The organism is Paenibacillus baimaensis (assembly GCF_025567575.1).
The window spans coordinates 1-57,671 of the sequence record NZ_JAOQIO010000055.1 but is presented as its reverse complement, the minus strand read 5'-3'; the positions used below and the strand labels follow the sequence as shown (position 1 = coordinate 57,671).

The following is a 57,671-nucleotide window of genomic DNA, read 5'->3' as shown; positions in this document are numbered from 1 at the left end:
AATTCAAGAGCTGCGCCAATACTTGGATCAGCTTCATATCGAGCTGCAGCGCGAGCTTGGTCATGCGGAGGCTTTATGATTGAAAAAGTGTTGATCATATCGATCCTGACTTTTATTATTCATGCTGTGGAAACCTTGTCTTATGGCGTACGTCTGGCTGGGGTTAGAACAGGGAAGCTGGCCGTTGCTCTATCGCTAACCGGGATGATTGTGCTTGTATCGAGAACCTCGAATTTGGCCCAAGCCCCCATGATGGGCAAAATCGTGGATTATGCCAAGCTTCACGCGGAATATTCCTTGGAGGCTCAACTGCATATCTTTATTGCAGCCGCTTCACTCGGCACTTTGTTTGCGATCGTATTCATTCCGACAGCGATCAGGCTGTCCGTCAGTCTGATCAGCCGTTTGGAGGAAACGGGTTCGCTCCCGAGGCTGCTTCGCGAATCGGTTTCGATTCGCAAGCTTAAGGTTGTTCGAAGACATGTGCAAATGCCCAGCTGGGCGATGCTGTCGAGACTGCGAATCGGCGGTGTACCCAAACGGTTGCTTATTCTGAATATGTTGGTAACTGGAATCTACACGGTTGGCGTTTTGGCAGCACTGTATGCTTCCTTTTTATTACCTGAATACAGCGTGACGGCGTCACAATCATCCGGCTTGATCAATGGGGTTGCCACCATTCTAATGACGATACTGGTCGACCCTCAAGTCGCACTGATGACGGACAGGGCGATGAATGGTAACGAAAGTTTGGCGCAAATTAATAAAATGTATGGATTGCTGATGTTTTCGCGTTTTTTTGGTACGGTGCTTGCCCAGGTTTTATTGGTACCCGGCACGTATTTGATAACGGCGGTAGTCCCTTTTTGGTAATGCAATCGGTTCTATTAAGGCATCGTATGGGAAGAAAAGGAACTTGATTAATCGAGTGGATTCTGATAAGTAATGAATAGTAAAACTTTAGAGGAAAGGGGATAGGAATTACAAATTGCAGGAGAAAGTAACGTGTGATCATCGAGTAATGGAAATAATATCAAAGGATTACAGAATATAATGGAGTTCGCACAATTTGCGTTGTTCGTAAAATTTCGACAAAAAATGATACTGTATTTTGTTATAGTCACTAGTAGTATAGTTAATTATAACCAAAATAACAATATCATTTTTATTAAGAAGCAGGAATATATACCTAAATATGGTCTTTTAAGCTGTCCTCGACATAATCGGGGGCAGCTTTTTTGATTTGCTGTACGGTGTGCAGATAACGTTGAGTTGTATTGATGTGTGTATGGCCGAGCGACTCCTGAACCTGTTGTAATGAAGCGCCGCGGAGAAGAGCCAGGGTGGCATTGGTATGTCTAAGCCAATGGGGAGTTACCTTTTTGTCCACTCCCCACTGTTCACGAGCTTTTTGGATCATTTTTTCAACAGCTCTTACGGTTATCGGGAAAATTCTTTGATCCCGCTGACCTTCATTTTGTTTCAAATCTTGAATATAGGGTTCGAGCAGTCTCCACAGCATGGGTGGGACCTTGACTTCTCGCTCCTTGCCTCCCTTACCGTAAACCGTCAGCCACATGGATGACTCCTCTGGATCGGAATGAAAGTGTCCACTTTCAATAGAAATTAATTCGGACACGCGCAGACCAAGGAGAACAAGCGTTAATCCAATCATATAGTTACGCAATCCTTGCCGTTTTAGCTGTTGGATCAAGCAAACGACTTCGTTTTTTGTCAAATAATGATTTCTGCTGGTAACGGATACTTTGGGGGTGCGGACAGAGGTGGTCGGATTTTTTGTGAAAATGTTGATGTTCGGATCACTGCCCCATTTATAAAGAGAACGCACAGGAGCTATATAAACAGCAACTGTTGCGGGAGCTTGGGGACTATTGTTTTTACTAAAAAAGCCTTGAATTAACCCAAGTTTATACACCTCGATTTCTCTCCAGGTTACATCTCGCAATGACTTGTTGCCAATGAAAGCCCGAAATTTGTTAATAGCAATCCGGTAATTTCTAATGGTGTATGTGGAACGATGACATGCTGCTATAAACATATTAAGGATTTGATCATCAGTGTAGGTTTCATTGTGTTCCCCGAGAGTTGCAAGTACCGGTGAAACCGTTTGTGGGCGCATATAGTGCCTCCTTATTATGCGAACAACGCAAATTGTACGAACTTTAGTTTAGCATGTTGAACTGAAAGGAGAAATGCAAATAAATGATTTATTTGTAAATTTAGGATATCTGTAGATGGAATTTCCTTCTTTCTGGAAGGGTTCTATCTTTTTTTGCTAATACGAAGGGAGGAGCATCGATTGCAGGAGCATTTCGTGATGAAATCATTATTGCATCTGAAGGAAAAGGATTTGGACACCTACGAGCACAGCATACGCGTGGGAAAGTTGGCCGAGTATATCGCCTCCCGTTTCGGTTTTGATGAACGCATGACGGATCATCTGGTTACAGGCTGCTATTTGCATGACATCGGCAAGATTGGGATACCGCAGAACGTTTTGATCAAATCGACTGGTCTCGATTCGGATGAATGGGAAGCAATGAAAAGACATCCCTCTCTGGGTATGACGATGCTGCAGGATTGTGCAACCATTGATCAGGAAATTATCGATATCATCGCGTATCATCATGAGCGCTGGAACGGAACCGGGTATCCATACGGACTGAGCGGCGAACAAATTCCGCTGCTGGCAAGGTGGTGTTCTATTATTGATTCCTTGGATTGCATGCTGTCTGACCGTCCTTATCGCAAACGGCTGTCTCTAAAGGAGGCCAAAGATGAGCTTTTACTACAAAGTGATCAACAATTCGACAAGCATTTGGTTCATAAACTGTTAAGCCTGTCTGACGTCGCATTAACAAAAGTACAGACAATAGATAGATAACAACTCGGGGAGAGTGGCTATAGGATGAAAATGACAGTCTCTAAAAAGCTTTACAGTGGTTTCTTTGCAATTTTGCTCCTTTTGGCTGGAGTCGCCAGCATCAGTTATTATCAAATGAGTATAATTGATAAATCGTATGGGGATCTGATCGATAATCGTGCATACAAAGTAAGTTTGACCAAAGACATGCTTCTAGCCGTAAGAGAAGAACAAATCATGATTCGCAGTTATTTATTGATAGGCGATGAAAAGTATATTCAGAATTGGGAAACGGCTAAAGAGCAATTCAAAAAAAACAGTGCCAAATTCAATAAAATATTGGATACGGCCAAGGGCGCAGAATATTTGTCTCAGCTGGATCAGCTGGAATCACAATATAACCAGATCGGCAGTCAGTCTATTCAGTTAAAGAAACAAAACAACTTGGACGAGGCTTTGAAAATTTCCGAAACACAGGCAGGTCCTGTCGTTGATAAAATAACCCAGGTTGGTAAAGATTTAATTCAGCTGCAGCAGGATATGTTGGATAAAGGTAATGAGGATAATTCCAAAAAGGTCAGCTCCACACTGTTCTGGTTGTTGACATTAAGTATCTTAGCCGTTATCGCCGGAATCGGTGTTGCTTTTTACATCAGCCGTCAAATATCGCTGCCTATTATGGAAGTGGCGAAATCCGCTGAAAGAATTGCGAATGGAGATCTGACAGGGGACCCGCTTTCCATCAAAAACCGTGATGAAATTGGAGATATGGCAATTGCATTTAATAAAATGTCAGCCAGCATAACTGCAATTATTAGTACTGTAATCATATCCTCACAAAATCTTTCAGCAGCCGCGCAGCAGATCTCGGCCAGCACCGAGGAAATTGCCAGCGGAAGTGCCAATCAGGCGAGCTCTGCGCAAACGATCAATGAACTGTTCAGAGAGCTGTCCGTAGCGATTACTTCTGTAGCCAATGGAGCCGAGCAGGCAGCTGAATTATCGAATAATACGATGGACCTTGCTCAGGAAGGCGGCCAAGTGCTGCGTTCGTCTATTGAAGGGATGAATTTGGCTAATGAACAAATGGCGCGGCTGGAGGAAGATTCGAATAAGATTGGTGAAATCATTGAAGTCATTGATGATATTGCCGATCAAACGAATCTGCTCGCCTTGAATGCAGCGATCGAAGCGGCAAGGGCAGGAGATCAGGGCAGAGGTTTTGCCGTTGTGGCAGACGAGGTCCGTAAGCTTGCGGAGCGCAGTAGTGAAGCGACCAAGCAAATAACTGCAATCATTAAAGGCATGCAAAAAAATACCTTGTTAAGCATCTCGGCAGTTAATCAAGGTGTAGTGTCCTCACAAAAAACCGGAGAGTCCTTCGAAAGTATCGTATACATGGTCAACGATTCAGCGAATAAAGTATCGGAAATTGCCGCTGCCAGCGAGCAGCAGGCTGCACAAACCTCGGAGGTTCTGCTTTCGATTGAAAGTATTTCTGCGGCCACTGAGGAGGCGGCAGCCAGCAGTGAGGAAACCGCCTCGGCAGCGCAATCATTGGCTATGCTGGCGGAGGAACTGAATATAGCAGTCGAAATGTTTAAAATCAAGTAGGTAAGAAGGTGAATGTATTGAAAACAACCCACCAGGATCAGTATATCGAGGTTGGGATCGGCAATGAAAAATATGCTTTAAGAATTGATGATATTCATGAGATCATCAAGATGCAAACCATTACTTGCATTCCTAATACGAGATCATATATTAAAGGTGTTATTAACTTGAGAAGCAAGATCATTTCTATTATCAGCTTGAGAGCTCGCTTTGGCCTCGCTGAGGAGGATAACACCAAGCTGACCCGCATCGTCGTTGTCAATTTTATGGGTGAAATGGTCGGAATTATTGTAGACAGGGTCAATCAGGTAACGTCTTTCTCCGCCATTCAGGAGCCACCTGATCATTCCGGTGATAAACAAACGGCTTATTTTTCGGGAATTGGTCATGCGGAAGCTGGTCTGGTATTCATTTTAAATCTTATAAATATTTTACAGGAATAATTCCACATGGTTAGTCCATGTTATACTGCTACGGAATATGCCATTTTATCAAGACTTACAATGCTGGGCATTCCGTAGTGAATTTCAGAGGCTGTAAGACTTGGTGTGTCTCCCATAGGACCTTTCCGCGCTAGTGAGCCCTTCCGTGCGGAGAGGACCTTCGTGGAGGCCATACAGAGCTAATGGTGACCTTCCGTTACTTCTTGGATTGCATCATACTTATATTTCAGTTATACTCAAAGAGCTATTGATTAATCACTAACGAATGAAGGGTGGAGTTTGTAGTGGTCAAAAGTGATACGACCTCTGTTAATCGCAAGACGGAAATTATATCAGCTGCAATCGAAGTATTTGCCGAAATCGGGTATTACCGGGCGACTACAGCGCAGGTTGCACAGCGGGCGAATATATCTCAGCCTTATATTTTTCGCTTTTTTGCGACCAAGGAAGCTTTGCTGCTAGCCGCGCTGGAGGTATCGTGGACGAGGATTATCGATTCCTTCCGACTTGTGGTGGATTCTGCATCACCAGAACGGCTGGAAACCAGTCTGAGCGGAGCGTATGAGGATATAATGAAATCTTATCAGAATGAGACGCTTCTCCAAATGCAGGCGCTGACAATTCAAGAGGAAGCGATTCGGGAGTCAATGCGTTGTGGATTTCGGGAAGTACGTCATATTGTGCTGGAAGCTTTTCGCAGTGCAGGAATTCATAACCCGGAAGAGCGAACGCTTATTTTTCTCGCAAGAGGAATGCTGTGCAATATTTCAATGGCAGTCGGTTTGCCCGAATTGATGGAGGAGTGAGTTGGTCATACAGCTCCTTTAAATTAGTTATTGACTAATCAATAACTAATTGGTATATTGTCATCAAGTTAGTAATTGATCAATAACAAAAAAGAAAAGAGGCTGATGAAAATGAAAAAAGCAATCGTGGTAGGTGCAACAGGAGGAACAGGTGCGGTTGTGACGGCAGAGCTGGTCAAACGGGGTGTTGATACGATCGCTTTTGGACGATCGCGGGTTAAACTAGAGCAATTGGCGGCACGTCTTGGCAATCCGGCTCATTTATCGCTGGCCGTTGGTGATGCTTTCCAGTCCGACGACATTGCGGCCGCGTCAAAAGAAGTAGATGTTTTATTTCACTGCGCGAACGTACCGTACAACGAGATGCACAGCAAATTGATTCCACTTGGTGAAGCGATTATGGAAGCTGCCAATCGGCTTAGTCTTAAAGTCGTCGCCGTAGATGGCATTTATCCATACGGAAAACGGCAGATGGACAAAGTAACCGAGGAACATCCGAAGCAGCCGCACACGAAGAAAGGCAAGGTCCGGCTGGCGTTTGAACAGATGATGTTCAGCGATAGATGGGATCATGCGCAGGTGATGATTGTACGGCTGCCCGATTATTACGGGCCAACGGCCAATGAAGCTTCTTATCTTGGATCTACACTCGAAGCCATAGCGGCAGGCAAAATGGCGTTTTATATCGGCAACAAGCACATTCCCCGCGAATTCGTATATTTGCCGGACGCGGCGGTCATGATTGTCGAGCTTGCCGGTAAAGATTTTGCTTATGGCCAAAATTGGCATATTCCCGGATCTGGTATCATCTCTGGTCAAGAAATAGTTCGAATAGCCCAAAAGGTGAGCACAACCAACAAGCCTGTCATATCGTTGGGAAGAATAGGCCTGTCCTTGCTCGGCGTGTTTGTTCCCGTCATGAAGGAGGTAGTGGAGATGTTGTATTTAACTGAGGAACCGCTACTTCTGAGCGGGGAGAAATACGAGCGGCTGATCGGCCCGATTCCGGCGACCACCTTCGAGAAAGGTATAGCCTCAACTATTCATACCTTACAAGAACGGAAAAAGGTAATAAATATTTGAAGTTATTGATTGAACAATAAAAGTGATGTTCAACGCGCTGAAGTTGAACAGGAATCCCGGATTGGTTTAGGGTATTAAAAAGCCCCGACAACCACAAAGGGGGTGTCGGGGCTTTAACTGTTGTAGTTGAACTATCCATCAATTCCTGAAAGTACTTGTGTACTGACTTGATCCAACTGCTTCAGCTCATCGGCCGTTAGTGTCACGTCGATAGCACGTGTGTTTTCTGCCAAATGCTTCTCATTCTGTGTGCCTACGATAGCGGAAGTTAATGCGGGCTGGTGCAGCAGCCAACTGATGGCAATTTCCGATAAGGTCACTTGCTTTGTCTCGGCGATTTGCTTCAACAGATCAATCAAAGGCTGTTCCTTTTCCAAATGCTCCGGCAAAAACAATCTTCTATTGTTACGGAAATCGGTTTCCTTGACTGTGGCCTTGCCATTATGAAAAGCACCGGTCAGGATGCCTTTGGCAATTGAGCTGTAGCTCATGATACCAATATGGTTTTCCTGACAATAAGGGATAATCTCGGGCTCAATCCCGCGGTGAAGCAAGCTATATTCGGGTTGAATGACATCAATACGTGCGTAGTTGCTTGCTTCTTTGAGCAGGTCGATGGAGAAGTTGGATGCACCGATAGCGCGAATCAGACCTTCATCCTTAAGCTTGTTCAATTCGGATAACGTATCTGCCAATGGGATATCCTTATTAGGCCAGTGGATGTAATAGATATCAACATAATCAACACGTAAGCGCTTAAGGCTGGTCTCTGCTGAAGAGCGCACATCTGCAGGCTTCAGGTGACTTGGTGATACCTTGGTGGCAATAATGCAGTCTTTTCTTTTGCCTTCAAGAGCCTGTCCGACGATTTCCTCGGAATGTCCTTGTCCGTAGCCTTCGGCCGTATCAAACGTATGGATTCCCAGCTCAAAAGCTTTTTGAATCGCATTAATATTGACTTCATCGCTTTGCTTATCCCATTGTCCTCCACCCAGCTCCCAGCACCCGAAAGTCACTTCGGAAACCTGAATATCGGTATTTCCTAATTGTCTGTATTTCATGAGAAATTCCTCCTAAAATTTTCGTGGAAAATTCACTTCGTAAGCATGATCCTTAGAGTTTTCGTAGAAAACTAGCATCGTAAGCATAAGCATTAAATTTTCGTGGAAAATTCACTTCGTCAAGCATTTACTGGGCCGCTATGGCGCGTATTTCTGCCAAGGTTGCTTCGTCCAAAGCCACATCAACTGCCGGCAGAACGCTTACAATATGACTTGGCTTGCGTACCCCTACAATAGCGCTCGTAAGTGCCGGATGAGCCAGTACATAAGCGATGGCTAGTTGTGGAAGGGTAAGATCATACCGGGAAGCCACCAGCTTCAATTTTTCTGCACGGTCCACGTTCTTTCTCAAATTCTCGCCCGTATGCGCGGCATTGCGTGAACGCCAGTCGTTCGCTTCGAATTTGGTATCGTACGTATAGTTGCCTGACAAAAGTCCAGAGGTCAACGAGCTGTACCCAACAACGCCAATCCCCTTTTCCTGACAATAAGGTAACAGCTCCTGCTCAGCCTTGGGTCTCAGGATTGAATATGGAGGCTGCAGTGAGTCCACATGTCGGACAGCCAGCGATTGCTCCAATAATGGCACATCGTAGTTGCTCACTCCGGCATAACGAACTTTGCCGTCTTGAATCAGCTTGTCCATCGCCCGCATCGTTTCCTCGGCAGGCGCTTTTGTATCCGTATCCGGCCAATGCATTTGGTACAAGTCGATATAGTCGGTACCGAGTCTTTGGAGAGAGGCTTCAGCTTCACGAATGACGGAATCGTAGGTGCCATTCTTGGAAACATTTTTTTGCTCATCCCATACCAGACCACACTTCGTTGCAAGTATGACCTTGTCCCGATCACCTTTAAGCGCTTTACCGATAATTTCTTCGGAATATCCAAGACCATACACAGCTGCTGTATCATAAAAGGTAACGCCTGCATCGAGTGCCGCGCGAACGCTGTCGTGAGAGAGTTGATCATCCTGATCGCCCCACCCGCTAGCCCAGCCTGCTCCTCCGATTGCCCAGGAACCAAAGCCGATAACCGATATTTCCGGACCATTCTTTCCAAGCTTGCGATATTTCATAGTTAAATCTCTCCTTCGATTAGGCTTATATTCATTATAAAGAAAGCAATTTGATTTAGGAAGAACTGTGCTTGACATCAGCTAGTTACCTTTAGGTTATCTGAGGTCATTTCAGGTTAACAGGGGTTACATGAAATTGGTACAAATTATCATATCGGAAATGGGCAAAATCTGATAAAATTATGGGTTGTATAAAGGTTTTATGTAGATCATGCTATGAGAAGAGGAAAAGTGTATTTGATGTCGAATCATTACGAATTAGCTTGTTTGATCTTGAGAGGAGAAACGGAGAGCCCATGATCCAATTTCAAAATGTTTCCAAAGTGTATAACAATGGCACCGTCGGCTTGAATAACATTAATTTAACCATTCAGCCGGGAGAATTCGTTGTTATAGTAGGCTTGTCGGGGGCGGGCAAGTCAACGCTCCTGCGTTCCGTGAATCGCCTTCATGAAATAACCGATGGTCAGATATTGATCGATGGAAATTCGATTACCGCAGCACGCGGTGCACAGCTTCGGCGCATGCGACGAGGCATTGGAATGATCTTTCAAAGCTTTAATTTGGTGAAGCGTGTCTCCGTATTACGGAATGTGTTATCCGGTCGTGTAGGCTACCATTCTACGCTGCGGACGATGCTGGGATTGTTCCCACAGGCCGATATTGAACTGTCTTTAAAAGCATTGGAACGGGTGAATATTCGGGAAAAAGCATACGCTCGTGCCGATGAGCTGTCCGGTGGCCAGCAGCAGCGTGTCTCAATTGCCCGCGCGTTGGCGCAGGAGGCGAAGATTATATTAGCTGATGAGCCTGTAGCATCGTTAGATCCGTTAACAACTCGTCAAGTTATGGATGATTTAAAACGAATCAATCAGGATCTGGGGATCACGACGATTGTCAACCTTCACTTTATTGATCTTGCCAGAGAATATGCGACTCGTATTATTGGCTTGCGTGCGGGCTCTGTCGTTTTTGATGGTCCGGTATCCGAAGCAACGGACGAGCGATTCTCCGAAATATATGGTCGCGAAATTAAGAAGGATGAGCTGCTGGGGGGAGACGCCTGATGTCGCCATCCAAAGGTAAAAACGCTGCTTTACAGAAGCCATCATCTTTAAAAAGGAATCTCTCCATTATTATGATTCTTATACTCCTGGGTGCCAGTGCGTATAAGACCGATGTTTCGATACCCGAGCTTATAGAAGGTATTCCGGAAATGGGCAAGCTGTTCGTCGAAATGTATCCGCCCAATTGGAGTTATTTTGCCACGGGCTGGGAACCGATGCTGGAAACGATTCGCATGGCAATTGTCGGTACGGTTGTCGGTTCATTAATTGCGATTCCGATTTCTTTCCTGGCGGCTCGCAATGTGACCCGTGTACCGGTTTTAAGCGCTGCTGCCCGCTTTATTTTGAATTTTGTTCGCACAATTCCTGACCTGATGTATGCGGGCGTATTCGCGGCCATCGTCGGATATGGCGCATTGGCGGGAACGATAGCCCTTGCCTTTTTCTCGTTTGGGCTTGTCTCCAAGCTTACTTATGAGTCTATCGAGTCTATTGATCCAGGGCCCCCGGAAGCCATGACAGCGGTTGGCGCGAATAAGCTGCAGTGGATTCGCTTCGGTGTGCTGCCTCAGGTAACCGCGCAGTTTGCTGGATTTGTACTCTATACGTTTGAAGTTAATGTACGTGCTGCTACCATTCTCGGGTTTGTAGGAGCCGGTGGTATCGGATTGCTGTTACAACGCGCCTTGGATCGTCTGAGATATGATCAGGCCTCAACGATCATATTACTGATATTTGTGGTCGTGTTGATCATTGATTATGTGAGTACGAAGTTACGGGAGAAGCTCTTATGAAGCCAGAGACGATGAAAGCAAGTGTTGGCCGTCGCATTCGCTACTGGGCAATTTGGTTAGTGACAATTATATTAATTGTATGGGGTTTTTCCGGACTGGAGTTCAGCGGAATTAAAGCGACAGCAGGCCAGGTGTCCATGGCAATACTGAGGGGTCTGCTGCATCCGGATTGGAATTTCGTTTATTTACCTGAGGGTGAGGATTTACTTCGTGGGCTGCTTGAGACCGCCGCGATAGCCGTACTGGGTACCGTGATTTCGGCAGTGCTTTGTATACCGTTTGCTTTCTGGGCAGCTAGCGCGAAGGGGAAGGCAAGATGGGCTACGAGCAGCGGCAAGTTTATGCTGAGTGCGATCCGTACATTTCCCGAAGTTGTCATGGCGATTATCTTTATTAAAGCCGTTGGACCCGGTTCCTATGCGGGTTCATTAGCACTCGGTGTGCATTCGATCGGGATGCTCGGTAAACTGTACTCAGAAGCGATTGAAAATTTGGACCACGGTCCCACAGAGGCGTTGACTGCATGTGGTGCTAACAAGCTGCAAACGTTATGGTTTGCCGTTATTCCGCAGGTTATGCCAGACTTCCTCTCGTTCGCTTTATATCGCTTTGAAATCAACATCCGTTCTGCAGCTATCCTGGGTGTAATTGGGGCCGGGGGCATCGGGACTCCGCTTATATTTGCACTGGAGGCTCGCAGTTGGTCTCGTGTCGGCATTATTTTATTAGGTGTTATCGTGATGGTTACGATCATTGATCTGATTTCAGGCTACATTCGTAAACGTATTATTTAAAGGACAACAAAAAGACCGTATCTCACAGGGATTCCTGCGGATACGGTCTTTTTGTTGCTTGAGGATTGAAATGCTTATTTGCCGCCCATTTGCTTGTTGGCGTCACGAACAACATTGAATTTGCTGTCATCAGATGTTGTGTAGCCGCGGTGGGAATACACTTCATAGATGATTTGTTGACCTTGTGGGTCTTTACCGATAGCAATGAAAGCATCGGAAATTTTCTTGCGCCATTCATCGCTCATGTCCGTACGAACAGCGATTGTATCATTAGGGATCGGAGCTGTGAAAAACAGTACGCGAGTTTTTTCAAATACGTCCGGAATATCTTTAACAACATTCAAGCGAGCATCCTGGAACACAGCCGCTGCGTCAACTTCATCATTCAATACAGCTAGAACGCCTTTATCGTGCCCTTTTACGACGATACCTTTAACGTCTTTATCAGGGTCGACGTTTTTCTTCTTCAATTCAAGACCTGGATAAATATAACCTGCGGATGATGTTACATCCTGCCATGCGATTTTTTTACCTTTCAGATCTTCAATCGTTTTGATTGGGGAATCTTTTTTAACGATGATCATGGATTTGTAGGAATCGACAAGCTTGGACTTGTCTTCTTGTCCGGTTTCGTCATTAACGCCATAACGTTGGGCTTGTAGCAATAAATCAGCCGCTTTTTTATCGTCATGAGCCAACACGTAGCCAGTTGGAGGCAAGAAGCCGATATCTACTTTTTTGGAAGCCATAGCTTCGATGATCGTGTTATAGTTAGTGGAGATCGTTACTTTTACTGGAATACCGAGCTTATCGCCAAGCAGCTTTTCAAGCGGCTTTGCTTTGGCTTCCAACGTTTCAGCACTTTGGGAAGGTACGAATTGTACGTTTAATTCTTTAGGTACATACCCTTTAGCTGTCGGTGCTGGAGTAGGAGCAGGTGTTGCTGCCGGAGCTGGAGTCGCAGGAGCAGGTGCTGCTGGTGTCGGTGCTGCTGTCTGTCCACAAGCTGCTGCGATTCCCGCGGTAAGAACCAGCGTCAGGCTTAAGGATGCAAATTTTTTAAACATGTCTTTTTGACCTCCTGTTAATTGTAAAATACAAGCTGCCTCTACTATAGCATAATATATCCAATAGGGCAGTAAATAATTTATGAATTTATGATTAACACGTTACATTCACGTCAGTTATTCTCGTATTAAAATGTCTATATATTACATATAATGATAGGGTTAAAATTGACCATAAGTAGAGTACTGCTACTGCCTTGAAGCAACTTGGAATTGTTTGTTATAGTAGGTAGAAGAAGCTGTATCTACAACATTCCATAATTGACAGGAGCCATCCCATTGATTAATTCATCGATAAAGCAGACGGTTACCATCCTGCAAACAAGCGATCTTCATGGCTTTATGCTGCCCATTCAATACGCAAATAATAAGTCTGCTGATATTGGTTTTGCCCGAATTGCCACATTAATTGAAAGTGAAAGGGCCTTGCAGGACGCAGTCCTTGTGATCGATAACGGAGATTTGATTCAAGGCACGCCCCTCGCTTATCACCATGCCCGTCTGGATGCTGCTGCTCCTAACCCGATGATCAGCTCCTTAAACAAACTGCATTATGATGCTGCTGTCATGGGTAATCATGAGTTTAACTATGGTCTGCCTCTATTACATAAAGCGGTAAAGGAATCAGAATTCCCATGGCTAAGTGCGAATATTGTTGATAATGAGAGTGGGGAGCCATACTTCGGACAGCCTTATATACTTAAGGAATTCGACAATGGACCAACTGTAGCCGTACTTGGCTTGACGACCCCTTACATCCCGAACTGGGAAAAAGCCGAGCATATTGCGGGTCTGCGATTCGATGATGCTGTCGAGTCTGCACAGAAGTGGGTAGCTTATTTACGAAATGAGAAAAAGGCGGACATCGTCGTTGTGTCTTACCATGGCGGATTTGAGCGTGATCTGGATACGGGGGAACCGACAGAGCCATTAACGGGAGAAAATCAAGGATATAGGTTATGCCAAGAGGTGAAGGGGATTGATGTGCTGCTCACCGGACATCAGCATCGGTCGATCGCAGGAAAACGTCTCGGTGGAGTCACGATTATGCAACCGGGCAGCCAGGGGGCGTTTCTCGGGAAGGTACAACTTCACATGGAGCATACAGAGAATGGTTGGCATATACTGGAATCCACCTCCGAGCTGCTCTCTCCTTCGGGCGTTCAGCCGCAAGCAGAAATTGTCGAGCTATTGCAACCCAATGAAGCCTTAACGCAAAAGTGGCTGGATCAGCCTATCGGCAAGCTGCTAGGTGATATGCGGGTCACTGACCCCATGGCACTTCGTTTAAAGGAGCATCCTCTGATAGAGTTCATCAACAGGGTACAGATGGAGCTGTCAGGAGCCTCGATTTCCAATACGGCTTTGTTCGACAATATTTCACCGGGATTCCCGCCAAATATTACGATGAGGGATATTGTTTCCAACTATATATATCCGAATACTTTGCAGGTGCTGAGAGTGAGCGGACAAGATATTAAGGATGCACTGGAGCATTCTGCGGCCTATTTTGCCCAATATAAAGGTGGTCCGGTTCAGGTCAGTACAGCCTTTAGCGAGCCTAAGCCGCAGCATTACAATTATGATATGTGGGAAGGAATCACATATAAGCTCAACATATCGCGGCCGGAAGGTGAGCGTGTGCAGAGCTTGGGCTATCAGGGGCAGCCTTTGGACATGGACGGTCAATATGAGGTAGTGATGAACAATTACAGGGCTGGTGGTGGCGGGAACTATACGATGTTTCATGGCAAGCCCGTTGTAAAGGACATTCCGACGGACATGGCTGAGCTGCTGGCTTCCTATATTATTGAAAAAGGAACAATTGAAGCTGCCTTAAACAGCAATTGGGAAGTTATTTGGGATTAAGCTGGTGGATGTGGTTCGGTAGAGCAGGAAATTTGTGGGTGTTACTCGAATAAGTAGAGATATTGTATGATCTTAAAGGGAGGTTAACATGCCGACATTTATGAGAAAAGCAAACCGGAATTCGGGAAGAGCTGCTTCTTTCACACAACCTCAGCAGCAACTGGAAGAGCGGCGGCAGCCCAACAGTTCCATGAACCATCTGCATGAGCCAGCATCGCCTGCAGACATTATGCAGCTACAACAAACGATAGGCAACAAAGCGGTTGCCCAGTTGATGCGATCAAGAGCTGCCATTCAACGCGTGGTGGATCCTCCGGAAAAGGAATCCGAGAAGGAAAAGAATGGTATGCCGGATCAGCTTCAGCAAGGTGTAGAAAGCTTATCTGGAATGGCAATGGACGATGTAAAGGTTCATTATAACTCGTCGAAGCCGCAGGAGCTGAATGCATTAGCCTACGCACAGGGCGCTGATATTCATCTGGGTCCCGGTCAGGAAAAGCATCTGCCGCATGAAGCGTGGCATGTCGTACAGCAAAAGCAGGGACGTGTAAATCCGACCATGCAGGCGAAGAGTGGAGTTTCTATTAATGACGATGCCGCTCTGGAATCGGAAGCAGACCGTATGGGCCAGCAAGCGATCCAGATGAAAACCGAAGGCGGTGTCATACAGCTCCAGCAGACCGAAATCTATGTAAAAAATATTACCGGATCTTATACAGACGCAGGCGGCGTTGAGCAGGAGTTTCAATACGATGGCGAGGAGCATGTAGCTACGACCAAATCTCATCCCAGAGGCCAGGTAAACTATGATACGCAGGTCAAAAAGCTGTTGAAGAAAAACAATGTTGTCCCCAAAACGATTGCCGATGCCAATATCACGGTTTCGTATGAAAGTTTTGGACGAAAGCTGTAAAGCGATCTTGTTATACGGGTTTACAATTCCGACGAGCCTGTTGATGGCTGTTGCTCAATAGAACCAGCTCGGCTGTGTCGGAGCCTCTAAGACCTTTGGTTTTAGAGGTTTTTTGTCATCCATGACTAGCGGGCTAGCCCAGCTCTGATTCAGTGATCTTGTAATTTTGTAATTCTGTAAAAAGGAAGTGACCTTCACTTTGCTTCAATCACCGGATTCTATACATAGGCATTCATCTTTCACGAAATTTTGGATATCGCGAACTTTATCTTCAACCTCGTTCCAAATGCTCTCCGTCGCGATCGGATGGCAGATGTATGATTTAACTCATGACGCTTTCAGTCTTGGTTTTGTAGGTCTGGCCCAGTTTGTACCCATGGTGCTGCTAACCTTAGTTGTCGGGCACGTTGCAGACCGCTTTGACCGTCGCAAGATCGTCTTCTTATGTCAGATCATCGAAGCCGCGATAGCTGTTCTGCTGCTGCTTGGAAATCTAGCAGGCTGGCTTGGCCGTGATCAGATTTTGGTGGCTGCGGCGATTATCGGAGCGTGTCGGGCTTTCGAAGGGCCCTCGTCCTCGGCGCTATTACCGCAGCTGGTGCCCAAAGCTATCTTGCAGCAAGCCATCGCATGGAGTACCTCAGCCGGTCAAACGGCTCAGATCCTAGGTCCTTCTCTTGGTGGATTGCTTTTTTCTGTGGGTCCTGCTTTTGTTTACGTCACAGCAGCCATAGCGCTATTAGTTGCTGGAATCCTCACCTTCCTGATCCAAATGGAGCGGATTACCCGAAAATTGGAGCCTCTCTCCATGAGTTCTATCTTCTCGGGTATGGTGTTCATCTATCGCCGTCCAATAATATTGGGAACGATATCGCTTGATCTTTTTGCTGTCCTGCTTGGCGGAGCTACAGCGCTTATGCCGATATTTGCGCAGGATATTTTGCATGCTGGTCCTTGGGCATTGGGAGTTATGCGGACTGCACCTGCGGTTGGTGCATTAGTGATGTCGATTGTGTTGGCCTATTTTCCACTTAAAAAAGCCTTTGGCTCTACATTGTTCGGAGCGCTTTTTGTGTTTGGATTGGCGACCATGCTCTTCGCCCTTTCCACGAACTTGTTGATATCGTTGGTTGCTTTGGTATTCATTGGAGCCTCGGATGTGGTCAGTGTCGTGATTAGGTCTTCTCTCGTGCAGCTGCAAACTCCAGATGAAATGCGGGGCCGAGTGAACGCCGTGAACTCGCTTTTTGTTGGGACGTCCAATCAGCTTGGCGAGTTCGAGTCAGGTATGCTGGCCGGGTTTATGGGAGCAGTTCCAGCTGCATTCATTGGAGGCGTTGGGACTATAGCCGTTGCCGGCTTATGGATGTATTTATTCCCGTCGCTCAGACGACTGCGATCATTAACGGAAAAATAAATACTTTACTATAGTAACGCATTAATGTATTATCAAAGTGTAGTGATAAAGCGTAAGGAGCTGATAGGATGTCAATCAAAACACAGGTTAAGCCGCGTCAAGCGCTGCAAAGCATCAAGCCTTATACACCAGGTAAACCGATATGGGAGGTTCAGCGAGAGCTGGGGCTAACGAAGGTGGTGAAGCTTGCTTCCAATGAAAATCCACTGGGAGCTTCGCCCAAAGGTATACAGGCTGTTCAGCAATTCATGGCTGAAATTCATCGTTACCCGGATGCCGATGCCAAAGATGTGAATGCTGCCATTGCTGCAAAATTAAATTTACAATCAGGGCAAATCATAGTCACCAATGGTGGGGATGAATTGATTTCGCTCATTTCAGAAGCTTTTCTGGAGCCGGAAGATGAGATCATCGTACCCAGTCCGTCATTTACCGAATACGAATTTGGCGCACGTTTGATGAATGCCGGAGTGATCGCTGTTCCGCTCAATCAGGACTATGGATATAACATCGAGCTGATGCTGTCCGCAGTAACGGAGCGAACGAAGATCCTCTATATATGTACACCTAACAATCCGACAGGCACCTATTTACCAAAGCGGGATATGGAAAAGCTGCTTGCAGCCTTGCCTCCAAGAGTGCTAGTGGTAATTGATGCAGCTTATAGCCATTTTGCAACAGCAGATGACTATACAGATGGCTTGGATTATGTGCGTGAGGGCTATCCGGTTGTGGTCCTGCAAACCTTTTCCAAAATTTATGGTCTGGCTGGTCTACGTATCGGCTATGGTGCTGCACCGGAGGCTATCATCGGTCACATTCTCAAGGTCAAGGAACCTTTCAACGTCAATGCGTTGGCACAAGCAGCAGCGGCTGCGGCTATCACAGATGATTTGCATGTGCAGGCATCGCAACAGCTCAATAGTGACGGCCGAGAGCAGCTGTATGCGGCTTTTGCAGCACTGGGGTTGCCTTTTATCAAAAGTATGAGCAATTTTGTGCTGGTAGAGCTTGGTCCGGAAAGTAAACGATATTATGAGCTGCTGTTAACCAAAGGTGTGGTTGTGCGTCATGGCGGGTTATGGGGACTTCCTCAGCATGTGAGAATCACAGTGGGGACCAAAGAGGATAATGAGTTTTTGATTACGGCGCTGCAAGCGTCGATGCTGGAAATAAGTAAAAAGTAGTGTAAACGTTCTCAGTATTATAGTATGATCAAAGCAAAAGGTTGTTCGAACAGTCCCCTATGAAACCATCTTGTTGATGAAAAGTGGACTATTGAACACGCACTACAAGGAGGATATGTAAATGAGTCTTTTGCTTTGGCCACAGGGTACACCGAATGCATTAGGGAATGAGGCCGAGGATTTACCAACGCTGGTGCCTTATCTCGTGGAGGGAGGAGCACCAACGGCTGCGGTCGTCATATGTCCTGGCGGGGGTTATGCACGTAGAGCAGATCATGAGGGAGAGCCGATTGCGCTGTGGCTCAATTCACTAGGTATTTCCGCATTTGTTGTACATTATCGCGTAGCTCCTTACCAGCATCCGAACCCGTTATCCGATGCTCAGCGAGCGATTCGAATCGTTCGCAGCAAGGCGAAGGAGTGGAATATTGATTCCGCTCGTGTCGGTATTCTCGGTTTTTCTGCTGGTGGCCATCTGGCTTCTGCCAGCGGGACGCATCATGACAGCGGACGGCCAGATGCCGAGGACCCTATTGAGCGGGAAGGCTGCCGCCCCGATCTGCTCGTATTGTGTTATCCGGTAATCAGTTTCATCGCTTACCCGCATACAGGCTCGCGCAATAATCTGTTGGGTGATCCAGCTGATCCACAGCTTGTGGAGCTATTGTCGAGTGAAAATCAGGTAACCGATCAGACACCTCCGACCTTCTTATGGCACACGGCAGATGATCAATCAGTTCCAGTAGAAAACAGTCTGATGTTTGCTTCGGCGCTCAGCCGCCACAAAGTACCTTTCGAGCTGCATGTGTATGAGAGTGGTCGTCATGGATTAGGGTTGGCTGAAGAGCAGGTGGGCGTACGTGCCTGGACGGATGCCTGCGCAATTTGGCTGGCCAAGCAGGGATTCTAACAACAAAGTATCCTTATGATCAATCAGGAACAAATAATTATAATTATTCTTTAACTTGAGCGAACCGTGCTGATATGAGTTAATAGATATTGTAGCGGGCCCGCTAACGTACCAAGGAAAGGAGTGATCATGAACAATGATTCTACAACCTGAGGTGATCTCTGCGTAAGCAGAGATGCCATAATGGCGGGGAGGCTTTATAGCCTCCCTTTATATGTTTCCATTCGATACGGGAGTGGACATTTCAACCGTACATAATGTATAATTTTGTTTGTATAGGCAGTTGTTAGATGCGATTAAAAGTTTCATGAAAACTAAGACGAAGGGAGTGGCATTCAATGTTTGAGGGCACAGCAATTAAAGAGGTAGGGCTGAACTGAATAAGCATTTTTTCCACCACCGTTACCTGACGTCGTTGACATGGAACATGACATAGTTGGACTCTCAGGCACGATACGGCGATCGTGTTTTTTTTTTCTAATTTTAGGAGGTGTGAAGATGAAAATGCTTATCTCTTTCTCGGCGGCGCTTGCAATGAAAGCACGGAAGGAGGATTTCATCTATGGGTTACAAGAACGGAAGAGATTTTCTTCCCCCTAGCCTGCTTAAGCAACTGCAGGATTACATTCAGGGCGAGATTATCTACATTCCCAAAAAAGAACAGACACGCGCTGGTTGGGGCGAGAATAACGGTACCCGCCAAACGATTCAGCGTCGTAATCATGAGATATACAGACTGTATGAGAACGGTTCAACGGTTCTGGAGCTCATTCAGACTTATCACTTATCTGAAGATAGCATTCGTAAAATTATCGTCAAAACGCGCTGTGCCACTGCCCGTCAGCACTAGCTGGATTATAGGCTCAGCTGATGCGGCTGCTTCACAGTCGGTCTCCATATAAGCAATTGAAAAGATGACTATGAAAAAAGCCGAAGGGCTTTTTTTCATTTTACAGCCATGTACGAGCATGCTGTGTATAAGAAAGGAAGAGCCAAAATGCCAAGTGTGGATTTGAACTGTGATATGGGGGAAAGCTTTGGTTCTTACTTGGTTGATCGTGATGAGCTGCTAATGAAGTATATCACTTCGGCTAATATTGCCTGCGGCTATCATGCGGGTGATCCTGCTATCATGCGTCGGACGGTTCGTCTCTGTCTCAAGCATGGAGTTGCGATTGGCGCTCATCCAGGACTGCCCGATCTTGCAGGTTTTGGAAGACGGAAGCTGCAGATCACTGTAGATGAAGCCTATGAGATGGTGGTTTACCAGGTTGGTGCTTTAATGGGATTTGTACTCGCGGAGGGTGCTGTTCTGCAGCATGTGAAGCCGCATGGTGCTTTGTACAATATGGCTGCGGTAGACGCCGAATTATCCGTGGCGATAGCCGAAGCGGTTTATCGTATCGATTCGAGATTGATCTTATTCGGTCTTGCGGGCAGTGAACTGATCCAGGCAGGCCGGAAGATGGGGCTGCGTGTCGCTGAGGAGGCTTTTGTCGATCGTACATATCGTGCTGATGGTACGCTGACTCCTCGATCTGAACCGAATGCAGTAATAGAAGAACCAGAGCAAGCGATTAGCCAGGCTATCGGGCTGATTAAGGAAGGTAAGGTGGTTACTGACAAGGGAAGTATATCCTTGAGGGCGGATACCCTGTGTATCCATGGAGACACGCCCAATGCCCTGATGTTTGCAGAGCTGATTTCCAGTCGCTTGGTGCAGGAGGGGGTTACACTCCAGGCCGCTGCTGGAATGCGCGGGTGAGTGCAACGGCTCTTGCATCGAAAAGAATGAAGCGAGATGAATGCTTAACTCCTTCTGGATTGAGGACGCCAGTCATCCCTTTCAGATTTCTTTATAATCTCGGTCATTCGCAGCACGACAGAGTTCGCTTCTTCTTCACCAAAATGCCCCTTGAGCTGCTCAAAGGTAAGGTTGTCATGGAGAAGCTTGCGTGATACACTGGAGTCTTTATACCAGGCTTCCGTGATCGCGAAGAGACCTTCCTTTTTTAGCCAAACCTCATGGTAATAATGCTCGGCTTCATTTATCATTTTCATAGACATATAATAGGCTGAAATCGATATACGGGGGTCCGATAAGCGTTGGCTCATAACCGATCCTGAGGAGACTGGTTGGCCAAATGTGATACAGGTAGATACTTTTTTTACAACGTAGTCAATATTATCCATATGTTCAACTCCTGTAGTAGTTCTAACGATCTAACTGAATAATAATTTCAATAATAAAGGTCATATTTCATACAATAACATAGTTCTTATGACTTAAAAATAAGCCTTATTACCTATAATTTCACCACTCAAATTTTTTACATATAAATGTAAAACAATGCTATAATACAGCTTAATGTCAGTTCAGTTTAACTTAAATAGGGAGAATCAAGTTAATGTCCAATTATAACATTTTATTGGCTGATGATGAAATGGCGCTGCGCTTTTTATTAACGGAAACTCTTGCTGATGAAGGTTACCATATCACAGAGGCAGAGGACGGTAAAGAAGCCCTGGACTACATAAAAAGTAACAAATATGATCTGATCATTCTCGATTATATGATGCCGGAACTGACGGGTGTAGAGGTTTGTGAGTGGCTTCGCAATCATGACAACCCGAATCAGCAGTCACCGGTGATTCTATTAACAGCGAAGGCGCTGGAGAAGGATCGTGATCGGGCACGTACTGCCGGGGTGAGCACTTATATCGTCAAGCCCTTCAGCCCGCTGCAGCTGGCAGATACGGTTCAGCAATTAATTGAAAGCTAATTCAAGAATATAAATAGTGACTGGATGTGAAAGGTTTTGCGGCAAACGACACCTGAGGAACGTATTCGCAGAGAAGAAAAGCTGATGAAGGAAGGCCGGAAAAAATATATAGGAGAACTACGCAAGCAGCTGGCTCAACTCAGTGAACTGAGTGTGATACAGGAAGCGGATATGAACCTGGATATTGCTCTGAAGTTGTATCGGCTTGTCCACACGCTTAAGGGAAGCGCACCGATGTTTGGTTTTATACGCATTGGGGCTATTGCCGAAAAACTCGTTCGTCGTTGGGAGTGGGCCCAGGATTTGGAGCTTTTAGTCATTCAGGATAATTTGATTAAGAACGAGTTTCAAACATCGCTTGCGGGGAGTACAGACTTGATGCAGCAGCTGTCGATGGAAATCGATATTTATGAGCAGGAGCTTGACCTGGATGAGCAGCAGGAGCAGATGAGTAAGCGCGCGCCGATGATGGCCTTGGGAAGCAGATTGCTTGTCATCGATGATGACGATGTGCTGCGTTCCTATTTGGTCCGTCGCTTTAAGCTTGAAGGTTATGGGGTTGATGAGGCCAGAGATGTACCAGAAGCAAAAAAATTACTGAGGGAATTCACCTATGATCTGATTTTGCTGGATTTAATGATGCACCCTCAATCTGGCTATGAGCTGTTTGAATTTGTAAAAGAAGATCCAACGCTCAAATGGATTTCGTTGGTTGTTCTTTCGGGGCGTGATCATATTCATGACAAAGTTCGCTGCTTTTATTTGGGTGCGGATGATTTTATTACGAAACCATTTCAATATGAAGAATTAAGTGCCCGTGTGTACAGTTTGCTGAAGCGGACCAAGGATTTTGAACAGATGGCTTTTCGTGATCCCTTGACGGGCGTATATAACCGACGTTATTTTGACCATCAGGTTAAGGTTGAGCTTCAACGCATCGAACGTTATCCGTCACCGATGTCTCTCGTATTTATCGATATCGATCGCTTCAAATCGATCAATGATACGTATGGACATCATATTGGCGATCTCGTTCTGCAAGGGTTGGCGCATTTATTGCAAAATCACTTAAGAGCGACCGATGTGCTGGCAAGGTTCGGGGGAGAAGAGTTTGTCATTATTTTCCCGGGAATGTCGGGGCCACAAACGTTAAAGGTAGTGGAATCCATATTGGAGCATGCCCGGTGTGGGCCTGTAGCTCAGAATGAAGGGCAAGCCTTTCATATTACCTTTTCTGCGGGCATTTGCGAATGGTCGAATGGGATGACAGTGGAGGAGTGGATCAAAAACTCCGATGATGCGATGTATACAGCCAAGCAAAATGGGCGTAACGGAGCACTGCTCTATTCCCAAGGAATGTCTGCTGCTGAAACCACGGGAACGGTTACGGTCAAGGAACGTAAAAAGACGATATTAATTGCCGATGACGATCGTATTCTCCGTTCTATTCTTGTATCCAAGCTGCAGCATCTTCCTGTTAGCTTTGTTGAGGCAGTTGACGGTGAGGAAGCTTATTTGATATTGAAAAGTCAGCAGGTCGATTTGTGTATATTGGATGGTTTAATGCCAAGGCTGGACGGCTTCGAAATGCTGGAACGAATGAAGGAAGAGTCTAACAAGCCGGAAGAAGTACGGATATTGATGTTGTCGGGACGCAGCCGCGAGGAAGATTTAACCAGAGGGCTTCAATTGGGCGTTGATACGTATATGCATAAGCCATTTTCCATGGTGGAGCTGGAGGTCAAGGTCAAGCAGCTGCTGGAGCTCGGGTAGAGCGAAGTTCAGCCCAAAGGACTCGATAAATAAACAGAACAATTATGTTATAAACAAGCCGCGTTAACCACGCTTCAAGTGTGGTTAACGCGGCTTGTTTTGTTGCGGTTTTACCGTACCAGAATACGGATGATATCGTCGAGGATTCGATTCCTTCCCTGGGGTGTCCAGCTCATTAACAGCCAGTTTTGAACAAAATGAACCTGCTGATGGATGACCGCTCGAATTGACCCCCAATAGTGAGCTTGCTGCAATTGGTCCCACAGCTCCTCAACCTGCAGATGATGGTTCTGCTTGATAATAAACAGATGATCCGTCTGCGGCGCAGGAAGCTCCTCGATCGAGCATTCCTCTCTCATTTTATTACGCGGTACGGCATCCCCTGGGTTCATACCGAGAGCTTTGTATAATAAGTCATTCAAAGGGTGATGAACCGTACCTTGAATGCGAATGCTTGTACTCACAATCTGGAGAATAGTGACACTGGTCTGAAGGGTTGATGCCTGTAACAGATGACGAACATCCATCACCCGTTCATCCAATTGATTGAAGGTTTGAACGGCTTCTTGTTCACGTCCGACAAGCTCAGCAATGTTCATATGAGCGACTCGCCAATCCAGATGATGCTTAATAATAACAGTCGGGGCGAATTCTTTCAAAGCATCATAGAGTGACGTGTGAAAATAATCAGCGATAATCAAGTCAGGCTTCGCCAGCCGCAGCTGCTCCATCTGAGATGCCATTCGTCGATTGTATTCGGCTTCATCCATACCTGGATACCTGTAGCAGTCGACTGATGCGACGGGGTTCATCCCGATAGAGGACAAGTTATCCTGAAAGTATACACGAGAGGCAGTGGCGACCCGCAGTCGTTCTCTTTTGATAAAGAGGCTTGGAGAAAGGCCGACAGTTTCTTTAAAAATACGGCTGAAATAATATTCACTGCCATAACCGACCGCAGCCGCGACTTCCTTTACAGAACAATCAGGACCTAATTTCTCTTTAGCTTGCTGAATCCGTATGCGATTCAAATAATCGGTCGGCGAGGTACCTGTCACTTTTTTGAAGCTGCGGCAAAATGCATTCGGCGTAAGCTGCGCTATTTTGGATAAAGTTTCCCTGCTTATTTTATCTTGAAAATGCTTGTTCATATAGTCGATGCTGTGATCGATTCCACTATGCAGAGATGACGTACGCTGCTGACTGTCCGAATTGCGCATGATGAAACCGAGCAGCTCCTGAAATTGCAAATCGAGCTTGAGCTGCGCTTGGCTTGTACAATCCTTGGACTGACTTGAATCATACAACTGCTGGACGCATTCTAACACTTGTCCGCCATCACTGATAGATACGAGACCAGGAGGCAGCGGGGGGATTTCGCTATTTCTGGCAGCCTGCCACTGGCTTTTCCGCCTCGTAATCGTGATCGGATTCATGATTATCATAAAGTATTCGATGTCCTTGGAGTGAAAGGTTGCTTCGATCGTCATGCCAGGGTTCAGGAATAACAATTGAAGGGGTTCGATTCGATGCATCATATCGTTGATATGCACCACGCCTGTTCCTTTGCTAATGAAACAGAGCACAGGTATGGGAACAGTCCTGAGAGGGATCGTGAAAGGGTTATGTCGCCGGAATCTGCGAATGGATGAGAGCAGGTACAGGGTATGGGGTCTTGCATGTAATGGTCGAAAGGGCATAGCCGTCAAATCCTTTCCTTACCTCTCATTTTGTATCGATGCTGAAGGTAGAATAGTGTAACAAAACGGATACTACAGGGCATGGACGATTATTACAGCATCCTATATGCTATTCAATGATAACAAGAATCATTATCAAAGTAAAAGGGAGAGAGACAAGCATGACTGGAAAAAGAAACAAAATTTCGATCATAGCCTTATTGCTGCTTACCGTGACGCTTATTCTGTCAGCATGCGGAGGTACAGCAACCCATACACAGCCTGCTGCAGAACCTAAGGCTCCGGCGCAAGCTGCTGCACAATCGGCACCATCCACCAAACCTGTGGAAGATGTCAAAACGGAATACACGGTTAAGCATGCAATGGGTGAGACCAAGATCAAAGGCACTCCAAAGCGGGTTGTTGTGCTTGGTAACGATGCCGTGGAGGCTGCGCTTGAGCTCGGCTTTAAGCCAGTTGGTATGGTTAAGGCATGGGGTGTTGCGCCGATGTATGACCATTTGAAAAGCAAGCTGGAGGGCGTGCAAATTGTCGGTGATGAGAATCAGCCGAATCTGGAAGCTATCGCTGCATTAAAGCCCGATCTTATTATTGGTATTAAGCTGCGCCAGGAAAAAATATATGATCAATTGTCTAGTATTGCGCCAACTGTATTTTCCGAACGTACCAATTCTGATATGCTGATCAACTTTAAAGTATATTCGGAAGCGCTGAACAAGAAGGCCGAAGGCGAGCAAAAAATAGCTGATTACGAAAAGAGGATCAAGGAACTTCAGTCCAAGCTGGGTGACAGGATCAATACGAAAATCTCGTTGGTGCGTTTCTATTTGGGAGATAAGGTTCGCATCTATTATAAGGATACATTTGCTGGCGGAATTATTCAGAAAATTGGACTGAAGCGTCCAGCCGCTCAGGATAAGGACACGTTTGCTGATATTATCGGCAAGGAACGGATACCCGATTTGGAAGGTGATATTCTGTTTTACTTCACCCTGGAGGATGATAAGGGCGAAACGACAAAGGCTGAGAAGGAATGGCAGCAGGAGACATTATGGAAAAACCTTGATGTCGTTAAAAAAGGTAATGCCCATAAAGTGAATGACGGTATTTGGAACTCCTCTGGCGGGATCATTTCAGCTAATCTGTTGCTGGATGAGTTAACCAAATATTTAATTAAATAAGTCTGTTCATACTGCCCTGCATGTTGGAATTCACTTCCACATGCGGGTTTGCTTGTGCTTATGGACGGATAATGGGTACAAGATACAACGCATGTTATATAGGCTGCCGAAGGGGTTTGAGATATGATATTGCGAAATACGCTGTCCAGGGTTATCGGTTTTTTATTTAGTTTGCTCATTTTGGCTGGTTTATTTTTGGCTAGCAATGTTTACGGATATACGAATACGAGCTGGACCTCCGTATTTCATGCCTATATGGCTTTTGATGGTTCGAATGAGCATATTATCATTCGGGAGCTGCGTCTGCCAAGGGCGCTTGTCGCTGTGCTTGTCGGTTCAGCGCTGGCGATATCAGGAGCCTTGATGCAGGCACTCACCCGTAATCCGATGGCATCTCCGGGAATCCTCGGGGTAAATTCGGGTGCAGGTTTTTTCATTGTAGCTGGGGTTGCGCTGCTGTCTATTTCTGCACAAAGTGAAATGATCTGGTTTTCCTTTGCGGGAGCTGCAGTTGCAGCCATATTCGTCTATTTGATCAGTTCAGTTGGGCGAGAAGGGTTAACACCACTTAAGCTAACTTTGGCGGGGGCGACGATAGCCGCATTATTTGCTTCTTTTACGGCCTCGGTGCTTGTGACAGATGAAAGCACGCTGGATAGTGTATTGTTTTGGCTGGCAGGTTCAGTCGATGGACGCAAAATCGAACATATAAGGCCTGTGCTGCCTTTTTTTGTTATCGGACTTGGTAGTGCACTGCTTTTAGGCAAGGCCATGAATGTGATATCGGTGGGTGAGGATGTAGCCAAAGGTTTGGGGCAAAACACATTCAGATTGAAAATGATTTCCCTGCTCATTGTGGTGCTGCTGGCAGGAGGATCCGTGTCTATTGCAGGCCCTATCGGCTTCGTTGGTCTTGTTATCCCACATATCGTACGCGGTGTGGTTGGAAGAGACTATCGATGGGTGATTCCTTATTGTGGTTTATTTGGTGCGATCCTGCTGGTGACGGCAGATATAAGTGCCCGCTTTGTTGCATTTCCCAAAGAGGTTCCCGTCGGGGTTATGACGGCTATTGTCGGCGCGCCCTTTTTCATCTATTTGGCAAGAAAGGAGCTGTTGAAGTCATGAACCGTTACAAGACGATTCGCTTCAGCAGATTGCGGATTTCCATTTTATTCGAAAAGAAGGCGGGCTGGACGCTGCTTGGGCTCCTGTTACTACTCGTTGTGCTTGCTTTGGTCAGCATCGGTGTTGGTACTCTCTACATATCGCCAATGCGCACGCTTCAGGTTCTATTCGATGAAAACGTAAGTAAATCGATGGAAGCGAACGTGATCTGGAATTTCCGAATACCGCGCGTGCTGCTCGCTTGCCTTGCCGGCATGGCCTTGGCTTTATCGGGCACGATTCTACAGGGTGTGATCCGAAATCCGCTTGCCTCTCCAGACATCATCGGAGTGACGAGTGGTGCTGCTATGATGGCTGTGCTGTACCTGGCGTTATTTAACCAAAGTTTGAGTATTGCCTGGATGCCTGTTTTTGCTTTTGCAGGTGCTGCTGGGGTAGCGGGCTTTATTTATTTTGCTGCCTGGAAGAAAGGTGTTTCTCCGCTGCGAATGATTCTTGTAGGGATGGGAGTATCCGCGCTGCTCGAGGCTTTTAAAACGTTGTTCATCATATTTAGTACGATTATTGTAGCGAGTAAAGCGCATATTTGGATTATCGGCACTATATATGGAGCCAGTTGGAAAGAAATTCATCAGTTTACGCCATGGCTGCTCGTTTGTATTCCGATCTTGATTCTGCTTGTTCGTCGATTGAATATTCAAGTACTCGGTGATGAGCTGCCTGTTACATTGGGTGCGCGCATTCAGCTTCAGCGTCTGGGGTTGATTGCAACCGCAGCTGCACTGGCGGGGTCGGCTGTCGCCTTTGTTGGGGGCATCGGCTTCGTCGGGCTAATGGCACCCCACATTTCACGCAGATTGGTTGGAGGCTCACATGGTGCGCTGCTGTTGTGCTCGGCGATTGTCGGAGCTATTATATTGGTCACTGCCGACCTGATTGGCCGCATGGTGCTGCCGCCTCGAGATATCCCGGCTGGTGTATTTACCGCAGTGCTCGGAGCTCCTGTGTTCCTCTATTTGTTGATAAAAGCGAAAAAAAATTAAAAGATTACGCTTACGGAGCTAGTTTTGCTGCGCAAAACTTATAGGAGGTCTCAGCAAATTGAACATATTATCGGCTCAAAGCCTGTCTTTATCCTATGGGGATACGAAGATTATTGAGCATTTGGATTTACATATTCCTAAAGGGAAAATAACTGTACTCATCGGCAGTAATGGTTGTGGAAAGTCGACCCTGCTGCGTTCCTTTGCCCGTTTGCTTAAACCCAATCACGGTTCTGTTCTCTTGAATGGTCATGATATTGCGCGCATTTCTACCAAGGAAGTTGCCCGCCAAATGGCGGTACTGCCACAAGGGCCCGTGCTACCAGAAGGATTAACAGTCCTTCAGCTCGTTAAGTTAGGCCGTTATCCTTATCAGGGTATATTCGAGCAATGGTCTGAAGAGGATGAGCGCAAGGTTCGCGCTGCCCTTATATCGACACATCTGGAGTCATTAGCAGAACGAGCTGTCGATTCACTCTCGGGAGGACAACGGCAGCGTGCCTGGATTGCGATGACGCTCGCCCAGGATACGGAAACACTGCTGCTGGATGAGCCGACCACGTATCTCGATTTGTCTCATCAGGTTGAGATTCTGGATTTATTGTACGATTTGAATCAGCATGAGCAGAGGACCATTGTGATGGTATTGCATGATCTGAACCTTGCTTGCCGCTATGCCCATCATATGATCGCCGTTCACAATCAGGGAATTCATTCACAGGGGTTCCCAGAGGACATTGTGACCAAGGCAATGATTCGTGATGTATTCCGAATGGAGTGCGAAATCGGACGCGATCTGCTCTTTGGAACACCGGTATGTATTCCACATGGAAAAGGCAGATATGTGTTCTTACCAGGGGAAGGAGAAAGAACTTAAAAGGAGTTAAATGATATTGTACGAGACCGAAGAAAAGATCCATCAAGATAACAAAAAGACCCGTGACAGCCATCGTTGGCCGCGCGGGTCTTTTTGTTAGGTTTTCTGTTCTATTTAGGAGGAGTTTCGTAGTTTTCTTACAAATCATCCCAGTTCAGGCTGGAAGATTTGCTGTAATTGGTTACCTTTTGCTCGAAGAAGTCGGTCTTCATGCTGTTCATATTGCTGAAGTTTTCGACCCATTTCATCGGATGCTCAACAACCTCAGGATAAAGGATTTCCAGTCCGAGCATCTTCAGGCGCTCATTGGATAAATATTTGATATATTGATCAATAATCTCATTGCTCAGACCATTCATCATATCATTAGTAATATATTGACCCCATTCGATTTCGTGCTCAACGGCGGTTTTCATCATTTGACGCAAATCCTCAATCAATTCGTTCGTGAAGATTTCTGGATTTTCCTTGCGGATTTCCCGGAAAATGTTCTGGAACAAAGCCAAATGGGTTAACTCATCACGTTGAATATATTTGATTTCGGATACGGTACCGAGCATTTTACCTTGACGCCCCAGCGAATAGAAGAAGCTGAAGCCGCTGTAAAAATAGATGCCCTCCAAAATATAGTTAGCCATGATTGCGCGCAGCAAGTTCACTGTTGAAGAATCGTCGATAAACTTCTCATACAGGTCGGTGATAAAACGATTACGGCGCAATAAATGCTTGTCTTCCCGCCACTGGTTGTAAATATCATCGCGAACCTCTGCCGAGCAAACGCTGTCCAAGATGTAGGAGTAGCTTTGGCTATGTACCGCCTCCTGGAAGGTCTGAACGGTTAGGCACAAATTAACCTCTGGAGCGGTGATGTACTCATTAATGTTAGGCAAATTGGAGGTTTGCAGGGAGTCCAGGAAAATCAGGAAGCTGATGATCTTATCATATCCTTGGCGCTCATGCGGTGAAAGGAATTTATAGTCCTTGGCGTCCTGGGCCAAAGGGATTTCCTCGGGAATCCAAAAGTTATTCATCATGTTGCGGTACATCTTCGTAGCCCAATCGTATTTAACATTGTTGAGCTCGATCAGGTTCGTGGTATTGCCGCCAATCATTCGGCGCTTGCCCCAATCACGGTCGCCGTGTTCGTTGAAAAGTTTCTTTTTTTTGAGATCCAAAGTGGATGCCTACCCCCTAAATCCCCCTGGGAGGGGGACCCCAAGGGGCGCTGCCCCCTGGACCCCCTCTGACGGGAGAGTTTCTATTGTGTGTTATACTCGCGTTCGTGACCCGCAGGTGGGACTTAGGCTCTGTCTTGCGCCAGAGTCCAAGTCTCACCTGCGGGTCACACGCTTAACTGTAGTGCTGTGATGGTTGGAGCGGTAAGGTTGGTGGTATCCTCGCTTTCCGTACCCCTTTGGGGATACACGCTCTACGGTTGGTGCAGGTCAAGAGATACGAGATGACAAGCTTAAGGCTTAAAGTCAAGGGCTGAGCAGTTCGCTTCGCTGCTGCGAGATCAAGAGCGAAGAGCAAGCAGTTCGCTTCGCTGCTGCAAGATCAAGACATACCTATAAGATATCCCAATTGCTGCTGATTACTATTATTTTTAAGCGGAGCAACTTACGCAATCTTCGACTTCCAAGCTTTTGTTGCGGACGTAGTAAACGGTTTTCAGGCCGTTTTCCCAGGCGGCCATATACAGCTCCAGGAATTCCTTCGCGGATAGCTCAGGAGTGATGTAGAGATTGAACGACTGCGCCTGATCAATATGGCGCTGACGAACGCCAGCGGCTTTGATGCTCCACAGCTGATCGATCAAGTGGGCTTCTTTGTAATACCACATGGTTTCGGCGTTAAGGTTAGGTGCCGTTTGTGGGATAACGGCGTTCTTTTTCTCTTCAACGAAAAATTTATTGAAGATCGGGTCGATACCTGCAGTGGAACCGGCGATCAAAGATGTAGACGCTGTTGGTGCGATAGCGAACATCCAGCCGTTACGTACGCCGTATTGGGCAACATGTTCCTTCAGCTCCAGCCATTCAGGACTGTTGTAGCCGCGGGAATCGAAGTAAGCGCCAGTTTGCCATTCACTGCCTTCGAATGCTTTGAAGGCGCCTTTTTCCTTGGCGATTTCCATGGAGGCTTTGACAGCGTAATAGTTCATCCATTCATAAACCTCATCCGCTTTGGCGACGTGATCATCGGATTCCCACTGGATTTTGAGCTGAGCGAGCATTTGGTGATAGCCGCTCGAGCCGAGACCGACAGCACGGTATTTTTTGTTTGTAATTTCTGCTTGCGGGATCGGGTAGTAATTCAAGTCGATAACATTGTCCATCATCCGCATTTGGGTAGTCACGACACGCTCGATATCTTCCTTTGTGTACGCACGGCCCAGGTTAAGAGAAGACAGGTTACATACAACGAAATCTCCGCTTTTGACTTGATTGGTTATGATGCCATCCTCATGCTGGGTTTGCAGCAATTCGGTCGGGCTCATGTTCTGGCAAATTTCGGTGCACAGATTGGAGCAGTAGATCATGCCGGCATGCTTGTTCGGGTTGGCGCGGTTAACGGTATCACGGAAGAACAGGAACGGTGTGCCAGTTTCGAATGCGCTGGTCAAAATACGCTTCATGATATCGATTGCCGGAATTTCGTCCTTGGAAATTTTATCATCGTTGACGCACTCCTGGTAACGACGCTCCCATTCTTCACCCCAGCTGTCTTCAATGGAGTAACCCTTGACCTTACGAACCTCGTGAGGATCCAGCAAGTACCAATTACCACGTTCCTGAACGGTTTTCATGAACAGATCAGGAATACAAATGCCAGGGAAAATATCATGTGCTTTCATCCGATCGTCGCCGTTGTTGGTTTTCAGGTTCAGGAAGTCCAGAACGTCCTTGTGCCATACGTCAAGGTAGACGGCGACAGCACCGGAGCGTACGCCTAACTGGTCAACTGCAATAGCGGTGTTATTGTAGTTTTTGATCCATGGAATAACGCCGCCAGCGACGCCCTTGTATCCGCGGATATTGGAGCCCTTGCTGCGGACTTTACCAACATAGATACCCATGCCGCCGCCATGCTTGGACACCTGTGCGAAGCTTTGATCCACGTTGTAAATTCCCCACAGATTGTCCGGCACCGTGTCAATAAAGCAGCTGGACAACTGGTGAAGCGGCTTCCTCGCATTAGCGAGTGTTGGTGTTGCAACCGTCATTTCGAGCTTGCTCAGCACATCGTAGAACTGCTTTGCCCATTTGAGCTTGTCCGTTTCTTTCATGGCCAGATGCATCGCAACTCCCATGAACAGCTCCTGTGGCAGCTCCAGTACTTCCTTGTCAAGGCCGCGAATGAGGTAACGGTCTGCCAATGTTTTGAGTCCGATATAATTTAACAAATAATCGCGTTCAGGCTTGATATATGTTCCAAGCTCTTGAATTTCTTCACGGGAGTAATGCTCGAGAATGTATTTGCCATACAAGCCCATGTCGGTTAAATATGTAATCAGCGAGTACAAATCGCCATAGCCGAAATGTCCATACTTGCGGTTAAGACGAGCTTCTTTATATAAATCATAAGCAAGCAGCTTGGCGGCAACATACTGCCAGGTCGGCTGCTCCACGCTTGTTTTTTCCACAGCAACTTGAATCAACAGTCGTTGAATTTCTTGGGTGGTGATTCCATTGCGGAACAGAGGCAGCAAAGCGGTTTCCAGCTCTAGCGGATCGCAATCCGGATACGTTTCACTGGCGAAATCGATAACCTTTTTCATTTTGGAAAATACCAGTTCTTCTTTGGTGCCATCTCTTTTGACAATAATCATCGTGCTATCTACTCCTTCATTGAACAAAAATAAGATGAAATCAGATACGGTGTCCTTTTTTAGACAAGGAAAAAGCATGTTGTCCTGTTGACAAAACAGGCACATGCCAGTCATCAGCTGCATGCATGGAGGTTAAAAAGTTTGTGCAAAACACATTGACAAAACAAATGACATATGATAGTGGATCACACAAGATCTAGTTGCTTTTGAAGCCGTAAAATGAATTTACCTCAATATATGGTGTCGTGTCAATCTCTTAATTTTCTCGAAAAATAGTCCTGAAAGGTTTGGGCTTTATAATAAATGGCTGTATTTCGCCATAATCGGTCAATTACGGATAAATAAGCGAGATGTTCTAAATCGACACGAAAATCAGCTAAATAAAAAATAGGCGGATAGACCTACACGTTGTGAGAGTTCAATAGATTAGTTGACTTTTTCGTTAATCGCTACATAGGATCCTCATTCAATAGCTTCAATTCCCTTGCCTGGGAGACAGCCTTCGTTCTTTTGTTAACCTCCAGCTTACCGTATATATTTTGGATATGATTTTTGACGGTCCCCACCACAACACCCAATTGGTCGCCTATTTCCAGGTTGGACAACCCTTTAGCTACTAAATTTAATACTTCCAGCTCACGGCTAGTCAGCGGATCAACAAGAGAGGCAGGTATTTTGGCTGAATGAGTCGTCGCTATCGGAATCGTTGTTTTGCCATAGGATTGCAGCAGGGTTAACACGAAATAAACTTGAAATGAGAGCATTTGTAAAACATCAATCCTGTCCGCTGTAAATGCATGAGTCGTCAGGTTATTTTCCAGATACAGAATCAATGCTGGATGGTCAGGCTTCAAAATGGGAAAACAAAGGATCGATTTGGGCTGTTGCTTGATGATATACCTGTCATCCGAGAATTGCTTATCCATCCGTGCGTCATCGATGCTAACAACTTGTTCAGTTCGGCTCACGTAGCTTACTACATCGGGTGACACATACTCGCAGCGCTCCAATGGGACGGATTCCAAGGAGGTGAGGAAGCGATCCTCTGCCTGTGCGTAAACCTTGGATAACAGGGACGTTCCTTCTGAAACCAGCAAGCAACCCTTTTGTGCGCCTGCATTTTCGATAAGTATACCCATGAGCTTGAACAGCAGCTGTTCCAGATTGATTTCATTGGAAAAGGATTGAGCCGCCTTCAGGATGCTGGCCAAATCAATGAGATTGGAGGATTCTTTGACTTCTGGTGTCCGATTCATGACAAGCTCACGGTTAAAGGTGCTCTCGGAAGGTAAGAGCTCGGGATATTTGCTCAATAGGTCGCGAGCTTTAACCTGTGCACCCCAGCTGATATAGCCTTCATACGCATCAGTCATGTAAACCCGGGCCACTTTATCGATTCCCTTGGCCAAATACAGCTTGGCAAAAAGCTCACTCGCAATAGCTTCGTTCTGAATATAGCCGCTATCTCGGGCAGCCATGATCGATTCATGGTACAAGGTTATTGAGGTTGATTCATCACCGGATATGCGTGCCATTTCGGCGGTTATCAGCTTATATTTATGCATGTAGTAGGAAGGATTAACCTCTGCCCACTGCTTCATTGTCAATTGGTAATGCTCCAGCAGAGTCCATTGGTACTGTTTCTCCGTAGTTGTAAACGTATCCCAAGCCGCGCTAATAGCCAGTGAATAATAAAAATGATGCTCAGGTACATGTGCGAGAAACGAGGTGTATTCGATGAATGCAACAGCACGTTCAGCCGCTTGAATTGCCTGAGAGTAATTACCGAGTAAATAATGGATTTGTGTTTTATAGGTATAATTTCTGAAAGATTGAAGCGCTTTGAACTCCGTTCCCCCAGACTCATTGATAACAGAGTTATATTCGTTCAATTGGGTAATATCCAAGGTAATGATGTCATTGGTTAATCCTTGAAGATCCGAGATCAGTTGCAAATAATTATATAAGGTAACGATACGATAAGTTTTTTTGCTTTGGGCGATTGTTGACAAATACGACTGAACAAGATCATGCAGCTCTCCCAGTTTTTTGCGCGTGTACGTATAATTCACATGGTCAGCCATGGCCAAGCGGGCATATATATAGTCCCCATTGTTCATACTCAGTTGAATCCCTTGGACCCAATAAGCCTTATTGTGTGCTTCATTGTCTTCCCATTGATTAAGCACCTTGCCTACCATAAAATAAACTTTTCCTCGGATCGATGAAAGCCGATATTTCTCTGAAAGCTGGTAGGCGATTTTAGCCAGCTGTTGTCCGATCTCATATTTCCCCAAAACAAAGCTAGCGTGAATCCCGTATGACCCATAAGCCAAAGCACAAGCGGGGCAGTTGCCATATTCAATGGAAAGCTTCATATATGTGGATATAAGCAGGGTATAAACGTCCTTGTCGGAAATCAAAGCAGGCAGTATTAAGGTGAGCATCAAATTCATCGCAGCCAGTAGATCCGCATCTTTTACCTCCGGCAATTCCAATAGACTGTGCATGTCACGAATGATCAGCTCATGGGCAGCTTCTCTTTCCTCAAGAACAATCTCCTTACTTGGGTATCGGGGAATCCGAATTTCATACTCCTGCAGGCTATCCAATCCAAGAGTTATGGCATCGACATATTTTCCCATATTGACGTAATGCGTAATTTGGATAAGGCGAACATGGGTGCGTTTTCTTTGGGATTGGGCACGATGAAGCATAGACTCAACAAGCTGCTCTGCCGTGCTTGGGCTGCCACTGAGATAAAGGCACTCCATATGCTCCATTAAAAGCTCGAAACAGAACTCGAATCTGATGCTCCAATCCTTTTCCTCGATGAAATGAACGGCCTTCTGATAATATTGGGAAGCCGCTTCAAAGGCAGATGAAGCTTTTGCTTGACGTCCTGCACGGATATTGAGCTCAACTAGAAGTTCCCGAGGCGGTTCGCTGATGGCGCTATGGATCGTTTGATTATAATGATTGGCAATTTCAAATGAACGTATGTCCCGTTCCTTGCTGTCCGTATGCTGAAGCAGAAAAGCGCCAGCCTGTTGATGAGCTTGCATTCTCTGTTCCTCTTCCATGATCGAATAAGCGGCTTGCTGAATCCGATCATGCATAAATCGATACATCAAGGGTTGATCTTGAAAACATTCGGAGGCTATCATCTCCATGGAGCTTTCCAATATGTGGCTGGCTGGTTCGCTCAGAGGTAGAATCATTCCTTCCATGACAGCGGTTTTCAAGTCTGCTGCCGTCTGGTAGCTATTTTGTCCATTCATAGCGGCAACCATATGTAAATCAAACTGGTTGCCCAAGCAGGCTGCCAGGCTCAATACGACTTGCGTACCGCTTGGAAGCTTGCCAATTTGGTCAATAATAAATTCCAGCATTTCATCGGAATGTTGAATGTTTTCTATACGTTCCAGATTCCACTCCCATAGACGCTCACGAACGTTATATGTCAGCAGCAGCTCCTTATACGTAGTTTCGAACAGCAATTTAAAGAAAAAAGGGTTTCCTGAGGTTTTGCGAAATAGAGCAGCAGCCAAACTCCATGATGCTTGAATGTCGCAATGCAGCGTATCCGCAACCATCCTGTTCAGATCAACCATCTTTACAGGACCCAATTGTATGGAATGAACGGACAAACCGGACTTTTGGAGCTTGTCCATTTGCTGGGAGGCAGCAATGGAATGCTGCACCTCATGATTCCGATAAGCACCGATAACAAACAAGTAATCGATATGCGAGTCCGCCATGATGATTTCCAGAAGTTGTAAGGACGCCGGATCAGCCCATTGCAGATCATCCAGAAAAATAACGAGCGGATGCTCTCTTCTCGCAACTACTTGAACAAATTGACGAAAGGCCAGCTGTAGACGATTTTGCGATTCCATAGGCAGCAAAACATCCACTGGTGGTGTTATACCGATAATTGATGTAAGCTCGGGGATAACATCAGCAATGACAGGTAGATTCGGTCCCAGTGCGTGAACAAGCTGCTCCTTCCAAACCATTAGCTTATCGCTATGCTCTGAACGAATCTCTCCAATTAAGTCGCGAAATGCCTGGATAATCGGTTCATATGGAATGTGTCGATTGATCTGAACGAATTTGCCGGAAATGAAGTACCCTTTTTGTTCAACGATCGGTTTATATATTTCTTTGATTAATGATGTTTTACCAATGCCCGCGTGACCCGTAATGAGCACGGCTTCTTTATTACCGAGTTCCATGAACCTATCAAAGCATTCTATCAGTTGAGCAGTCTCCTGCTCACGTCCATAAACCATTTGCGGAATTTCAAAATTACCGTACAGAGCGGCCTGATCAAGCGCATGGTTAGCGATGCTGCCTGTTTCTGACCATTGTTTATAGCAAGCTTCCAGATCAGCCGATAGACCATACGCACTTTGATACCGCTCTTCCATATTTTTGGCTGTCAGCTTCATAATCATTTGGGAAACAAGGGCAGGGATTTCTTTATTGTAGGTGTCAACTGGAATGGGTTCTTTGGCGATATGAGCATGAATCCATTCAATCGGGTCCAGAGCTTGAAAAGGAACTCGTCCTGACAGCATTTCGTACAAGGTAATTCCAAGCGAATACAGGTCTGATCGATAATCTACCGTCCGATTCATTCTTCCTGTTTGTTCCGGCGACATATAAGCGGGTGTTCCCTCAAATGCCTGATGAGCCAGGGCAAGGCTGGTGGTGAGACCAAAGCCGTGAATTTTCACTTTAAGTGTAGTGGGATCTATCAGAATATTACCGGGATGAATATCTTTGTGAACAAGTTGATGATGATGAAACTCGTTGAGAGCTTTGCTGAGCTGAATGGCAATCGGAAAGAACACTTGAAGGGGTACAGGCTTCGATTGAAGATACGTTGTGAGGGGGATACTGTCGAAATCCTCCATAGTCAGAGCAAGGACGGAGCCTTGTTTTTCTAAGCTAATGGATTTGACAAAACCTTCATGAGAGAGACCTTTGGAAATTTCGTATTCATGGATCAGCTTCGTAATATCGTTTATATGAGGAGATGCAGATGTAAGAGCTTTGACGAGGACATATGAACTATTTGTAGGGGCATAGCCTCGATAAATGATATACTTCTCATGCTGAGCGACTAATTTTGTATTCGTATGTCGATCAAAAGTAGACATATTGGAATTCACCTTACTATCCATGTAGTTAGTCATTCTATAGTAGCATACGTGAGTAGACAAGCAAATGAAAGCATTGCTTTCTTCCATCTCCTCTTGGTTCATGGACACCTGTAAATTGAGAATTCTCATAACTGACTTCAAGTGTGACATTAACGTGAAAAATTTGGTTTGTAGCTCGTGGATGTGCTACATTTAAAAGAACAAGCAGGGTTTTGGGGTAATATGACTATGCAATCTCTAAGGAGACAAAAATATGAACGAGAAGGAAGCGCTCGTCAGATTCGGCATCTCCATGCCGCAATCGCTGATCGAACAATTCGATGCCATGCTGGTTAGTCAAGGATATGATAATCGTTCGGAAGCCGTTCGGGATTTGGTTCGCAGAGCACTGCTGGCGCCGGGTCATATTCAAACCGAACAGATGGCTGCGGGAACGATTGTCCTGGTGTATGATCATCATGTCAGTGATTTGCCTATGGTTCTAACCGATCTTCAGCATCAGTACCATCAAGAAATCAATTCGACCCTGCACATTCATTTGAACCAGCATCAATGCCTAGAGGTCATTGTAGTTAGAGGAATTGTCAGTCGGCTTCGCGATCTGCAGCAGCGCATACAGGTGTTAAAGGGTGTAGGCTATGCTGAGCTTTCCGTGACCCATGTAGATGAGACAGATCACGCTGAACATGGACATCATCATCATCATGATGACCATCATCACAATTAATTGAATAGGGGATGATCATGTGACCACTTTCTTTTCATTGGCAGAAGCTAATGCAATGATTCCTTCAGTGAAATTGGATATTGAGAAGCTGCAAGGCATTAAACAGCAATATCGAGAGAAACACGACGAGTTGCAGCTGCTGAAAGCTTATTTTCGCAAGCATGTGCCACCTGCGGGCAGGGATCCATTTTTTACCTTGGAATGTGAAATGGATTTTTTACAGATGGAAGGTAATACGATTGTCAAAAGCTTTGAATTAAAGGGTGTGCAATTAAAAGACATTGACACGGGACTCGTCGATTTCCCAGCCATATGGAACGGACATGAGGTACTGTTGTGTTGGCGGCAGGGAGAGGACAGTATTACGCATTATCATGGAATGGAAGAGGGCTTTGCGGGTAGAAAAAAGCTTGCCGAAGAATAACCGGGGACTGCACGAGGAGGATTTGGGAGTATGTTAAGCGTACGAATGAAGCACCTGGGAAAGCAATCGGCGTATGTTCAAAGGCTGATGGGACTGCTTCTCATCAGTTTGTTCGTGTTTACCCTGCTGCTGGGAATACCCCAACTCGCAGGAGCACATGCCGGTTTGCTGGAATCCGTACCGCCTGCAAATGCGGAGCTGGATCAACCACCTGCCCAAATTGCTTTAACCTTTAATGAACGTCTCGAAGACGGTGTGTTCTGGATTCGAGTGATGGATACCAACAAAAAGCAGGTTACGACCAACAAGGCACAAATCAATCAGGAGCGCACAAAGCTGACTCTGGACCTGCCCAATCTGGGACAAGGCAATTATCTGGTTAGCTATCATGTGATATCTTCGGACGGGCATCCGGTGGATTCGACGTATTTGTTCGCTGTTGGGCAAACCCTAAGTAATATACCGACAGGTACGACGGGGAATAGTGAACATTTGCATACATCAGGCCTTTCCGATGGTGTTAAATTTACAGATATTATTCATTTCATCTCGAGAATCGTTTATTATGCTTTTATGCTGGCGTTTACCGGCTGGGTACTTTGGCTGCGGTTTAACGGTATTAAGGGAGAGACTACGCATTCTGTGCTTCAAGGCTGGACGTTACAGCTGCAAAGGGGCTTTGTGGTCGCTTTTATTTTTATGATGTTCACGCATTTGTTTGCAATGGTTGGGGACGGTGGTTCAGAGGCGCTTGCCATGCTGTTCACGCATACGAGTATCGGATATGTGTGGGTAGCTTCGCTTATGCTGTCGCTTCTTGGGTTTGTCGTGTTATTCCGAAGTCTATGGATTGATCTATTATGGGTCGTTCTCATTTGGTTGTTCAAAAGCTTGAATGGCCACGCGGCTGCCTTTGAGCCAGTGAATCAGACTGTAATGCTGGATGTCGTTCATCTGGCTGCTGCATCCCTATGGGTAGCAGGACTGCTGATGCTTCTCGTATTGTGGAAACGCAGCAGAGATGAAGCGATTGCCTTGTTCCCGCGTGTTTCGGGGGTCGCACTTGCCAGTCTGGCTGTACTTGTCGTATCTGGTGTATTGTCAGTATTTATTATGCTTCCGGATGTTCTCTATGTGGTAGAAACTCAATGGGGTAAGCTGTTGTTGTTCAAAAGCGCGCTAGTATTGCTCGTTATTGTGACCGGCTCACTGCTTCGCTTCAACCATCGACGCAATGGGCTTTCGGGGATTGGTTCCCTGCTTAAAATAGATGCCGTCCTGGCACTAATGATTGTTGCAATTGTCGGTGTATTCACCTATTTAACTCCACTGCCAACGAACGAGCCGCTGAGCTGGCATGTGATGGGTGATAAAATTCATATGACAGCGCAAATCTCACCGAATAACCCGGGAGTGAACGACTTCACGGTGAAGATATGGCTTCCGGAAGAGCTTGGCAAGCCTAAGCAGGTCATGCTGAAGCTGCAGGATATGCGTTCACCCGAGATAGCGCCGCTTGAAGTACCGTTGAAGCAAACGGACAATAATAATGGCATGGAAGAAACCTACGGAATGAAGCAGTACACGTACAAGTCGCGCGGTGCTTATCTGCCATATCCTGGTTATTGGAAGCTGGAAGTACGTGCCATGAACAGTAACGATGATGAGACCGTATATGTCAAAGAAATTCGTGTATTTTAATCGTGATGCAGTAATAATAAAGGCCTATTATCTTTAAGTTGGATATTAGGCCTTTTGGTCTATCTTCCTATTGTCGAATTTAATCGAAAAAGGTAAAATGAGGATATAGATGGATAGAGGATATTCCTTTAAGGAAGCTGAGGCACATCATGAATAATAAAAGGGTTATGTCCAATGAAGTCGGAGAAGGAAATAAGTGGACAAGCGGTAGCATGAATAATGCCTCCTTGCTATGCATTGGGTTGGTTACGTTCTGCTCATATACCGTAATCATCTCATCCAGAATTGTACTTGGAATGGAATTGGATTTGTTGAATTATTTGATGACAGGTTTTGCCCTGCTCGTAATCGTTCCATTCGTATATGTGCTGGCTAGGCGGAGAGCGATGAAAACGGCTTATTTTATTCCTTTGTTGATTCTGCTTTTCGTCATTGCAGAGTTGGTGGAGGTGGGTATCCGAATGTTCACTACGTATGCGGATATTCACAAGGGTATGCTGTATACGTTATACGATATTGCTGGACTGCTTCTATTTATGCCACCTATGCTGTACTTTGCTTTAATGGATAACAGGCATCAGGAAAAGTTGGAATCGAAGCTGTTTTTCCTGGCGTATCATGATATGCTAACAGGCCTTCCCAATCGAAAAATGTTCGAGGAGCACATGGAAACCGCAATCGTACGCCATAAGCTCAACAATCAATCATTAGCTGTCCTGTTCATTGATCTGGTCCGTTTTAAAAATGTGAATAATACGTTCGGTCATAACTTCGGCGATTTGCTCCTTATTGAAGCAGCAGATCGTCTGCGCAGCAGCTTGCGATCGATTGATCACATTTCCCGACCCGGAGGCGACGAATTTTGTGTGCTCATCGAAGAATTAACAAATGCAGAGGATGCACATAAAGTGGCACAAAAGCTTTTAACTCAATTAACGCTTCCCTTTAAGCTGCAGGGACATGAACTGCGTATCGGCTGCAGCATCGGTATCGCCTTATATCCGGATGACGGGGGTGATCCTGTCACATTGATGAAAAATGCAGATACGGCGATGTATCGAGTCAAAGAGCATGGAAAGACCGGATTCCAAAGGTATACAGCGGAGATGAACGATACGGCCATTCAAACCTTGATCATGGAGGAATGGCTGAACAAAGCATTGGAGGAAGAACAATTTGTTTTGTTCTACCAGCCCCAGATTAAGATTGAGAGTAACCGTATCATAGGCATGGAAGCACTACTGCGCTGGAGGCACCCGAACCTCGGTTTAATACCACCGGGGGAATTCATACCATTAGCAGAGGAAACCGGGCTCATTATTCCAATCGGAGAGTGGGTATTGCGGACGGCGTGCAAGCAGAACGTGGCTTGGCAGCAGGCAGGCTTTGAACCGATGAAAATGGCTGTCAATATTTCTCCTATTCAGTTCCATCAAGGTTGCTTTGTTGAGGTTGTGCTTGATGCATTGCAGGAAAGCGGCTTGGACCCGCAATACTTGGAGCTTGAGATTACGGAAGGCATAGCGATGTTTCAAGTTGATCAAGTTATTCACAAGCTGCAGATACTGCGTAACCATGGCGTTCAGATTTCGATAGATGACTTTGGAACAGGCTATTCTTCTTTAACATATTTGAAAAAATTCCCGATCCATAAGCTAAAAATTGCCCAGGAGTTTGTGCGGGGGCTCACCTTTGATCCGGATGATGCGGCTATCGTTCAGGCGATTATCGCAATGGCCCACAGTTTGAAGCTGGATGTTATCGCAGAAGGTGTAGAAACCAACGAACAGCTTGAATTCCTGACCAGTGTGGAATGCAGAGAAATCCAAGGTTACATATACAGCAGGCCCCTGCCTGCACATGAGCTTACTCACATAATGCCAACGATTGCGGCGCACCATGTCGGGTAAGTGAAGCCAATCAAAAAACACTTCAAACACACCAATAAAGTGTTGTTGAAGTGTTTTTTGAATTCATTTCTAAGCCTTCATATCATGTAACGCTCCCCTACAGCTTGGCCGATGCGTTTGTCAGTGCAAGCTGCTCTTTGACCTCACTAACTTGTGAAGAACGATATGTCAGGTAGAAAAGTACCCGTATAATAGCAATGGTAATAAAACAGCCCCAGATCGGCAGAAAGGCGATTAGCGCACCTGCCAGAAGTGCTCCAATTCCGTTGCCCAGGTTCATGACCAATTGAAAGTCAGAGAAGTAAGCCATTTCTTTGTCATGCCGCGCGGCTTCATTCATCATCATGGTCTGTGAAGAAACTTCATGGACGGCCAGGCATACACCCACCCAGCCTTGAATTACGAGCAGCAGCCAGAACGATTGAATAAATCCATAGGGGATTATCGCAAGTGCCATACCGATCACAGCAACGCCATATACCTTGAGAATCCCGTAGCGGTCCATCAAACGGCGTGCTACCGGAAGCAGCAGGGTGGAGACGATACCCGCCGTGACGACGAAATAGGCGATTTGTGCGTTGCTAAGCTTGAGCACATTGACATGGTAAATGACGAATAAAGGTGCTACCATTGCAATCCCTGTATTATTAAGACCGATCCACCAGGTTCTTCGATCACATTCCTGGAAAGGATGAACCTTGGACCATTTGAACTTCATTTTTTCACGTGGGGCGAGCTCGGCAATAAGCGACATCCCGGCAAAAGTGGCAAAGCAGCCGATCAGCATCGAAATGACATAGTTTTTGGGAAACATCCAGTTGTATATATCAAGAAAATGACCGACAGTGAAGCTGCCTATTGTTACAATAATAATTCCTATAATTTTATTGTTGCTAAATATGCGTGGAAACTCGGATGGTTCAACCCATTTACGTAAAATGGCTGGCTGCTGGGCACTGCTGATCATGACCGAAACGGCATTGATTGACCAGAAAATCATCAAATAAGGGATCGGATTCGGGAGCAGTACGGAAAAGGCCATGCACAAAAATGCACCCTGCCGCACATATCCGCTTGTCAAAAAAACGCCTCTGGTTAATGGGAGCTGTCGCGTAAGGAAAGCTAGCGAAAGCGCACAAAACAGAGGCGGAAGCGAATTGGATAAAGAAATTTGGAAATTAGTAGCTCCCAGCCGGGCGATTAATACTCCCAGAAAGGTGAAGAAAAATACGCTTTTCATGTTTTGCAATCCGGCATCCAAATAAATACGGGTCGACACTTTCATCTGCTTCAGAACCTTTCGTATGAGGGCGACAGAGGCAGAAATTGGCCCTTGAAGTATGTTCACGGATTAGCATACCTTGATAAGCGGTCAATTTACATGGACGGTACTATTCAAAAACATGGATTATCTAACTTCGTAATTAATCGCACAATCAGGCTTTCCAGCTTTGTGGGTGATTGCCCGATATGTACTGGGCAGCCGCAGCATTGGAGATCACCTGCTCCGCGTTTTTGCATCCGGGTATGACAGCCGTAACAGCAGGATGCTTCAAGCACCAGGCTAAAGCCCATGTAGCCATATTCATGCCTTCGGGTACTTCGTGCTGCCTGATGCGCTCAGCTTCCTCCAGCTTGCTTATCGTTATATTCCGATCATGCGCATTACGTACGTCATTGTCAGCAAACACCGCGCCTGGCTTATATTTTCCGCTCAAATAACCGCTGGCCAGTGGAACCCGGGCCAATACCCCAAGATTTTGTTCTTCACATGACGGGAATACGCGCTCCTCGGGTTTGCGGTCCAGCCGATTATAAATGACCTGAATCACCTCGGAGCCGACCTTATTCGAACGTTCCGTCTGGTACAGATTATCATCGCTGCCGATAGAGGTGCCCAGATGACGGATTTTACCTGCTTCTACCTGCTTGTGCAGCAAAGTCCACAGCTCGTCTTGATCAAACGCTTCATCCGTACCGGAATGAAATTGATATACATCGATATAATCCGTACGCAGTGCTCGAAGCGATGCCTCCAATTGGGAGATAACCTCCTGTGGCGACCAATGCTGGGAGCGGTTCATATGCTCATGAAATTGGTGACCGAACTTTGTAGCAATTACCCAGTCCTCGCGGCGTCCACGTTCAATGTAACTGCCGATAAGAGACTCCGAGGTATGATCTCCGTAACATTCGGCCGTATCGATCAGATTAATGCCAGATTCCTTGGCCTGATCTAGAATGGCATCGGCTTCCTGCTGCGTGTAGGTTTTACCCCATTCGCCTCCAAGCTGCCAAGTGCCAACCCCAATTACAGATACTTTCAGCTTTGTTGATCCCAATTGACGATATTTCATAGGTATCCCTCCTCGAATAATGGTTATCCTTTTATTTAACGACATTTGCATAACGGATGTCAAAAGCAGATAATAAAGCTAAAAGCATACAAGGAGAAGATTAGAGAAATGCGCAACCGTATATTAGCACCCCTCATCGTCCTACTATTTGCAGTCGCTGTTCTGACAGCTTGCAACCCAGCGGCTACACCAGCACCTAGTGCAGCGCTGGAGCCTGCAACCCTACAGGGGCAATCCGAGCATTGGAAGATAAACGTGAATTACTTGGTCAAAGATAATGCATTGGAAGAAGTGACCACGATTCAGTACTTGTCCACAGAGGAAATTAATGAAGCATCTGTAACGATCACACATAAGGGCCAGACGCCTATATTGTATCAAGTGACTTCGCCTCTGCTGTTAAAAAACGGTCAGGCGATCGCTCTTAGCGAAAGAGCAAAAGTAGCATCCTGGAAAGATACAGAAAAAATCGCTATCGATTGGAAGGTTGGCACTGATAAATTCACGGAATATATTACCCCAACCCTGAAGACAGCCACTGCTGCCCCATGAATCGATTATGCATCATTCCCTGCGGGTCCAGGAAAATATGGGACATCCACGCTGCCGCTGGACCAACCGAAGCAAGACAAGCTTATGTTGGAGCCTTTCATAAGGCTTGCCAGCGATATGCAGTGACCTTCTTCACCGATTGGGTCATTCTTTCCGCCAAGCACGGTTTTCTGCTGCCCGATGATATCGTTCCCTCTAATTACGATCTGGCTTTCAACCACAAAAGCACAGATATTATTAGCATCGATTCACTCCGGCAGCAGCTTGTAGATAAACGTCTGGATCACATTAAGGATATCGTCATGCTCGGCGGGAAAAAGCACGCTCGTGTCATGAGTCAGTTGTACGATCCGAGCTGCAGCGTGACATATCCGTTAAGCGACTGCAAAGGGATAGGTTATATGTTGCAAAAGCTGAACAACGAGCTGTTAGCAGCGTCAGCTCAAAAATAAGTATGACATAAAGAAGCTCGTCTTCCAGGTACCCTTGTTTTATTTCTGTTAAATACTGGTGTTAGATGTGGAGAACTTGTAAGCCTGAAGCGGTCCCATGTTGGTATCAGAAGCGGTTTTGCATCTATATATGGGGTTATTGATTAAGTTAACTGAAAAATGAATATAACAAAAAGGGCTTATTCCTTTCAAATGGGATAAGCTTTTTTTGATTATTCACATAGCTGCCGTGCATACATAAAATTGAAACTTTATCTAAGCTCAACACGCTTTCAGACGCACATATTTAGTAATCAGAGCTACTTGGACATATTGGAAATATATGTTATGTTGAGGTGAAAGAAGGCTCGGACATTTATCATTGGTTATAAATATAGTTACAATTTCGTATATAATGGGTCATTGTTTTTACACTAAGGAGGTCTTACTATCTCTTTTCCATTTGACTGTATTAGCGATTTTATGTTTTTCGAAACGGAGCTGGGTCAATCAGATGTTATTTTAATACCAGGCGCTAGTCATCCTCAATTAATGGAAGAAGCTGCAATATTATATCATCAAGGCATCGCTCCATTTATACTACCTTCTGGTGGTGCGACCCAGCACGTAGAAACAACTGAATGGGAATTTCTAAGGAATGTTGGAATGTCTTTAGGTGTTCCTCCAGAAGCAATTTTAAAAGAAGATAAGGCGACAAATACGTTTGAAAATGCACGATTATCTCTGGAAGTATTACACAAACAAGAAATTCACCCTAAAAAGGTTGTTTTAGTCTGTAAAAATTATCACGCTCGCAGAGCACTTTTAACTTATCAATTTGTTTTTCCAAGAGAGACTATTTTTTATGTAAGTCCAGTGATAGACAAAACAGGGACTTCAAAAGATAACTGGTTTAAAGATGAAGAAAAAATAAAGTATGTAATGAATGAGTTAGAAAAAGTAGGGAAATATTTTAGGAAACAAATACCGAATTGGGTTAAATAACTTGTTACGGAGAACTATTAATGATACATGACCATACAGATGGTATGTATTCGAGAGATAGGTTATTACTTGAAAGTAATTATAATTGCAAGGAGAATTATTATGGATGACAATGATATTGACCTCATGATCATACTTTCAATGTTAAAACTTCGTTTTGAGACTAAGCAAAAATTGACGATAGATAATATTCACGCTAAAACCAATGAGCTATCCAATTCTTTACTGAATGGAAAAGCTATTACAGATTCTATTAAACGATTGCGGTTTCAAGGACATATCAAAGAAAACCTTGATATTTTGTTCTTAAGGTCTGGTATCGTTTTTTACTATATTGAAATCCTTCAAACTTGTGATGAAATTAATGAAGCCTTGGGCTTGTTAAAGGATTGTCTAAAGCGATTGGAAATACAAAGTAATCCGAAATACGATTTATAGATAAAACATAGATTTCAAAGTTGATGAAAAGAGCTGGTTATTGTGTAAAAAAACTTTATTAAATCATTCATATTTCATCTAGTCCTCTGCATTATAACGATACTTGTTGAAGCAAGGTCTGGATTTAAAATACCAATAGAATTTGGACTAATAAACATATTTGGCATGTTATATCTAAAGAGCGAAAATGAAGCATTGATCAAGGAGTATAGTTTAGTAAATGACTAGGTGATAGCTAATGGAGTATAAGAACATAGTTAAAGTTGATAAAAACGGTTTGTATTACAAAGATGAATATGGATTAAACAATTTCATTGACTTTGAATATTGCAAAAATAGATTTGTTAATTATATAGGTTTGCAAAAAAATGTCTATATTGGAAATACAGGACTTAAAACAACAAAGCAAATGCGTTGCATGGCGTGATGTATCAGCAAAGCCCATGTATATTGAATTTTTCAGTGAGCCGCGGCTTAAATTTGAATTTTCTCGCTCAATTTCCTACCTTAAATCTTATAGTAAGTTTGACGACATATGATCTAAGCTAATCAGTAGTAAGTATTTATGTAAATATAACTAAAACAATTATTGTAATTAATCAATGGTTCGATTAAGTGCTAGTTGAATACGAGGAGGTGAACAGTTATCTCAGTTTCATCATCTTTCGATTTTAGTTTTTCTCAACATTATTCTGTAGCTAAAATATTAAGAAGTTTATTAGATTTCGGTTGGACTCTAGATGACAATGGTTTAATATCATATTTGCCAATAGGTGATGATGATAAGTTTGACTGGAAAAGTGAAAAAATTAGTTTTGAGTCACTTGTTCAAACCATAGAAAAAAAGGAACGAATTGAGGAAATTATTGGCGTTATTCTAACATGGCAAGATACAGGAATTGGAGGACAATTTTTATTTAGGTGTAATGGAATAATCTCCATTAATGTAACATTATTGCGAAAGCGAATAAGTTCAAATTCAAATGTAGAAATAACAGATATTAATTGGTATTTGACCAGGTTACTCAATGTATTTAATGAAAAGGGTATGCAGGTAGAGCATTTTTCATATCAAGAACACGTTTAGAGTACTGTTGTATTAACAGGGGGGTGAAAGATTATGTTAGATATTAAGAATTTCGGATTAGTTACAGAGAAAGTTACTGATTTCACATTAAGTGACTTACAATATATCTTGGACCTGAAGTATTCCATCGAAATGGACACGGTTTCTTTATTCGATGTTTATAATAAATCAATCTTAGACATTAACTTCATTTTAAACACAAAAGAGAAAGTTAAGAAGTACAAGGTATTAATTCGTTTTCATAATTTAGGTAGTCTACAACTCAATGCAGGTGGAACTGCTATTCAATTAACTGGATTTGAGATCTTGGATATTATGGATAGTGGCTGGGAATCAAGAAAGTATCTTGTAAGAGACTATGAAAATGAAGATGATTTTAAATTTTATTGCAATGGGATTGAAGTCATTTCTATTGAGGAAATCGAACTATGGATTGGATAAAACATCGTAAGAAGACGGTGGAAATACAGTTGAAAAGTAGCTAATTTCAATTGTAACGAAGGTAGTTGGTGTTAAAAGTCCAAATGAGATATGGAGGTTCATGATGAAAGAAAAATCTTATACCATGTGGATTGAAGCGGAAAACTGGGCAGATGGTGAATGGGATATATATGATGATAACACAGATGTGATAGTTACATTTGATGATGGATCAAGATGGGTAGCATCATTTTTCACATACAAGAATATACAAACACTGACTGAAAAGAACAGAAGGACTGGTGAGTGCTTATATGGTAAGTATTATTGGGGAAGTGACATGCTCCTTGTAGATGAATGTAGTCGTAACCGTATTGAAGAAGTGATTAGGCATCTAATAAATGAGGGTGATTTTGAAAATATATTTGATAGATGTGAGGAATCCAATTAATCATGGACGATAGCATGGAGATCGATGAAATTAAGGGGATATTAACCAGGAGGTATCCACACTGGAATTTGTATTTTGATAAGTATGGTGTGGCTGTCTGGATAAGTATGAATGATGGCAAATCAAATTACTTTGAGATACAAGTTACTCCTAAAAATGGAGTAGGAATGTCGACTAGAAAAGAAATAGATGGTTTAGATTTTGGTGGTCATGATGAAGCATTTAATAGTCTTTATGAAGCGTTGGATTACATGGATAACATAGTTGATTGAAGCTGATTCATGGAAAATTGTATTTCAAACAGTAAGGAGTAGACGTTATGTCCATCACATTTTTAAAGTTAATACCAGTTCATCCAGAGTTCACACCAAATCAAGCAGAATTAATTGCTGTTAGAGACTGGATGAAAGTAAATTACCATGACAATGATGAAACGAGATATGTTTTAACGGATGAAGTACGCTTTATTGATCAAGGTGAGAATTTTGAAAACATACATTGTCCTTGCTGCTCCAGACAGATTGATATCTCTTGGTGGCAACAAAAAATGGATGAGGCATATAAAAGTCTATTTCATAGTCTCCAAATTGTGCTTGATTGTTGCGGAGAGGCAATTTCCTTGAGTGATCTAGAATATAAGTGGGCTGCTGGATTCGCACGTTTCTCAATTGAAATTATGAACCCAGAAAGCGATTTAATAGAGAAAGATATATCCAAGCTAGAACAAATACTGAAATGCTCAATAAGAAAAGTTCTTGCATACTACTGAATAGATTTACGGATTTAATTTAAATGTATAGAGTGGTGAACTTGTGACATTAAGTAAAAAAGGTTCCAGAAAAATAGTTGTAGACGAAGAAGAATATAGGTGGATTATCTCTGCAACTTCAAAAGGACGTATCGTATTAATTACGGAACATGGTCAAGAGAAAGGACAAAGAATTGAAGTGTATATTGAATCAGACATTAATGAGTTTTGGGTTGAGTTTCCTTATGTTGATGATTTGAATTTGAAGATAGTAAAGCCAAAAGAAGTAGCAGTGATTATAACAAAAGCAATTGAACAAGGCTGGAGATCAAAGGAAAAGGGGGCTCCGATTGTATTTGATTGGTTTGAAAATAAGTTGGTGAAAAGGTGAAATGAGACTTGAGACTTGATTATTTGGTATAAGGTAGAGATGATATGCCAGATATACCAAGACGCTTTTTTAAAATAATTTAGGAGAAGATCACAGTGGATGATAAATTTCAAGAACATACAAAATACTTAAATATTGAATCTGATAATGATAAAATATTGGGAAATGTTAGACTAATATATGACAATAAATTTATAGGAATACAAATCTCGCAAAATGATGAAGATGGAATGACTGCGGAGATCCAATTAAATATTACTAAGTTTCAAAGAGTGGTGAAGGCACTTGAAAAAGCATGTGATCTAATTTTAAATGGTGCTTTCCATCATGAGAGAGAGACTGTTGATATTATCTACACCACAGGATCTTCAGAAAAGAGAAAAGGTTTCGTGCTAGTTAGTATTTTTGAAGACTCTATTATTCTTGTTGTTTCACTGACTAATGGGGGAGACCCATATTTAATGATAAGCAAGAAACAGATTTCGGAACTGATAACGTTATTTCAGACTGTTAAAGCGCCACAATACGACTAACCCTCTTATTGTGGTTTTCTTTTTGCCATGACCGCTGATAGTCTACACTTTCCAATCGTATGATATTGAAAATCTATGAAAACACGATAATTAGAAATAAATGAGATAGCGGTAAGAATCTTATCTCGTATGGCTAACTTAAAGTTCTCTAAAAGCAACAGACGAATTTTTCTAAGTCGATACTACAACCGCAGTAGGTAAAGCAATGTTTCGTATGCTTGTGGTCATAGCTGAACTGGAGCGCGATATTATTAGCGAAAGAACGCTTGCAGGACTCACCGCGGCAAGAGCAAGAGGTAGAAAAGGTGACAGACCTAAGACTGATGACAGGAAAATCAAACAAGCGATGAGGCTTTACGATAGTAAGTAATATTCGTTGACGGAGATCGTTGAATTAACAGGCGTTTCAAAACCTACGTTGTATCGTGAATTGGAAAAGCGGAAGATAATTTCATAGGATGGTTAATAATTGGTGAAGCATCTTGATGAAAGATGCTTTTTACTTTGGTATAGGGGGGGCTTAAAACCAAACAAATATTTACCTTTTTCCTAGACCCTATGTGCACACCCAACCAGCGACCCATAACTCAATTTTGAACGATAAATTATCAAGTATGGTGACGCGTCAAATGGTACAATAAGGATAAAAAGGGAATAGGAGCATATATCATTTTGAAATACTTCACAGATGAAATATGGACTCAAATGAATCATTGGAGCGTTGAAGATCATGAACAGGTCTGTCTTCAAAGTTATTTAGTGATGAGCTGAATTACGATTGGATGGCATAAAGCACAAAGATCAACAAAATAATAATTTATAAAACAATTGTGAGGTACATGGAATAGATGAACATCGAAAGTTTGTTAACTAAGCTGAAAACCTTTCCTGATTGTGTTGTTCATTCGCCAAGTGGACTTCCCGTTTTAGAAGAAGGATTTCTATTGCCTTCTGATCTGACTAATTTTTATAAGTTTTGCGGAGGAGTAAACCTTTTTACAAAAGGTGATTATTCGATTTCCATTGTTTCTCCCAGTGATTTTGTATTAGCTAATCCAGTTATTGTTGGTGAAAAATGCGAAGATGATATTTCATCTACGTGGTACACCATTGCAAAAGATGATAATGGAGATTATCTGACCATAGACCTTCAAATCGAAAGATTAGGGAAGTGCTATGATAGTTTTTGGGATAGACATGGCGTGATTGGTGATTGCCCAGTTATAGCAAATTCGTTTACTGATTTACTTAAGCAGCTTATAGAGAATGGTGGAAATAGGTGGTATTGGCTAGAAAATGATTTTGTTTCATTAGGCGATGCTTATGATGTTGTTGTTTAAGAACGTACATGACAGCACGATTTTATTTAAAGGTGGAAGATAATTGAACTTATTTGAACAAGGCGATGAACTGTATGCCAATGGACTATATCAGGAAGCATACGAAAAATTTGAGTTAGCTTATGTTAATGATGAAGAAAACGAATCTGATTGCCGTAATTATATGGCGTGTTGCCAAATACAATTAGGTAATTCACAACAGGCAATAGAGCTGTTGGACAAAGCATTAAACATAAGTCCTACATGGGAAAGATTGTTGTTTAATAAAGGTCGTGCCTACTTAATACTTGGTAATATTATGGATGCCTCTACTTGTTTTAACAGGGCAATAATGGCAAACCCCAATAATGAAGATGCTCATTTTTATCTTGGAGTTTATTACGAAAAGATAAAGGACTATGAGCAAGCAATTAATTTTTACCAAAAGTCATTAGAAATTAATGATGAACAAGCTGAAGCCCATTTGAATTTAGGGAGGATGTATTGGAAATTAGAGGATATAGGGAAAGCCCTAAGAGAGTTTGACTTGGCATATCAGAACGATAACGAGTGTTTTGATGCGTTGTGGAACAAAGGATTAGTGTTATGCTCGTTAAAGCAATTTGACAAAGCTATCCCTTGCTTTCAAAAACTTTATGAATATAACCCAAATAATACAGAAAACTTGAATGAAATTGCATATGCTTACTTTATGTTGAAGGATTACCAAAAAGCTCTTAAGTGGCTTAATAAGATTTTGGAGATTGACCCAAATAACCAGAGGGTTTCAGAGGGAGTAAAAGCGATTGGTAAACGCTTAAATGAGAGTAGTTGATGTTACAACATCAACATAAAAGGTGGGAAGATATGAGTGAAAAATATACTTGTCCTTGTTGTGTCTATAAGACTTTAGAAGAAGAACCACCTGGAACTGATTTAATTTGTGAAATATGCTTTTGGCATGATGATTACGTACAATTTCATGACCCTGATTATGAAGGTGGTGCAAATGAAGTATCGTTAAGGCAAGGACAACGAAGTTTCGTGGAATTTGGTGCTTGTGAAGGACGATGTAAAGAATTTGTTAGGATACCATCTGAAATAGATGAACGTGATCTGAGTTGGATACCACTACTAGATAAAGAATGAAGAAAGAGGTTATTAAGAATATAAAAAACAATGCACCAGATAAGTCATTTGCGAGCATTTTTTCTTCAAATGAGGCTATTTCTTTGTACAAACAATATGAGCTTAAGAATATTCTAAATTGACAAGGTTGTTTCTATTTTTTTCATATTTAAACCGATGAAGATTTATTAATACCGTAGAAGGAGCGTTTTTATGCCTAAGATGCTTTGTACTTGTGGAAATTTATTAAGATATAGTAATATCCCATGTGAAATCGAGTATAAGTTTATCTCTGATGTTGATTATGAGGGATATGATAAGAAAATTGACAATGAAGAGTTATACATGAGGATGCAAAGTTTCTTTCTATGTCCTGAGTGTGAAAGACTCTGGGTGTTCTGGAAGGGATTCGAAGAGGCTCCACGTGAATATGTTCCCATAATGGAAAAATGATTCTGAATAAAAGATGATGTTTTCATTAGGTGATGCTTATGATGATGTTGTTTATGGAAATTAATAAAATCATATCTCGATTTAAGGATGAACTCTAAATGTACATATGTGTTGTCTGCGGCTACGATCAATTGGACTATCCTCAATATGAGGATGGATTCGCTATGCAGACTATTTGTCCTTGTTGTGGATTTCAATCAGGTTTTGATGATGATGCAAGTCATGAGCCTTTTACCGTAGAAGAATATAGGGTTGAATGAATAAAGTTAGGTTCTCCTTTGTTTTCATCAAGTGTTAATAAACCAACGGGGCTAAATCTAAGTGAGCAGTTAATGAGAACAATTGTAAAGCTGGAGGAAAGAAATATGTCTTTTTCATTTGAGGAATTAATGCGTGACTTAGACAATGGTCATGAGACTCACTTCAAATACTTGGGGAAGGAATATTCAATTAGTCATAACAGTAGAGGTACGTATTTATCAGAGTTCAATGGTGATTATCAATCTTTCACAGATCACATTGAATTGCTTAAAAAGGGAATGATTGATGGTAAATACTTAAAAGACATTTGGAATGATGTTGAGGTTACAATAATTTTCTGAATGAACATGTAATGGTAATCTGCATGATTTATTGCTCCAATCTTTACAAGGTTTCTATGCACAAGCTTTAAACTATATTCCAATTTCAAATATACCAGAATTGGGGTTCTTAAGTGTGATACTGACCGCGGATTTAGTCAAAATAGAATTAAAGAATGTCAGTGCAGTTAGTACTCCTTCATTGATCGGGTATGGGGCAATGAGGGATCATTGTCATGACTTTACTGCATCTTTTGTGGGTGGTAAGGCATACGGGCTTATTGGGGAATGTGGATCAGGTGGTTGGACATTTTCACATATTTTGGCTGGATGCAATAAGTATGGTTACGAGGGACAAATAAGTTTTAATGGAAAGATAATGAGCAAAGTAGACTTGAATGAGTTGGGCTGGTATATAGGTGAAGGAATAAATAAAAATAGATGGTTTACCTTTAGGAAACCATCTATTATCAAGCAATTAAAGAGTGGACAGGATGACCAAATAGATCGTTTGATAGAACGATTCCAGCTATCACCTTCAAGACTAGACAGGAATATTGAAATGATAAGTAATGAAAGATGGAATGCTTCTGCAGCCATTGGTCTGGCTCATGGTAAGCTAGTTTTTGGCTATCCTTGGCTCAGTCCTGGTTTGATCAATACCTACTTATATGAACGGATTAAGTTGATCAATGAAATACTTAAAGAAACAGGAGCAACTGTTCTTTTACCAACGAGCAGAATTGATGTCATACAGGGACTTGTTGATGAAACGATAGAGATCATACACCCAGATGAAAAGATAATTCGTAATGTATAGAGTCTCTTGGAATCACAGGGCGATTAACCATCGTGTTGTGGTTTCTTGTTGCTCGATTGCCTTGCCGCTGGTTAGGAATTGTAGAGGTTACTGATAACATTCACGCATAACCAATATATAAATTTAAATTAATAACTCTTGGTCAACAAACAATCGAGGACTTACTGCGGAGTTAATGTTGAAATTATATCTGCGTCAGCATAAACCATGGATTTGGTAAAAATCTGAGTGAAGGTGATGTATATGTACTTCCAAATCAAATGGCATTTATTTTTGAGAGTGAAAAATGAAATTAAAGCTGACAAGCTGCTCAAGCAATTTGAAAATGCAACTCGTCTGCAAATTAAAGAAAAGACCTATGGGAGATTAGAGGATAAATCATTATTTGAAGCGAAATTTGTAACAGAATATATAGATAATATGGAAATAAACCAAGCCGTCTTTATGACATTACTACTAATTAATCCAATTGGGACATGCTGGTCTATATATAGCCCTAAAGAAGGCAAAGATCCTTGGACAAATGAAATCGTGTGGTCTTTCGAAGGGATAAGTAACAGCCCCAATATTACAGGTATAACATGGGGGCAATTCGTTCTCCAGACGAATACTAAGTTAGAATATGGATGGAATTATTAATATTGGGTGGGTGCTTATGTTTGAATTGCGTAAGGTTTTGGAAGAAATTCAAGTGCCATTGTCATATTTCATAGAAAAGTTAAGTTTAAAAGAAGAAGAAGTATTTATCCTTATGGATTCAAATGATAGTGAAGCGCAAATGGAACTTTACTTTCAATTCATAACAGCAGTAAACGATGATGATCTATTGCCGCGGCTAGTAGAGTTCTTTACTAACTATGTAGAAGAAAAGTCGGAATTAGTAGTATTCATCACTAACATTTTAAAGTTTAGAAGCAACAATAGTCCTCGGAGAATGATTAATAGTGTCGAACGATTAGTATCCCTTGCAGACGATATGGATGTAATACGCAAAGGGAAGCATTCTTTAAAGATATTCTACTTTGTTGTATGTATAGAAACCTTATATTCATTGGCTGACATAGAAATGAATAGCAAATCAATGATAATTATTGACTTTTTCAATACATATATCGAAGAGGCAGATGCCCAGTTTATTATAGATAATTTTAGAAGAAGTCTTGGTGATGATAGGTATAAATTTAACGAAACTGTAGGTGGATACAAACAAACCAACAACGATAGATGGAACACGGAAATAAATATGGAAATATTCGCAAGGGTAATAAACGAATTACGAAACATATTTGCACACGAAGGCGATTATTGGGGATTCCATTTTACAGATAGCGATACAGCGATGTTAAATACAATAACTGTGGCTGAGAACCAGATGGAAGTAAAACTAAAAAGGGATGGGAAATTAAATGGGTTGAGAAGGGTATACGAAGTGAAATTAACGTATGAACAGTTTAAAGCGATTTGTGTAAGAGGATTCTTGAATTTTATTAATACATATTTCAAATCAATATCTTCTTGGATTGTCAACATAAAACTGGACAATATTTATGAGGGGATTTTTCTAGCTTCAATGGGAGTGAGATACCCCAAAGTCCCGTGAATTCGGTGGTGGTTAAACCAGTGGACATAGTCGCTAAGCTCCAGAGCAAGTTGATCGGAGTTCAGGAAATGAGCGTGGTTAGCAAATTCCGTCTTGAAAATCTTAAATGTGGCTTCGGCA

59 protein-coding genes and 1 pseudogene (1 of these 60 running past the window's edge) are annotated in these 57,671 nt (G+C 43.7%); 48 read left to right on the top strand and 12 right to left on the bottom strand.

Translation table 11 applies throughout. From position 1 onward, the window contains the following. Positions 1–79 carry the end of an Hpt domain-containing protein gene (locus tag OB236_RS15665; RefSeq protein WP_262684832.1) on the top strand. The gene continues 281 nt to the left of window position 1, outside the view, so the window shows 79 of its 360 coding nt (coding positions 282–360); the start codon falls outside the window, past its left edge; it ends in the stop codon at positions 77–79. Continuing rightward, on the top strand, positions 76–873 hold the full coding sequence (locus OB236_RS15660) for a lipid II flippase Amj family protein (protein ID WP_179097549.1): 798 nt from the start codon (positions 76–78) through the stop codon (positions 871–873). Before OB236_RS15665 ends, OB236_RS15660 begins: the two co-directional genes overlap by 4 nt. 316 nt (positions 874–1,189) lie before the next feature. On the opposite strand, the gene OB236_RS15655 is transcribed toward OB236_RS15660, so the two are convergent. Further along, entirely contained in the window at positions 1,190–2,140 is a 951-nt protein-coding gene (locus OB236_RS15655; RefSeq protein WP_262684831.1) for a tyrosine-type recombinase/integrase, read from the bottom strand. 198 nt (positions 2,141–2,338) lie between these two features. Between OB236_RS15655 and OB236_RS15650 the strand changes: the two genes are divergently transcribed. From OB236_RS15650 to OB236_RS15630, 5 genes are all read left to right on the top strand, one after another. Then, positions 2,339–2,905: an HD-GYP domain-containing protein gene (locus OB236_RS15650; protein ID WP_262684830.1), complete on the top strand. Its 567-nt coding sequence runs from the start codon at positions 2,339–2,341 to the stop codon at positions 2,903–2,905. Positions 2,906–2,929: 24 nt separating this feature from the next. Continuing rightward, entirely contained in the window at positions 2,930–4,498 is a 1,569-nt protein-coding gene (locus OB236_RS15645) for a methyl-accepting chemotaxis protein (protein ID WP_262684829.1), read from the top strand. A gap of 8 nt (positions 4,499–4,506) precedes the next feature. Continuing rightward, entirely contained in the window at positions 4,507–4,941 is a 435-nt protein-coding gene (locus OB236_RS15640; protein WP_408638478.1) for a chemotaxis protein CheW, read from the top strand. 284 nt (positions 4,942–5,225) lie between these two features. After that, positions 5,226–5,747, top strand: coding sequence for a TetR/AcrR family transcriptional regulator (locus OB236_RS15635; protein WP_262684827.1), 522 nt, complete (start codon positions 5,226–5,228; stop codon positions 5,745–5,747). A gap of 111 nt (positions 5,748–5,858) precedes the next feature. Next, complete coding sequence (locus OB236_RS15630) at positions 5,859–6,830, top strand: NAD-dependent epimerase/dehydratase family protein (protein WP_262684826.1); 972 nt, start codon at positions 5,859–5,861, stop codon at positions 6,828–6,830. A gap of 131 nt (positions 6,831–6,961) precedes the next feature. Here OB236_RS15630 and OB236_RS15625 read toward each other — a convergent pair whose 3' ends face one another. Continuing rightward, positions 6,962–7,891: an aldo/keto reductase gene (locus tag OB236_RS15625; RefSeq protein WP_262684825.1), complete on the bottom strand. Its 930-nt coding sequence runs from the start codon at positions 7,889–7,891 to the stop codon at positions 6,962–6,964. Positions 7,892–8,018: 127 nt separating this feature from the next. Continuing rightward, positions 8,019–8,969 (bottom strand): aldo/keto reductase, encoded by a 951-nt coding sequence (locus OB236_RS15620; protein ID WP_262684824.1) that lies wholly within the window; start codon positions 8,967–8,969, stop codon positions 8,019–8,021. A gap of 296 nt (positions 8,970–9,265) precedes the next feature. On the opposite strand from OB236_RS15620, the gene phnC reads away from it, so the two are divergent. Genes phnC through phnE (OB236_RS15605) form a run of 3 tightly spaced genes read left to right on the top strand, consistent with a single transcriptional unit; the run spans position 9,266 to position 11,624 of the window. Next, positions 9,266–10,036, top strand: coding sequence for a phosphonate ABC transporter ATP-binding protein (gene phnC, locus OB236_RS15615; protein ID WP_076233385.1), 771 nt, complete (start codon positions 9,266–9,268; stop codon positions 10,034–10,036). Next, positions 10,036–10,830, top strand: coding sequence for a phosphonate ABC transporter, permease protein PhnE (gene phnE, locus OB236_RS15610; protein ID WP_076233386.1), 795 nt, complete (start codon positions 10,036–10,038; stop codon positions 10,828–10,830). The genes phnC and phnE (OB236_RS15610) overlap by 1 nt, the downstream gene beginning before the upstream one ends. Continuing rightward, positions 10,827–11,624 carry a phosphonate ABC transporter, permease protein PhnE gene (gene phnE / locus OB236_RS15605; RefSeq protein WP_076233387.1) on the top strand — a complete coding sequence of 266 codons (798 nt, stop codon included), beginning with the start codon at positions 10,827–10,829 and terminating at the stop codon, positions 11,622–11,624. The genes phnE (OB236_RS15610) and phnE (OB236_RS15605) overlap by 4 nt, the downstream gene beginning before the upstream one ends. A gap of 74 nt (positions 11,625–11,698) precedes the next feature. Here phnE (OB236_RS15605) and OB236_RS15600 read toward each other — a convergent pair whose 3' ends face one another. Beyond that, positions 11,699–12,691 carry a phosphate/phosphite/phosphonate ABC transporter substrate-binding protein gene (locus OB236_RS15600; protein ID WP_262684823.1) on the bottom strand — a complete coding sequence of 331 codons (993 nt, stop codon included), beginning with the start codon at positions 12,689–12,691 and terminating at the stop codon, positions 11,699–11,701. Between the two features lie 279 nt (positions 12,692–12,970). On the opposite strand from OB236_RS15600, the gene OB236_RS15595 reads away from it, so the two are divergent. From OB236_RS15595 to OB236_RS15565, 7 genes are all read left to right on the top strand, one after another. Continuing rightward, on the top strand, positions 12,971–14,560 hold the full coding sequence (locus OB236_RS15595; RefSeq protein WP_262684822.1) for a bifunctional metallophosphatase/5'-nucleotidase: 1,590 nt from the start codon (positions 12,971–12,973) through the stop codon (positions 14,558–14,560). A gap of 88 nt (positions 14,561–14,648) precedes the next feature. Then, entirely contained in the window at positions 14,649–15,473 is an 825-nt protein-coding gene (locus OB236_RS15590) for an eCIS core domain-containing protein (protein ID WP_262684821.1), read from the top strand. Positions 15,474–15,660: 187 nt separating this feature from the next. Then, entirely contained in the window at positions 15,661–16,890 is a 1,230-nt protein-coding gene (locus tag OB236_RS15585; protein ID WP_262684820.1) for an MFS transporter, read from the top strand. Positions 16,891–16,958: 68 nt separating this feature from the next. Further along, the gene (gene hisC / locus OB236_RS15580; protein ID WP_262684819.1) at positions 16,959–18,077 is read left to right on the top strand and encodes a histidinol-phosphate transaminase; all 1,119 of its coding nucleotides are present in this window, start codon (positions 16,959–16,961) and stop codon (positions 18,075–18,077) included. 121 nt (positions 18,078–18,198) lie between these two features. Beyond that, a complete protein-coding gene (locus OB236_RS15575; protein WP_262684818.1) occupies positions 18,199–18,987 on the top strand; it encodes an alpha/beta hydrolase in 789 nt (262 codons plus the stop codon). A gap of 562 nt (positions 18,988–19,549) precedes the next feature. Further along, the gene (locus OB236_RS15570; protein ID WP_076233392.1) at positions 19,550–19,837 is read left to right on the top strand and encodes a CD3324 family protein; all 288 of its coding nucleotides are present in this window, start codon (positions 19,550–19,552) and stop codon (positions 19,835–19,837) included. A 147-nt stretch (positions 19,838–19,984) separates the two neighbouring features. Next, a complete protein-coding gene (locus OB236_RS15565; RefSeq protein WP_262684817.1) occupies positions 19,985–20,752 on the top strand; it encodes a LamB/YcsF family protein in 768 nt (255 codons plus the stop codon). Positions 20,753–20,796: 44 nt separating this feature from the next. Here OB236_RS15565 and OB236_RS15560 read toward each other — a convergent pair whose 3' ends face one another. Then, on the bottom strand, positions 20,797–21,180 hold the full coding sequence (locus OB236_RS15560) for a hypothetical protein (protein ID WP_076233394.1): 384 nt from the start codon (positions 21,178–21,180) through the stop codon (positions 20,797–20,799). Positions 21,181–21,395: 215 nt separating this feature from the next. On the opposite strand from OB236_RS15560, the gene OB236_RS15555 reads away from it, so the two are divergent. Together OB236_RS15555 and OB236_RS15550 are read left to right on the top strand one after the other, a co-directional pair. After that, on the top strand, positions 21,396–21,770 hold the full coding sequence (locus OB236_RS15555; RefSeq protein WP_262684816.1) for a response regulator: 375 nt from the start codon (positions 21,396–21,398) through the stop codon (positions 21,768–21,770). A 36-nt stretch (positions 21,771–21,806) separates the two neighbouring features. After that, positions 21,807–23,543 carry a diguanylate cyclase gene (locus tag OB236_RS15550; RefSeq protein WP_262684815.1) on the top strand — a complete coding sequence of 579 codons (1,737 nt, stop codon included), beginning with the start codon at positions 21,807–21,809 and terminating at the stop codon, positions 23,541–23,543. A gap of 110 nt (positions 23,544–23,653) precedes the next feature. Here the strand turns inward: OB236_RS15550 and OB236_RS15545 are convergent, their stop codons facing one another. Beyond that, a complete protein-coding gene (locus OB236_RS15545) occupies positions 23,654–25,243 on the bottom strand; it encodes a helix-turn-helix domain-containing protein (RefSeq protein ID WP_262684814.1) in 1,590 nt (529 codons plus the stop codon). A gap of 161 nt (positions 25,244–25,404) precedes the next feature. On the opposite strand from OB236_RS15545, the gene OB236_RS15540 reads away from it, so the two are divergent. The 4 genes from OB236_RS15540 to OB236_RS15525 all read left to right on the top strand — a co-directional run bounded on the left by OB236_RS15540 (position 25,405) and on the right by OB236_RS15525 (position 29,472). Then, a complete protein-coding gene (locus OB236_RS15540) occupies positions 25,405–26,424 on the top strand; it encodes an ABC transporter substrate-binding protein (protein WP_262684813.1) in 1,020 nt (339 codons plus the stop codon). A gap of 123 nt (positions 26,425–26,547) precedes the next feature. Continuing rightward, the gene (locus OB236_RS15535; protein WP_262684812.1) at positions 26,548–27,552 is read left to right on the top strand and encodes a FecCD family ABC transporter permease; all 1,005 of its coding nucleotides are present in this window, start codon (positions 26,548–26,550) and stop codon (positions 27,550–27,552) included. Continuing rightward, positions 27,549–28,595: a FecCD family ABC transporter permease gene (locus OB236_RS15530; RefSeq protein WP_262684811.1), complete on the top strand. Its 1,047-nt coding sequence runs from the start codon at positions 27,549–27,551 to the stop codon at positions 28,593–28,595. Before OB236_RS15535 ends, OB236_RS15530 begins: the two co-directional genes overlap by 4 nt. A gap of 58 nt (positions 28,596–28,653) precedes the next feature. Further along, the gene (locus OB236_RS15525) at positions 28,654–29,472 is read left to right on the top strand and encodes an ABC transporter ATP-binding protein (RefSeq protein WP_262684810.1); all 819 of its coding nucleotides are present in this window, start codon (positions 28,654–28,656) and stop codon (positions 29,470–29,472) included. Between the two features lie 137 nt (positions 29,473–29,609). Here the strand turns inward: OB236_RS15525 and OB236_RS15520 are convergent, their stop codons facing one another. The 3 genes from OB236_RS15520 to OB236_RS15510 form a co-directional block, all read right to left on the bottom strand. Then, positions 29,610–30,647, bottom strand: coding sequence for a ribonucleotide-diphosphate reductase subunit beta (locus OB236_RS15520; protein WP_076233401.1), 1,038 nt, complete (start codon positions 30,645–30,647; stop codon positions 29,610–29,612). Positions 30,648–31,078: 431 nt separating this feature from the next. Next, positions 31,079–33,304, bottom strand: coding sequence for a ribonucleoside-diphosphate reductase subunit alpha (locus OB236_RS15515; RefSeq protein ID WP_262684808.1), 2,226 nt, complete (start codon positions 33,302–33,304; stop codon positions 31,079–31,081). A gap of 449 nt (positions 33,305–33,753) precedes the next feature. Then, a complete protein-coding gene (locus OB236_RS15510; RefSeq protein ID WP_262684807.1) occupies positions 33,754–38,472 on the bottom strand; it encodes an AAA family ATPase in 4,719 nt (1,572 codons plus the stop codon). A 256-nt stretch (positions 38,473–38,728) separates the two neighbouring features. Here OB236_RS15510 and nikR point away from each other — a divergent pair, with 256 nt between their 5' ends. The 4 genes from nikR to OB236_RS15490 all read left to right on the top strand — a co-directional run bounded on the left by nikR (position 38,729) and on the right by OB236_RS15490 (position 43,237). Then, on the top strand, positions 38,729–39,202 hold the full coding sequence (gene nikR / locus OB236_RS15505; RefSeq protein ID WP_262684806.1) for a nickel-responsive transcriptional regulator NikR: 474 nt from the start codon (positions 38,729–38,731) through the stop codon (positions 39,200–39,202). Between the two features lie 19 nt (positions 39,203–39,221). Beyond that, the gene (locus tag OB236_RS15500; RefSeq protein WP_076233407.1) at positions 39,222–39,626 is read left to right on the top strand and encodes a DUF2203 domain-containing protein; all 405 of its coding nucleotides are present in this window, start codon (positions 39,222–39,224) and stop codon (positions 39,624–39,626) included. Between the two features lie 30 nt (positions 39,627–39,656). After that, the gene (locus OB236_RS15495; RefSeq protein ID WP_262684805.1) at positions 39,657–41,327 is read left to right on the top strand and encodes a copper resistance CopC/CopD family protein; all 1,671 of its coding nucleotides are present in this window, start codon (positions 39,657–39,659) and stop codon (positions 41,325–41,327) included. Between the two features lie 149 nt (positions 41,328–41,476). Beyond that, the gene (locus tag OB236_RS15490) at positions 41,477–43,237 is read left to right on the top strand and encodes a putative bifunctional diguanylate cyclase/phosphodiesterase (protein ID WP_262684804.1); all 1,761 of its coding nucleotides are present in this window, start codon (positions 41,477–41,479) and stop codon (positions 43,235–43,237) included. A gap of 97 nt (positions 43,238–43,334) precedes the next feature. Here the strand turns inward: OB236_RS15490 and OB236_RS15485 are convergent, their stop codons facing one another. Together OB236_RS15485 and OB236_RS15480 are read right to left on the bottom strand one after the other, a co-directional pair. Further along, a complete protein-coding gene (locus tag OB236_RS15485; protein ID WP_262684803.1) occupies positions 43,335–44,522 on the bottom strand; it encodes an MFS transporter in 1,188 nt (395 codons plus the stop codon). 151 nt (positions 44,523–44,673) lie between these two features. After that, a complete protein-coding gene (locus tag OB236_RS15480) occupies positions 44,674–45,594 on the bottom strand; it encodes an aldo/keto reductase (RefSeq protein ID WP_262684802.1) in 921 nt (306 codons plus the stop codon). 108 nt (positions 45,595–45,702) lie between these two features. Between OB236_RS15480 and OB236_RS15475 the strand changes: the two genes are divergently transcribed. From OB236_RS15475 to OB236_RS15375, 21 genes and pseudogenes are all read left to right on the top strand, one after another. Next, positions 45,703–46,146 (top strand): hypothetical protein, encoded by a 444-nt coding sequence (locus OB236_RS15475; protein ID WP_262684801.1) that lies wholly within the window; start codon positions 45,703–45,705, stop codon positions 46,144–46,146. Continuing rightward, on the top strand, positions 46,143–46,598 hold the full coding sequence (locus tag OB236_RS15470; RefSeq protein ID WP_262684800.1) for a DUF6884 domain-containing protein: 456 nt from the start codon (positions 46,143–46,145) through the stop codon (positions 46,596–46,598). Before OB236_RS15475 ends, OB236_RS15470 begins: the two co-directional genes overlap by 4 nt. Before the next feature lie 429 nt (positions 46,599–47,027). After that, on the top strand, positions 47,028–47,582 hold the full coding sequence (locus tag OB236_RS15465; protein ID WP_262684881.1) for a YdcF family protein: 555 nt from the start codon (positions 47,028–47,030) through the stop codon (positions 47,580–47,582). A gap of 102 nt (positions 47,583–47,684) precedes the next feature. After that, the gene (locus tag OB236_RS15460) at positions 47,685–48,020 is read left to right on the top strand and encodes a hypothetical protein (RefSeq protein ID WP_262684799.1); all 336 of its coding nucleotides are present in this window, start codon (positions 47,685–47,687) and stop codon (positions 48,018–48,020) included. 238 nt (positions 48,021–48,258) lie between these two features. Continuing rightward, on the top strand, positions 48,259–48,447 hold the full coding sequence (locus OB236_RS15455; protein ID WP_262684798.1) for a hypothetical protein: 189 nt from the start codon (positions 48,259–48,261) through the stop codon (positions 48,445–48,447). A gap of 336 nt (positions 48,448–48,783) precedes the next feature. Further along, complete coding sequence (locus OB236_RS15450; RefSeq protein ID WP_262684797.1) at positions 48,784–49,107, top strand: hypothetical protein; 324 nt, start codon at positions 48,784–48,786, stop codon at positions 49,105–49,107. A 33-nt stretch (positions 49,108–49,140) separates the two neighbouring features. Beyond that, entirely contained in the window at positions 49,141–49,548 is a 408-nt protein-coding gene (locus tag OB236_RS15445) for a hypothetical protein (protein WP_262684796.1), read from the top strand. A gap of 103 nt (positions 49,549–49,651) precedes the next feature. Continuing rightward, on the top strand, positions 49,652–49,978 hold the full coding sequence (locus OB236_RS15440; RefSeq protein WP_262684795.1) for a hypothetical protein: 327 nt from the start codon (positions 49,652–49,654) through the stop codon (positions 49,976–49,978). A gap of 2 nt (positions 49,979–49,980) precedes the next feature. Then, positions 49,981–50,250, top strand: coding sequence for a hypothetical protein (locus OB236_RS15435; RefSeq protein WP_262684794.1), 270 nt, complete (start codon positions 49,981–49,983; stop codon positions 50,248–50,250). Positions 50,251–50,297: 47 nt separating this feature from the next. Further along, a complete protein-coding gene (locus OB236_RS15430; RefSeq protein ID WP_262684793.1) occupies positions 50,298–50,747 on the top strand; it encodes a hypothetical protein in 450 nt (149 codons plus the stop codon). Between the two features lie 43 nt (positions 50,748–50,790). Further along, the gene (locus tag OB236_RS15425; RefSeq protein WP_262684792.1) at positions 50,791–51,117 is read left to right on the top strand and encodes a hypothetical protein; all 327 of its coding nucleotides are present in this window, start codon (positions 50,791–50,793) and stop codon (positions 51,115–51,117) included. Positions 51,118–51,212: 95 nt separating this feature from the next. After that, positions 51,213–51,650, top strand: a complete 438-nt coding sequence (locus tag OB236_RS15420) for a hypothetical protein (RefSeq protein ID WP_262684790.1) — start codon at positions 51,213–51,215, stop codon at positions 51,648–51,650. Between the two features lie 175 nt (positions 51,651–51,825). Continuing rightward, positions 51,826–52,107: pseudogene (locus tag OB236_RS15415) on the top strand (recombinase family protein); the annotation flags it as partial. A gap of 391 nt (positions 52,108–52,498) precedes the next feature. Continuing rightward, a complete protein-coding gene (locus OB236_RS15410; protein ID WP_262684789.1) occupies positions 52,499–52,990 on the top strand; it encodes an SMI1/KNR4 family protein in 492 nt (163 codons plus the stop codon). A gap of 43 nt (positions 52,991–53,033) precedes the next feature. After that, positions 53,034–53,804, top strand: a complete 771-nt coding sequence (locus tag OB236_RS15405; protein WP_262684788.1) for a tetratricopeptide repeat protein — start codon at positions 53,034–53,036, stop codon at positions 53,802–53,804. 32 nt (positions 53,805–53,836) lie between these two features. Next, positions 53,837–54,118, top strand: a complete 282-nt coding sequence (locus tag OB236_RS15400) for a CPCC family cysteine-rich protein (RefSeq protein ID WP_262684787.1) — start codon at positions 53,837–53,839, stop codon at positions 54,116–54,118. Positions 54,119–54,310: 192 nt separating this feature from the next. Then, positions 54,311–54,550, top strand: coding sequence for a hypothetical protein (locus tag OB236_RS15395; protein ID WP_262684786.1), 240 nt, complete (start codon positions 54,311–54,313; stop codon positions 54,548–54,550). Between the two features lie 332 nt (positions 54,551–54,882). After that, positions 54,883–55,152 (top strand): hypothetical protein, encoded by a 270-nt coding sequence (locus OB236_RS15390; protein WP_262684785.1) that lies wholly within the window; start codon positions 54,883–54,885, stop codon positions 55,150–55,152. 115 nt (positions 55,153–55,267) lie between these two features. Beyond that, positions 55,268–55,951 carry a P-loop NTPase family protein gene (locus OB236_RS15385; protein ID WP_262684784.1) on the top strand — a complete coding sequence of 228 codons (684 nt, stop codon included), beginning with the start codon at positions 55,268–55,270 and terminating at the stop codon, positions 55,949–55,951. Between the two features lie 243 nt (positions 55,952–56,194). Further along, positions 56,195–56,590 carry a hypothetical protein gene (locus tag OB236_RS15380; protein WP_262684783.1) on the top strand — a complete coding sequence of 132 codons (396 nt, stop codon included), beginning with the start codon at positions 56,195–56,197 and terminating at the stop codon, positions 56,588–56,590. Between the two features lie 16 nt (positions 56,591–56,606). Continuing rightward, positions 56,607–57,551, top strand: a complete 945-nt coding sequence (locus tag OB236_RS15375; protein ID WP_262684782.1) for a hypothetical protein — start codon at positions 56,607–56,609, stop codon at positions 57,549–57,551. On the opposite strand, the gene OB236_RS15370 is transcribed toward OB236_RS15375, so the two are convergent. Further along, positions 57,497–57,671 (bottom strand): IS3 family transposase (locus tag OB236_RS15370; RefSeq protein WP_262684880.1); only part of this gene is annotated, 175 nt, incomplete at its 5' end. The genes OB236_RS15375 and OB236_RS15370 overlap by 55 nt on opposite strands.

Coding starts and splice junctions, on each gene's coding strand:
- OB236_RS15470 (WP_262684800.1), top strand. CDS start 46,143: ATGAATCGATTATGCATCATTCCCTGCGGGTCCAGGAAAATATGGGAC.
- OB236_RS15570 (WP_076233392.1), top strand. CDS start 19,550: ATGGGTTACAAGAACGGAAGAGATTTTCTTCCCCCTAGCCTGCTTAAG.
- OB236_RS15655 (WP_262684831.1), bottom strand. CDS start 2,140: ATGCGCCCACAAACGGTTTCACCGGTACTTGCAACTCTCGGGGAACAC.
- OB236_RS15535 (WP_262684812.1), top strand. CDS start 26,548: ATGATATTGCGAAATACGCTGTCCAGGGTTATCGGTTTTTTATTTAGT.
- OB236_RS15375 (WP_262684782.1), top strand. CDS start 56,607: ATGTTTGAATTGCGTAAGGTTTTGGAAGAAATTCAAGTGCCATTGTCA.
- OB236_RS15625 (WP_262684825.1), bottom strand. CDS start 7,891: ATGAAATACAGACAATTAGGAAATACCGATATTCAGGTTTCCGAAGTG.
- nikR (WP_262684806.1), top strand. CDS start 38,729: ATGAACGAGAAGGAAGCGCTCGTCAGATTCGGCATCTCCATGCCGCAA.
- OB236_RS15510 (WP_262684807.1), bottom strand. CDS start 38,472: ATGTCTACTTTTGATCGACATACGAATACAAAATTAGTCGCTCAGCAT.
- phnE (WP_076233386.1), top strand. CDS start 10,036: ATGTCGCCATCCAAAGGTAAAAACGCTGCTTTACAGAAGCCATCATCT.
- OB236_RS15630 (WP_262684826.1), top strand. CDS start 5,859: ATGAAAAAAGCAATCGTGGTAGGTGCAACAGGAGGAACAGGTGCGGTT.
- OB236_RS15540 (WP_262684813.1), top strand. CDS start 25,405: ATGACTGGAAAAAGAAACAAAATTTCGATCATAGCCTTATTGCTGCTT.
- OB236_RS15460 (WP_262684799.1), top strand. CDS start 47,685: ATGGATGACAATGATATTGACCTCATGATCATACTTTCAATGTTAAAA.
- OB236_RS15490 (WP_262684804.1), top strand. CDS start 41,477: ATGAATAATAAAAGGGTTATGTCCAATGAAGTCGGAGAAGGAAATAAG.
- hisC (WP_262684819.1), top strand. CDS start 16,959: ATGTCAATCAAAACACAGGTTAAGCCGCGTCAAGCGCTGCAAAGCATC.
- OB236_RS15590 (WP_262684821.1), top strand. CDS start 14,649: ATGCCGACATTTATGAGAAAAGCAAACCGGAATTCGGGAAGAGCTGCT.
- OB236_RS15435 (WP_262684794.1), top strand. CDS start 49,981: ATGGACGATAGCATGGAGATCGATGAAATTAAGGGGATATTAACCAGG.
- OB236_RS15430 (WP_262684793.1), top strand. CDS start 50,298: ATGTCCATCACATTTTTAAAGTTAATACCAGTTCATCCAGAGTTCACA.
- OB236_RS15395 (WP_262684786.1), top strand. CDS start 54,311: ATGCCTAAGATGCTTTGTACTTGTGGAAATTTATTAAGATATAGTAAT.
- OB236_RS15480 (WP_262684802.1), bottom strand. CDS start 45,594: ATGAAATATCGTCAATTGGGATCAACAAAGCTGAAAGTATCTGTAATT.
- OB236_RS15400 (WP_262684787.1), top strand. CDS start 53,837: ATGAGTGAAAAATATACTTGTCCTTGTTGTGTCTATAAGACTTTAGAA.
- OB236_RS15565 (WP_262684817.1), top strand. CDS start 19,985: ATGCCAAGTGTGGATTTGAACTGTGATATGGGGGAAAGCTTTGGTTCT.
- OB236_RS15660 (WP_179097549.1), top strand. CDS start 76: ATGATTGAAAAAGTGTTGATCATATCGATCCTGACTTTTATTATTCAT.
- OB236_RS15555 (WP_262684816.1), top strand. CDS start 21,396: ATGTCCAATTATAACATTTTATTGGCTGATGATGAAATGGCGCTGCGC.
- OB236_RS15475 (WP_262684801.1), top strand. CDS start 45,703: ATGCGCAACCGTATATTAGCACCCCTCATCGTCCTACTATTTGCAGTC.
- OB236_RS15645 (WP_262684829.1), top strand. CDS start 2,930: ATGAAAATGACAGTCTCTAAAAAGCTTTACAGTGGTTTCTTTGCAATT.
- OB236_RS15445 (WP_262684796.1), top strand. CDS start 49,141: ATGTTAGATATTAAGAATTTCGGATTAGTTACAGAGAAAGTTACTGAT.
- OB236_RS15600 (WP_262684823.1), bottom strand. CDS start 12,691: ATGTTTAAAAAATTTGCATCCTTAAGCCTGACGCTGGTTCTTACCGCG.
- OB236_RS15410 (WP_262684789.1), top strand. CDS start 52,499: ATGAACATCGAAAGTTTGTTAACTAAGCTGAAAACCTTTCCTGATTGT.
- OB236_RS15530 (WP_262684811.1), top strand. CDS start 27,549: ATGAACCGTTACAAGACGATTCGCTTCAGCAGATTGCGGATTTCCATT.
- OB236_RS15440 (WP_262684795.1), top strand. CDS start 49,652: ATGAAAGAAAAATCTTATACCATGTGGATTGAAGCGGAAAACTGGGCA.
- OB236_RS15495 (WP_262684805.1), top strand. CDS start 39,657: ATGTTAAGCGTACGAATGAAGCACCTGGGAAAGCAATCGGCGTATGTT.
- OB236_RS15575 (WP_262684818.1), top strand. CDS start 18,199: ATGAGTCTTTTGCTTTGGCCACAGGGTACACCGAATGCATTAGGGAAT.
- OB236_RS15545 (WP_262684814.1), bottom strand. CDS start 25,243: ATGCCCTTTCGACCATTACATGCAAGACCCCATACCCTGTACCTGCTC.
- OB236_RS15390 (WP_262684785.1), top strand. CDS start 54,883: ATGAGAACAATTGTAAAGCTGGAGGAAAGAAATATGTCTTTTTCATTT.
- OB236_RS15380 (WP_262684783.1), top strand. CDS start 56,195: ATGTACTTCCAAATCAAATGGCATTTATTTTTGAGAGTGAAAAATGAA.
- OB236_RS15560 (WP_076233394.1), bottom strand. CDS start 21,180: ATGGATAATATTGACTACGTTGTAAAAAAAGTATCTACCTGTATCACA.
- OB236_RS15650 (WP_262684830.1), top strand. CDS start 2,339: ATGAAATCATTATTGCATCTGAAGGAAAAGGATTTGGACACCTACGAG.
- OB236_RS15455 (WP_262684798.1), top strand. CDS start 48,259: ATGGAGTATAAGAACATAGTTAAAGTTGATAAAAACGGTTTGTATTAC.
- OB236_RS15515 (WP_262684808.1), bottom strand. CDS start 33,304: ATGATTATTGTCAAAAGAGATGGCACCAAAGAAGAACTGGTATTTTCC.
- phnC (WP_076233385.1), top strand. CDS start 9,266: ATGATCCAATTTCAAAATGTTTCCAAAGTGTATAACAATGGCACCGTC.
- phnE (WP_076233387.1), top strand. CDS start 10,827: ATGAAGCCAGAGACGATGAAAGCAAGTGTTGGCCGTCGCATTCGCTAC.
- OB236_RS15620 (WP_262684824.1), bottom strand. CDS start 8,969: ATGAAATATCGCAAGCTTGGAAAGAATGGTCCGGAAATATCGGTTATC.
- OB236_RS15485 (WP_262684803.1), bottom strand. CDS start 44,522: ATGAAAGTGTCGACCCGTATTTATTTGGATGCCGGATTGCAAAACATG.